Annotated in this window: 58 protein-coding genes, 1 other RNA gene and 2 pseudogenes (2 of these 61 cut by a window edge); 31 read left to right on the top strand and 30 right to left on the bottom strand. The window is 35.9% G+C overall.

The genetic code is table 11. The annotated features are described in order from the left end of the window. The 3 genes from AC3WSO_RS02840 to AC3WSO_RS02830 form a co-directional block, all read left to right on the top strand. A protein-coding gene (locus AC3WSO_RS02840) for a lysoplasmalogenase (RefSeq protein WP_492528549.1) crosses the window boundary here: on the top strand, positions 1-351 show its 3' portion. The gene continues 300 nt to the left of window position 1, outside the view; 351 of the gene's 651 nt are visible here — the last part of the coding sequence; the start codon falls outside the window, past its left edge; its stop codon occupies positions 349-351. A gap of 104 nt (positions 352-455) precedes the next feature. Beyond that, positions 456-1,685 (top strand): peptidase T, encoded by a 1,230-nt coding sequence (pepT, locus tag AC3WSO_RS02835; RefSeq protein WP_492528547.1) that lies wholly within the window; start codon positions 456-458, stop codon positions 1,683-1,685. A gap of 88 nt (positions 1,686-1,773) precedes the next feature. Beyond that, positions 1,774-2,736, top strand: coding sequence for a DMT family transporter (locus tag AC3WSO_RS02830; RefSeq protein ID WP_492528545.1), 963 nt, complete (start codon positions 1,774-1,776; stop codon positions 2,734-2,736). Between the two features lie 67 nt (positions 2,737-2,803). Here the strand turns inward: AC3WSO_RS02830 and AC3WSO_RS02825 are convergent, their stop codons facing one another. The 3 genes and pseudogenes from AC3WSO_RS02825 to AC3WSO_RS02815 form a co-directional block, all read right to left on the bottom strand. Beyond that, the gene (locus tag AC3WSO_RS02825; RefSeq protein ID WP_492528543.1) at positions 2,804-3,292 is read right to left on the bottom strand and encodes a GNAT family N-acetyltransferase; all 489 of its coding nucleotides are present in this window, start codon (positions 3,290-3,292) and stop codon (positions 2,804-2,806) included. Positions 3,293-3,655: 363 nt separating this feature from the next. Continuing rightward, complete coding sequence (locus AC3WSO_RS02820; RefSeq protein ID WP_492528541.1) at positions 3,656-4,972, bottom strand: hypothetical protein; 1,317 nt, start codon at positions 4,970-4,972, stop codon at positions 3,656-3,658. Between the two features lie 864 nt (positions 4,973-5,836). Next, positions 5,837-6,072: pseudogene (locus AC3WSO_RS02815) on the bottom strand (DUF4395 family protein); the annotation flags it as partial. A gap of 119 nt (positions 6,073-6,191) precedes the next feature. On the opposite strand from AC3WSO_RS02815, the gene AC3WSO_RS02810 reads away from it, so the two are divergent. Beyond that, a complete protein-coding gene (locus AC3WSO_RS02810; RefSeq protein ID WP_492528539.1) occupies positions 6,192-6,899 on the top strand; it encodes a Fe-S oxidoreductase in 708 nt (235 codons plus the stop codon). A 59-nt stretch (positions 6,900-6,958) separates the two neighbouring features. Here AC3WSO_RS02810 and AC3WSO_RS02805 read toward each other — a convergent pair whose 3' ends face one another. Together AC3WSO_RS02805 and AC3WSO_RS02800 are read right to left on the bottom strand one after the other, a co-directional pair. After that, positions 6,959-7,639, bottom strand: a complete 681-nt coding sequence (locus tag AC3WSO_RS02805; protein ID WP_492528537.1) for a GNAT family N-acetyltransferase — start codon at positions 7,637-7,639, stop codon at positions 6,959-6,961. 12 nt (positions 7,640-7,651) lie between these two features. Beyond that, complete coding sequence (locus tag AC3WSO_RS02800; protein WP_492528535.1) at positions 7,652-8,764, bottom strand: mandelate racemase/muconate lactonizing enzyme family protein; 1,113 nt, start codon at positions 8,762-8,764, stop codon at positions 7,652-7,654. 214 nt (positions 8,765-8,978) lie between these two features. Here AC3WSO_RS02800 and AC3WSO_RS02795 point away from each other — a divergent pair, with 214 nt between their 5' ends. After that, the gene (locus AC3WSO_RS02795) at positions 8,979-10,220 is read left to right on the top strand and encodes a hypothetical protein (RefSeq protein ID WP_492528533.1); all 1,242 of its coding nucleotides are present in this window, start codon (positions 8,979-8,981) and stop codon (positions 10,218-10,220) included. A 78-nt stretch (positions 10,221-10,298) separates the two neighbouring features. On the opposite strand, the gene nhaC is transcribed toward AC3WSO_RS02795, so the two are convergent. From nhaC to AC3WSO_RS02755, 8 genes are all read right to left on the bottom strand, one after another. Continuing rightward, positions 10,299-11,744 (bottom strand): Na+/H+ antiporter NhaC, encoded by a 1,446-nt coding sequence (nhaC, locus tag AC3WSO_RS02790; RefSeq protein WP_492528531.1) that lies wholly within the window; start codon positions 11,742-11,744, stop codon positions 10,299-10,301. 269 nt (positions 11,745-12,013) lie between these two features. Continuing rightward, positions 12,014-13,126, bottom strand: a complete 1,113-nt coding sequence (locus tag AC3WSO_RS02785; protein ID WP_492528529.1) for an amidohydrolase — start codon at positions 13,124-13,126, stop codon at positions 12,014-12,016. 377 nt (positions 13,127-13,503) lie between these two features. Further along, positions 13,504-13,647 (bottom strand): hypothetical protein, encoded by a 144-nt coding sequence (locus AC3WSO_RS02780; RefSeq protein ID WP_492528527.1) that lies wholly within the window; start codon positions 13,645-13,647, stop codon positions 13,504-13,506. A 223-nt stretch (positions 13,648-13,870) separates the two neighbouring features. Next, on the bottom strand, positions 13,871-15,910 hold the full coding sequence (locus AC3WSO_RS02775; RefSeq protein WP_492528525.1) for a TRAP transporter permease: 2,040 nt from the start codon (positions 15,908-15,910) through the stop codon (positions 13,871-13,873). Further along, positions 15,907-16,422 carry a DUF1850 domain-containing protein gene (locus tag AC3WSO_RS02770; RefSeq protein ID WP_492528523.1) on the bottom strand — a complete coding sequence of 172 codons (516 nt, stop codon included), beginning with the start codon at positions 16,420-16,422 and terminating at the stop codon, positions 15,907-15,909. Before AC3WSO_RS02770 ends, AC3WSO_RS02775 begins: the two co-directional genes overlap by 4 nt. A 286-nt stretch (positions 16,423-16,708) precedes the next feature. Next, entirely contained in the window at positions 16,709-17,701 is a 993-nt protein-coding gene (locus AC3WSO_RS02765) for a TAXI family TRAP transporter solute-binding subunit (protein WP_492528521.1), read from the bottom strand. A 599-nt stretch (positions 17,702-18,300) separates the two neighbouring features. Continuing rightward, positions 18,301-18,852: a superoxide dismutase family protein gene (locus AC3WSO_RS02760; RefSeq protein WP_492528519.1), complete on the bottom strand. Its 552-nt coding sequence runs from the start codon at positions 18,850-18,852 to the stop codon at positions 18,301-18,303. A 156-nt stretch (positions 18,853-19,008) separates the two neighbouring features. Further along, positions 19,009-19,818, bottom strand: coding sequence for a 3D domain-containing protein (locus AC3WSO_RS02755; RefSeq protein WP_492528517.1), 810 nt, complete (start codon positions 19,816-19,818; stop codon positions 19,009-19,011). A gap of 473 nt (positions 19,819-20,291) precedes the next feature. Here AC3WSO_RS02755 and AC3WSO_RS02750 point away from each other — a divergent pair, with 473 nt between their 5' ends. From AC3WSO_RS02750 to AC3WSO_RS02710, 9 genes are all read left to right on the top strand, one after another. Continuing rightward, positions 20,292-21,419 (top strand): response regulator, encoded by a 1,128-nt coding sequence (locus AC3WSO_RS02750; RefSeq protein WP_492528515.1) that lies wholly within the window; start codon positions 20,292-20,294, stop codon positions 21,417-21,419. A 375-nt stretch (positions 21,420-21,794) separates the two neighbouring features. Then, positions 21,795-22,460: a hypothetical protein gene (locus AC3WSO_RS02745; protein ID WP_492528513.1), complete on the top strand. Its 666-nt coding sequence runs from the start codon at positions 21,795-21,797 to the stop codon at positions 22,458-22,460. 38 nt (positions 22,461-22,498) lie between these two features. Then, complete coding sequence (locus tag AC3WSO_RS02740; protein ID WP_492528511.1) at positions 22,499-22,969, top strand: hypothetical protein; 471 nt, start codon at positions 22,499-22,501, stop codon at positions 22,967-22,969. 7 nt (positions 22,970-22,976) lie between these two features. Continuing rightward, positions 22,977-24,551, top strand: a complete 1,575-nt coding sequence (locus AC3WSO_RS02735; RefSeq protein ID WP_492528509.1) for an ATP-binding protein — start codon at positions 22,977-22,979, stop codon at positions 24,549-24,551. Continuing rightward, the gene (locus tag AC3WSO_RS02730) at positions 24,551-24,838 is read left to right on the top strand and encodes a sensor histidine kinase (protein ID WP_492528507.1); all 288 of its coding nucleotides are present in this window, start codon (positions 24,551-24,553) and stop codon (positions 24,836-24,838) included. Before AC3WSO_RS02735 ends, AC3WSO_RS02730 begins: the two co-directional genes overlap by 1 nt. A 446-nt stretch (positions 24,839-25,284) precedes the next feature. Further along, positions 25,285-25,974 carry a response regulator gene (locus AC3WSO_RS02725; protein ID WP_492528505.1) on the top strand — a complete coding sequence of 230 codons (690 nt, stop codon included), beginning with the start codon at positions 25,285-25,287 and terminating at the stop codon, positions 25,972-25,974. Continuing rightward, entirely contained in the window at positions 25,971-26,951 is a 981-nt protein-coding gene (locus tag AC3WSO_RS02720) for a sensor histidine kinase (protein WP_492528503.1), read from the top strand. Before AC3WSO_RS02725 ends, AC3WSO_RS02720 begins: the two co-directional genes overlap by 4 nt. 113 nt (positions 26,952-27,064) lie before the next feature. Beyond that, entirely contained in the window at positions 27,065-27,826 is a 762-nt protein-coding gene (locus AC3WSO_RS02715; protein ID WP_492528501.1) for an ABC transporter ATP-binding protein, read from the top strand. Next, on the top strand, positions 27,816-29,660 hold the full coding sequence (locus AC3WSO_RS02710; RefSeq protein WP_492528499.1) for an FtsX-like permease family protein: 1,845 nt from the start codon (positions 27,816-27,818) through the stop codon (positions 29,658-29,660). Before AC3WSO_RS02715 ends, AC3WSO_RS02710 begins: the two co-directional genes overlap by 11 nt. 224 nt (positions 29,661-29,884) lie before the next feature. Here the strand turns inward: AC3WSO_RS02710 and AC3WSO_RS02705 are convergent, their stop codons facing one another. After that, positions 29,885-30,325: a hypothetical protein gene (locus AC3WSO_RS02705; protein WP_079563055.1), complete on the bottom strand. Its 441-nt coding sequence runs from the start codon at positions 30,323-30,325 to the stop codon at positions 29,885-29,887. Between the two features lie 245 nt (positions 30,326-30,570). Here AC3WSO_RS02705 and AC3WSO_RS02700 point away from each other — a divergent pair, with 245 nt between their 5' ends. Both AC3WSO_RS02700 and AC3WSO_RS02695 read left to right on the top strand, forming a co-directional pair. Beyond that, the gene (locus AC3WSO_RS02700) at positions 30,571-31,209 is read left to right on the top strand and encodes a YfbR-like 5'-deoxynucleotidase (protein ID WP_492528497.1); all 639 of its coding nucleotides are present in this window, start codon (positions 30,571-30,573) and stop codon (positions 31,207-31,209) included. Between the two features lie 103 nt (positions 31,210-31,312). Next, complete coding sequence (locus tag AC3WSO_RS02695; RefSeq protein WP_492528495.1) at positions 31,313-31,825, top strand: zf-HC2 domain-containing protein; 513 nt, start codon at positions 31,313-31,315, stop codon at positions 31,823-31,825. 130 nt (positions 31,826-31,955) lie between these two features. Here the strand turns inward: AC3WSO_RS02695 and AC3WSO_RS02690 are convergent, their stop codons facing one another. After that, positions 31,956-32,294, bottom strand: a complete 339-nt coding sequence (locus AC3WSO_RS02690; RefSeq protein ID WP_079563050.1) for a zinc ribbon domain-containing protein YjdM — start codon at positions 32,292-32,294, stop codon at positions 31,956-31,958. A gap of 247 nt (positions 32,295-32,541) precedes the next feature. On the opposite strand from AC3WSO_RS02690, the gene ssrS reads away from it, so the two are divergent. Together ssrS and AC3WSO_RS02680 are read left to right on the top strand one after the other, a co-directional pair. Further along, positions 32,542-32,734, top strand: a non-coding RNA gene (gene ssrS, locus AC3WSO_RS02685) — 6S RNA. Between the two features lie 453 nt (positions 32,735-33,187). Continuing rightward, positions 33,188-33,430 carry a DUF3923 family protein gene (locus AC3WSO_RS02680; protein WP_492528493.1) on the top strand — a complete coding sequence of 81 codons (243 nt, stop codon included), beginning with the start codon at positions 33,188-33,190 and terminating at the stop codon, positions 33,428-33,430. Positions 33,431-33,615: 185 nt separating this feature from the next. Here AC3WSO_RS02680 and AC3WSO_RS02675 read toward each other — a convergent pair whose 3' ends face one another. Together AC3WSO_RS02675 and AC3WSO_RS02670 are read right to left on the bottom strand one after the other, a co-directional pair. Continuing rightward, on the bottom strand, positions 33,616-34,797 hold the full coding sequence (locus AC3WSO_RS02675) for a NupC/NupG family nucleoside CNT transporter (RefSeq protein ID WP_492528491.1): 1,182 nt from the start codon (positions 34,795-34,797) through the stop codon (positions 33,616-33,618). Between the two features lie 353 nt (positions 34,798-35,150). Then, positions 35,151-35,657, bottom strand: a complete 507-nt coding sequence (locus tag AC3WSO_RS02670) for a hypothetical protein (protein WP_492528489.1) — start codon at positions 35,655-35,657, stop codon at positions 35,151-35,153. A 266-nt stretch (positions 35,658-35,923) separates the two neighbouring features. Here AC3WSO_RS02670 and AC3WSO_RS02665 point away from each other — a divergent pair, with 266 nt between their 5' ends. Continuing rightward, positions 35,924-36,379: a hypothetical protein gene (locus tag AC3WSO_RS02665; RefSeq protein WP_492528487.1), complete on the top strand. Its 456-nt coding sequence runs from the start codon at positions 35,924-35,926 to the stop codon at positions 36,377-36,379. Between the two features lie 249 nt (positions 36,380-36,628). Here AC3WSO_RS02665 and AC3WSO_RS02660 read toward each other — a convergent pair whose 3' ends face one another. The 6 genes from AC3WSO_RS02660 to AC3WSO_RS02635 form a co-directional block, all read right to left on the bottom strand. Then, positions 36,629-37,042, bottom strand: coding sequence for a VOC family protein (locus AC3WSO_RS02660; protein WP_492528485.1), 414 nt, complete (start codon positions 37,040-37,042; stop codon positions 36,629-36,631). 120 nt (positions 37,043-37,162) lie between these two features. Then, entirely contained in the window at positions 37,163-37,789 is a 627-nt protein-coding gene (locus AC3WSO_RS02655) for a kinase (protein WP_492528483.1), read from the bottom strand. Positions 37,790-38,013: 224 nt separating this feature from the next. After that, positions 38,014-38,679, bottom strand: a complete 666-nt coding sequence (locus AC3WSO_RS02650; RefSeq protein ID WP_492528481.1) for a 3-oxoacid CoA-transferase subunit B — start codon at positions 38,677-38,679, stop codon at positions 38,014-38,016. Continuing rightward, complete coding sequence (locus tag AC3WSO_RS02645; RefSeq protein WP_492528479.1) at positions 38,679-39,386, bottom strand: CoA transferase subunit A; 708 nt, start codon at positions 39,384-39,386, stop codon at positions 38,679-38,681. Before AC3WSO_RS02645 ends, AC3WSO_RS02650 begins: the two co-directional genes overlap by 1 nt. Before the next feature lie 107 nt (positions 39,387-39,493). Beyond that, complete coding sequence (locus tag AC3WSO_RS02640) at positions 39,494-40,372, bottom strand: LysR family transcriptional regulator (RefSeq protein WP_492528477.1); 879 nt, start codon at positions 40,370-40,372, stop codon at positions 39,494-39,496. 662 nt (positions 40,373-41,034) lie between these two features. Continuing rightward, positions 41,035-41,670, bottom strand: coding sequence for a LysE family translocator (locus tag AC3WSO_RS02635; protein WP_492528475.1), 636 nt, complete (start codon positions 41,668-41,670; stop codon positions 41,035-41,037). Between the two features lie 180 nt (positions 41,671-41,850). Here AC3WSO_RS02635 and AC3WSO_RS02630 point away from each other — a divergent pair, with 180 nt between their 5' ends. Both AC3WSO_RS02630 and AC3WSO_RS02625 read left to right on the top strand, forming a co-directional pair. Then, on the top strand, positions 41,851-42,276 hold the full coding sequence (locus AC3WSO_RS02630; protein WP_492528473.1) for an SRPBCC family protein: 426 nt from the start codon (positions 41,851-41,853) through the stop codon (positions 42,274-42,276). After that, positions 42,273-42,593, top strand: coding sequence for an ArsR/SmtB family transcription factor (locus AC3WSO_RS02625; RefSeq protein WP_492528471.1), 321 nt, complete (start codon positions 42,273-42,275; stop codon positions 42,591-42,593). The genes AC3WSO_RS02630 and AC3WSO_RS02625 overlap by 4 nt, the downstream gene beginning before the upstream one ends. A 39-nt stretch (positions 42,594-42,632) precedes the next feature. Here the strand turns inward: AC3WSO_RS02625 and AC3WSO_RS02620 are convergent, their stop codons facing one another. After that, positions 42,633-43,412: a YqhG family protein gene (locus AC3WSO_RS02620; protein WP_492528469.1), complete on the bottom strand. Its 780-nt coding sequence runs from the start codon at positions 43,410-43,412 to the stop codon at positions 42,633-42,635. A gap of 17 nt (positions 43,413-43,429) precedes the next feature. After that, positions 43,430-44,944: a DEAD/DEAH box helicase gene (locus tag AC3WSO_RS02615; protein WP_492528468.1), complete on the bottom strand. Its 1,515-nt coding sequence runs from the start codon at positions 44,942-44,944 to the stop codon at positions 43,430-43,432. Between the two features lie 401 nt (positions 44,945-45,345). Here AC3WSO_RS02615 and AC3WSO_RS02610 point away from each other — a divergent pair, with 401 nt between their 5' ends. From AC3WSO_RS02610 to AC3WSO_RS02580, 7 genes and pseudogenes are all read left to right on the top strand, one after another. After that, positions 45,346-46,170 carry a methyl-accepting chemotaxis protein gene (locus AC3WSO_RS02610; RefSeq protein ID WP_492528466.1) on the top strand — a complete coding sequence of 275 codons (825 nt, stop codon included), beginning with the start codon at positions 45,346-45,348 and terminating at the stop codon, positions 46,168-46,170. Between the two features lie 193 nt (positions 46,171-46,363). Beyond that, positions 46,364-46,936, top strand: coding sequence for a dienelactone hydrolase family protein (locus tag AC3WSO_RS02605; RefSeq protein ID WP_492528464.1), 573 nt, complete (start codon positions 46,364-46,366; stop codon positions 46,934-46,936). Between the two features lie 18 nt (positions 46,937-46,954). Next, positions 46,955-47,911, top strand: coding sequence for a LytTR family transcriptional regulator DNA-binding domain-containing protein (locus AC3WSO_RS02600; protein ID WP_492528462.1), 957 nt, complete (start codon positions 46,955-46,957; stop codon positions 47,909-47,911). 148 nt (positions 47,912-48,059) lie between these two features. Next, on the top strand, positions 48,060-48,908 hold the full coding sequence (locus tag AC3WSO_RS02595; RefSeq protein ID WP_492528460.1) for an ABC transporter ATP-binding protein: 849 nt from the start codon (positions 48,060-48,062) through the stop codon (positions 48,906-48,908). Beyond that, positions 48,905-49,612, top strand: coding sequence for an ABC transporter permease (locus AC3WSO_RS02590; RefSeq protein ID WP_492528458.1), 708 nt, complete (start codon positions 48,905-48,907; stop codon positions 49,610-49,612). Before AC3WSO_RS02595 ends, AC3WSO_RS02590 begins: the two co-directional genes overlap by 4 nt. A gap of 494 nt (positions 49,613-50,106) precedes the next feature. Continuing rightward, positions 50,107-50,571: a VOC family protein gene (locus AC3WSO_RS02585; protein WP_492528456.1), complete on the top strand. Its 465-nt coding sequence runs from the start codon at positions 50,107-50,109 to the stop codon at positions 50,569-50,571. A 77-nt stretch (positions 50,572-50,648) separates the two neighbouring features. Then, positions 50,649-50,846 (top strand): annotated as a pseudogene (locus AC3WSO_RS02580) (NAD(P)/FAD-dependent oxidoreductase); the annotation flags it as partial. 377 nt (positions 50,847-51,223) lie between these two features. On the opposite strand, the gene AC3WSO_RS02575 reads toward AC3WSO_RS02580, so the two are convergent. The 5 genes from AC3WSO_RS02575 to AC3WSO_RS02555 all read right to left on the bottom strand — a co-directional run bounded on the left by AC3WSO_RS02575 (position 51,224) and on the right by AC3WSO_RS02555 (position 55,995). Beyond that, on the bottom strand, positions 51,224-51,697 hold the full coding sequence (locus tag AC3WSO_RS02575) for a hypothetical protein (RefSeq protein ID WP_492528454.1): 474 nt from the start codon (positions 51,695-51,697) through the stop codon (positions 51,224-51,226). After that, on the bottom strand, positions 51,663-52,670 hold the full coding sequence (locus AC3WSO_RS02570) for a site-specific integrase (RefSeq protein WP_492528452.1): 1,008 nt from the start codon (positions 52,668-52,670) through the stop codon (positions 51,663-51,665). Before AC3WSO_RS02570 ends, AC3WSO_RS02575 begins: the two co-directional genes overlap by 35 nt. Continuing rightward, entirely contained in the window at positions 52,667-53,800 is a 1,134-nt protein-coding gene (locus AC3WSO_RS02565; protein ID WP_492528450.1) for a hypothetical protein, read from the bottom strand. Before AC3WSO_RS02565 ends, AC3WSO_RS02570 begins: the two co-directional genes overlap by 4 nt. Before the next feature lies 1 nt (position 53,801). Beyond that, positions 53,802-55,142, bottom strand: coding sequence for a tyrosine-type recombinase/integrase (locus AC3WSO_RS02560; protein ID WP_492528448.1), 1,341 nt, complete (start codon positions 55,140-55,142; stop codon positions 53,802-53,804). Positions 55,143-55,398: 256 nt separating this feature from the next. Beyond that, positions 55,399-55,995, bottom strand: coding sequence for a GNAT family N-acetyltransferase (locus AC3WSO_RS02555; RefSeq protein WP_492528446.1), 597 nt, complete (start codon positions 55,993-55,995; stop codon positions 55,399-55,401). Positions 55,996-56,089: 94 nt separating this feature from the next. Here AC3WSO_RS02555 and AC3WSO_RS02550 point away from each other — a divergent pair, with 94 nt between their 5' ends. The 3 genes in view from AC3WSO_RS02550 to AC3WSO_RS02540 are tightly spaced (at most 49 nt apart) and all read left to right on the top strand, a layout consistent with a single transcriptional unit that may run on beyond the window. Then, positions 56,090-56,266, top strand: a complete 177-nt coding sequence (locus AC3WSO_RS02550) for a GntR family transcriptional regulator (RefSeq protein WP_492528444.1) — start codon at positions 56,090-56,092, stop codon at positions 56,264-56,266. 6 nt (positions 56,267-56,272) lie between these two features. Then, positions 56,273-57,454: a MocR-like pyridoxine biosynthesis transcription factor PdxR gene (gene pdxR, locus AC3WSO_RS02545; protein ID WP_492534221.1), complete on the top strand. Its 1,182-nt coding sequence runs from the start codon at positions 56,273-56,275 to the stop codon at positions 57,452-57,454. A gap of 49 nt (positions 57,455-57,503) precedes the next feature. Next, positions 57,504-57,671, top strand: partial view of an EcsC family protein gene (locus AC3WSO_RS02540; RefSeq protein ID WP_492528442.1) — the 5' end (the start) only. It continues 642 nt past the right edge of the window; 168 of the gene's 810 nt are visible here — the first part of the coding sequence; its start codon is at positions 57,504-57,506; its stop codon lies beyond the right edge, outside the window.

Here is a 57,671-nt window from a genome sequence, read left to right as displayed (position 1 = left end):
CAAGTACCTACTTGGGCCAAGATTGTCTTACTCGTTTATGGGGTAAGTATGGCTGTTTGGATTGCGGGTACGGTGTTTTCATCAGGAGAAGTCGTGCTTGGTATCGCGGTTATTGCCTATATTTCGGTCATATTAATGATGGGTTGGACTGCGATTCGAACAGGTTCTAAATTTGCAACGATTGGGGCTCTGCTATTTATCTCATCAGATTCCTATTTAGCTATTAACAAGTTTGTTATGCCTTTACCTTTTTCACACGAGGTAATTATGTTGACCTATTACAGTGCCCAAATACTGATTGCATTAAGTATTTTTCAATATTCCGAAATCCGAAGTAAAGTGTTACAATAAAAGCAATTATGCCTCAGTATAATTCCGTGACATTCACCAGAGGCTAGCGGGTTTTAAGACACCCGTTGAAAGAAGTTAAACAAACACACTAGGAGGCCATACTTATGAAAGAACAAGTAATCGAGCGTTTAATTCGTTATGCAAAAATTGATACACAATCTGATTTCACAAGCGAAACAACTCCTTCAACTCAAAAGCAATTTGACTTATTGCATGTACTAAAAGATGAACTAGCTGCAATAGGCTTAACTGATATTACATTAGATGAAAATGGTTATTTATTTGCGACACTCGAAGCAAATACAAATAAAAAAGTGCCTACTATTGGTTTTCTAGCACATGTGGACACTACGACAGATTTCACTGGTACAAACGTTAATCCACAACGCATTAACAATTATGATGGTGGAACGATCCAGCTAAATAAAAATCTCGCGATGTCGCCAGCAGATTTCCCTGAGCTTAAAAATTATGTAGGTCAAACGTTAATTACAACGGATGGTACGACATTATTAGGTGCTGACGATAAAGCTGGTATCGCAGAGATTATGACTGCCATGGAATACTTAGTAAAAAATCCTTCTATTAAACATGGTAAATTACGTGTAGCGTTTACACCTGATGAAGAGATTGGTCGCGGTCCTCATAAATTTGATGTAGCTTCCTTTGGAGCGGACTATGCTTATACGATGGATGGCGGACCACTTGGCGAACTACAATACGAAAGCTTTAATGCTGCAGGCGTAAAGATTGTGACAAAAGGTACGAGTGTACACCCTGGTTCTGCAAAAAATAAAATGGTCAATGCAATCACAATGGCTATCGCCTTCCAAAATGAAATGCCTACTGATGCCGTACCAGAAAAAACGGACGGCTATGAGGGCTTTATTCATTTAATGGGCTTTAACGGTGCGATCGAACATACTGAGCTTTCTTATATCGTCCGCGATCATGACCGTCAAAAATTCGAGGCAAAAAAACAATTAATGCTTGAGGCTGCAGCAAAAATTAAAGCTCAATATGGCGAAGATGCTTTAAGCATTACAATAGAAGATCAATATTATAACATGGGTGAAAAAATTGAACCTGTAAAAGAAATCGTAGACGTTGCACGCACAGCAATGGAAAAGTTAGATATTACTCCGATTACATTACCAATCCGTGGCGGTACTGATGGTTCACAGCTTTCTTACATGGGCTTACCAACACCAAACATTTTTGCAGGTGGCGAAAATATGCACGGTAAATTCGAATATGTATCTGCGGAAACAATGGAAAAAGCAACACAAGTTATTATTGAAATCGTACAGCTCTTTGAACAACAAGGAAAATAATACCGAAGAGGGTTCATCCCTTCTTCGTATTTTTTATAAGTAGATAACTGAATTTTCGAATTACACAAAGGGTTTTGAGGTGACTGTAATGAAAGAAATTGCATTAGGCATTTTTGCCTCACTTTTTTTTGCTGTTACATTTATATTGAATCATGCAATGGAAATGCAGGGCGGTAGCTGGCTATGGAGCGCATCCCTACGCTATTTCTTTATGCTACCGTTTTTACTTGCAATCGTCTTCTACCGAAAAGGGTTTTCCCAACTATCCGGTGAAATGAAAGCACAGCCTGTAGGTTGGCTTCTTTGGAGCTTTATTGGGTTCGTATTGTTCTATGCCCCACTGACATTTGCAGCAGCATTCGGTCCAGGATGGCTCGTTTCCGGAACGTGGCAATTTACAATTGTCGCCGGCGTATTACTTGCTCCCCTATTTGTTTCAGTAGTAGCCGGGAAAACAGTACGTCAAAAAATACCACTTATTTCATTACTAATTTCATGTGTCATTTTAGTCGGCATTTTACTTATCCAAGTACCACAGGCACAATCTGTTCCATTTAAAAGTTTAATGCTTGGCATTTTACCTGTTGTCATCGCTGCTTTTGCGTACCCCCTTGGTAACCGCAAAATGATGGAAATCTGTGGCGGACGTATCGATACATATCAACGAGTTCTTGGGATGACCATCGCCTCAATGCCCGCATGGATCATCCTAGCCATTTATGCAATGGGAACGGTCGGGCTCCCTTCAAGCAGCCAAGTCATGCAATCATTGCTTGTAGGTATAAGCTCGGGCGTCATCGCCACAACATTATTTTTCATTGCAACTGACCGTGTTCGTAATCATCAAGGCAAGCTTGCAGCAGTCGAAGCAACCCAATCAACTGAAATACTCTTTGTCATTATCGGTGAAGTATTATTACTCGGCATTGCATTCCCAAATCCAATTGCGCTTGCCGGCCTAGGTGTCATTATTGTTGGCATGTTGCTACACAGCTACTATACGATGCTACTAGGGGGAAAAAGTGCTGTTCATAGCAATCCTACGCAGTAATATTAAAGAAAAAAAGTACATTACTAATTTTACTTTTAGTAGTGTACATTTTTTATTCTAGTGAGTACTATAATTTGTAAACCATTGTTTTAGAAGTTCCTACTACTTCATAATCTTGAAAGCCAAGTTTGTTATAAATATTAATGGCCGAACTATTTTCAAGGTCTACACTAAGTGAAATAGTATTGTATCCTTCATCCTGCGCTTGTTGAATTATTTTACGCATCAATAAAGTTCCCACCCCTCTTCCTCTTACGTCTTTTGAAACAGCAATTCCTATTTCAGGAGTATTGCAATCAATATAACCATAGCTTTTATTATTTTCATCAAACAATCTGTACCAGACTGCACCAACAGTTTGATTTTCTGCGTCAAAGGCAATCAAAACTTTATCTCCATTCCTCCCCCAACCTTCATGATATTTTCTTATGTGAGGCGAGCTTAGCAAAACCTCTTTCGATGGTTTATTCTCAGGAATAATTACAGATTCATATAACATTTCTTGAAAGAACTCAAACTCTTTTATATTACCTTCGAAATTTCTAATATAAAACATAAGATAATCATTCCTCCAATATTGTAGGTATATTATATTTTAAATTATAATTTTTGGTACGATGTAGAAAGCTACATTTTTTTAAATGCACGTATGATGATGAGTTTATTTTGTAGGAATACTTTGGGGTTTATCGGAACAATTGCAGTTTCCATCAAAAAAGACGACTCAGTCACAATAGAATGAGCGTCTAGATATTTTAGAAGCATACGATGCTACTCGGTAAAAAGAATTCCACCGAATATTCATTATCTTCATAGATTAAAAGGACCGTCCAAACAAGCGAGGAAAAACAATTCTTTCTCCTCACCTGTTTTCTATTATTAAGATTTTCACCCTTCAAGCAAAAAAGTAAAGGATTTGTTATTCATACGACCTTAGTTCGCTACTATATCCATCGATATAACCATAGCCTGGTGCAAAAAATTCACCATAGGACGTTTCCACAACATTGTTAAACGTAATTGGTGGTATTGTAAATGTGTAATGAATGGCACGAACAAACCCTTCATTTTTCATTCCGTTCTCCACTCTAGTCACTTTTGAGCCTTCTGTAACTGGCTTATCAAATATATATTTGATACCATCCTTTTCATAATTAAAGGTTTGTTCTGTTTCATGATAGTCAATGAACAGATTGTCGTTCTGCACTTCAAAACGATTATTAGTCGTTTTCTTATATACACCATTCGTATACACTAGTTGTTGAAGCGTATCATTTGGCAAGAAAGACGTTGTAATAACCGGTGATTCGTTCGGTTTTATGGTAGCTAAGACTTTTCTTGGTACATAATACGTTTCCCCATCTATCTCAATCCAAGCTGTCATATTTTTTTCAGTCAATAACGTTACTTCATCAAAACGCTTTAGTTCTTTTGACTTTTTACTTTCACCAATAACACCATATCGAATATAACGTTTCTCTTGACTTTGCACCGGTTGGAGTAATTTTACAGGAATATAAGTAGAAATAAAGTCTTCTCCCCATGTTCCTAGCACTTGCACTCTTAGATAACCATTTATTTCAAGTCCTAACGATTGAAAAACAGTTCCCTTTGAATATTTCCCTCCTGAACTTCCTCCAGCCATTGGGCCTCTCAAATGTTGTGCATCAGCTGTTAGCTTATAGAGTCCTTCATCTCTTTTTATTGTTTCGGCAATGCGAATATCTGTGGCATCAATATAGCTCTCTTCAGTATTTCCATCAGTTCGCAAATAAACGTAATGTAGATTTTCATTAATAGAAACATTATACATAGGACCTCTATATTCAGATCCATCGAAGTAATGTTTTCCATAGGTATACTCATTATCTTGATGATTGATGTTGATATAGCCGGGATTATCATACAGAGAAGCGCGTATGTTCAGAGGTACTTTCTTAAAAACAACTAAATCCGTCGCTTGGACACGGTAACCCGAACTCATCCAATAAAATGTTTTATTGTCATACTTTTCGATATCATACACTCGGAAATAGTTGTTGCGCTTGACTGTCATCGAGCTATACGTACCGTTTGCATTCTTCTTATACACTTTTACATCTTTTGTAAAGGTCATTTTCCCCGTTTGCCCCTTCACAACTTGTGCCCCGTCCCACTGTGCTTCCGCTGCTTTAGATGATGATGGGCTTGTAAAAAAGGCTAACACGATGAGCAAAGTAATAATATATTTCTTCATTTCATTCCCCTCCACTTACTGCTAATTAATTTCCTATTTTTATCTTACCATACCAACCACGTTACTAAATTAGATAATTTCCCCATCTAAAGACAATCAAAAAAAGACGACTCAGTCACAATGGAATGAGTCGTCGAGAGATTTTACGTTCCCAAAAAATGAGGGGGGTTTTAGGAGCGTTTTATCATGAACTAGCAAACTTCTGGAGAAAAGTAGCTAAAGTTCATCCTCTCTACACTGTATTGTAGACGAGGAATAATCTTTATACGATAATGATAATCATTATCAATTATAAAGTCAACAGTAATCTGAAAATTTCTTGAAGTTTTTTAAAATTTCTTTCCTACGAAAGAAATTTATGTCACAATGCACTCTTCAGCGAACGACGGTATTGCCATTGCTTTAGCTGAAAATGTAGGAAACAACCTATACAAAACCTGCAATTGCTATCGATGAAGCTACAGCAACCATTCCCGTAAAGATATAACCAACTACCTGCCATTTCAACCAGTAACCTAAAATTGCACCTGCTATAAGCTAGCAATACTGGAAATCAATTATGCCTCGGCATAATTGCGTCTGGAATCGGCTTTGTGCTTAGGCCTGCACGAGGGCCGACACGATGTCGGTCATTTCGGTAATGCCACAGGACGTGGCGTTTTTACCGATGCAGGTCAGTTAGCCGTTATCGCATGGATGCGATGGTTTTAGGCTAACATCCTATATTGAACTCCTTACCGATTTCCGTGACATCCGCCGGAGGCTTTAACTTCTTTCAGCGGATGTTTGGATACCCGCTGCAAAGTAACTTAAACCCACATTCATCTCGCCACCTAAAGAGGTAGTTGACTTCGGCTGAAAGAAGTTAAATTTTTGCTGCTGCGCATTCTCTGGTATATATGTAGACGGCGCCTTTTTAGAAACAGCTTCCCTACTCGAATAATAGGATTAAAATTGCAAAAAACACCAAGTAAATTTACTATTAAAGGAATTGCCAAAATCCAAAAGACGCCTGATATCCACGTTAGAATGACGCTCACAAGAATCGTCCATTGATTGGGTCGAACGAGCGGCCTTGGAATTGCATGTGGCTGTGACATTTCAAAACCTACTTTTCGGATATATTTAATGCATTTTACTATATTACCTTCTATTTGTGAAGCAAAAATGATTAATTTATAATAAACGTAACAGATGATTGAAAGAAAAGGTGATGACCATGCCAGCATTAACGATAGATCAAGTTCGACAATTGAATTCCTATAGCATTTATACGACAGAACCAAAGCGGACATTATTTACATTAGCTGATATACATAAGGACTTTTACCATCCTGATTTTTTAAACCTGATGATGGGTATTACAGATGCAGCAACGGAAACAGCTGCTATTTCTCACTTCGCACGCCGCTACGGTATGTTTTTTGCTATGCAACTTTACATGCTCGCTGCCTATGATGAGGTGTGGAACGGTAAACCGATCGAGCTTCGTTTTGATGCAGCAAAAGAATTCGACAGTTTTACAGTTGCCATGTTTGTTAACCCAAACGATTGGCGCTATGTTGAGGAGGAAGAACGTCAAGCCGTTATAGAGAAGATTCTATACGACGGGCACGTTATCGTTCAGCAGCTTCGTAAAGTAACATCTATTTCCCCTCTCACTATTTGGGAAAACTTCTTTGGATATTTACTTTGGCACTATCATATATTGCTTTCTAATCCTGGTCTTGCTGATCAAGCGATGGAGGATATTGAAACTTTAGAAGACCCTAAAACATGGGCTCGTTTCTCCAACAAATCTTGGTGGGCCCAATATACAGGAGGTCAAAGCCCCACTAATTTAGTGAATGTCCCAGTACGAAAATCATGTTGTTTTTCTAAAGACATACCTGGCTTAATGGCTTGTGGCTTTTGTCCGATGAAATAAAAATCTCCTTAACAAAAAGCCTTACCTCTCAAGTAAAAGGTAAGGCTTTTTACTGTTATTTATTTTTCATAAACGACGAACCAATCATTTTGATCTTCATACATAGAAGTACCTGTGTACCCCTGCTTCAAAAGCTGTTGCTGACCAACTGTATCCCCCATCGAGATCGACTTCTTTTCTGTAAAGATTGGTAGCTCTTGTCGCAAGTCCTTATAAAAAATATATCGTAGCTTATCTACATACTTAATCTTTAATCCCTTTACGACTAATCCTTGCGAAAATTTATCTTTTAAACTAGGGATATTATATGGCTTGACCGTTGAGCATACATAATCATATTTTGCTAAATCGATATGACTCATGACAATTTGGGCTAATGTTTTTTGTAGTCCGTAGCCACGATATGTCGGTGAGACATTCGATATTTCTTGGTATAAAACTTTATGAAATTCATCCTCGCCAATCTCACAGTCATAGCCAAGGTGCTCGTCATCTACAGGTGGGTTCAATAGTGCACGAAAGGCAATTAACTCCTCCCCTACGTAAGCCCCTATCATCATGCCATTGCCGCTTAAAATATAGTCAAATTCCTCCGTGCTTAATGGTTGTAATATACTTTGGTCTGCTAATGATTCATAAACTTCAAGCTGCAATTTTTCAATTTCTTGCATATGTTGAAGGTTTAATGTTGTAACAAAAAACGGCGTTTCCCCAAGCATACCTTCATAAATTTTCTCCAATTCGCCGCCTCCTTAGTCTGTTACAATTGTTGAGAACTTACATAATTCTTTAAGGATCTCTTCATCTACGTCGACACCTAATCCTGGGTTTTCATTTAAACAGATAAATGGAACATCATAGTGTAAGTTTCCGACATCCTTAGAGAACTTTAATGGGCCTGTTAATTCTACACTTGTCATTATTTTTTTAGAGAATGCTACGTGGAAGCCAGCTGCTGAACCAACGGATGATTCTACCATTGAACCGATTTGGCATTCAATGCCTGCCATTTCAGCCATAACTGCTAGTTTCATAGCAGGATAAATGCCACCGCATTTCATTAATTTAATATTAACTTTATCTGCAGCACGCTTTGCGATAATTTCACGCATTTCGCGTACACCGCGAAGTCCTTCATCAATCATTAATGGAACATCAGATTTTGACTTCACCTCTACCATTCCATCAATATCTTCACTATCTACCGGTTGTTCTAACCAATCGATATTCAGATCTTTCAATGCACGTAAACCTTGTAATGTAGTTGACGCATTGCCCCACCCTTGGTTTACATCTACACGAATAGCAATGTCCTCACCAACGCGTTCACGCACTGCTTTGATACGAGCAACATCACGAGTTACCTCTGTTCCTACCTTCATTTTAAATGATTGATAGCCCATTTCTACACGATTAGCTGCCTCTTCTGCCATGGCCTCAGGTGTCCCAATGCTCAATACATGGGTAATCGGGAATTTCTCATGATAACGTCCACCTAGTAGTTGGTACACTGGAACTTGTAACGCTTTCCCTGCAATATCAAAACAAGCAATGTCAATTGCTGCTTTTGCCGCTGGGACATCTTTCACTACTTTGTTCATTTTATCGTGAAGCTTTTCAAAAGCCATTGGATTTTCTCCAATGATTGCAGGAGCAAGCTGGTTTTTTAAGAGCGCGTATGTGCTCTCCCATGTCTCGCCTGTTACGTGTTCATCTGGTACAGCTTCACCGTAACCTACAATACCTGTGTCTGTCGTAACCTTCAAAATAATAGAAGGCATCGTATCATATGTAGCATAACTGATGATAAATGGATCAATAAGTGGCAAATGGATTGCAAAAATTTCTATTTGTTGGATTTTCATTTTTATCAGTCTCCTGTATAATATAGTTGTCGCTAATACGTCGCTAATTATTAATCAATTATGCCTCGGCATAATTGCGTCTGGAATCTGCTTTGTGCTTGCACTAAGCACTCTTTTCCGATTCCATGACATCCGCCGGAGGCTTTAATTTATTTCAGCAGATGTTTGAACATCTGCTGAAATAAATTAAAAAATATTGAAAAGGAAGTTGCCTATGTCTACTAAAATAGCGGTTATCTGCTCTAAAGCATTTATGAATCGTATAAATAGTATCGCACAAAACATAGAGAATATTCAAATAGATTTTTATCTTTACAAGCAACCAACAGAGGCACCCGTTTTGTTAAAGAAAATTAAGCCATGTGATGCCCTTTTATTCGGCGGAACTTTGCCCTATTTACATGCCCAGTCCGCATTGTCAAAACTACCAATACCTTGGAATTATATTAAACAAGATGAGACGGCAATTTCTACAACTTTATTATCGCTTGTAGCGAATCATGCAGTACCTTTAAATAGAATTTCCATCGATGTTATGGATCCAGCTATTGTCGAAAATGTTTTAGCAGAAATAGAGTATGTTGGTCCAAAACCATATATACAGGCTATATCTATCACTGAACCTACTCAATCTATATTGCAGCATCATATCGCTTTATGGGAGGCTAACAGCATTGATTTTGTCATAACAAGTATCCATAGCGCATTTGATGAATTACAAGCTCTTCACATACCGGCTATGCGCATGTTAGATGCAACTAACTCCATTATCCAATGCTTAGAGGAGACGAAATCCCAATCACTTCTTACGAAATCTGAATCTGCGAAAGCTGCCGTTGGAATTTTAGAGGGTTCTGAAAATAAACCTATAGACGATAACATGCTCACGCAAATCACAGCAATTACGCATTCAACTTATAAAGAAATTTCACCGTATTCTTTTGAACTATATACGACATCTGGACATTTGCAAAAGGCACTCGAAAAAGAGAACTTACAGAACTTATTACAACAAACCGATCAGTCATTTAAGCTAGCTTTTGGGTATGGTCACTCTATAGTTGAAGCTAACCACAATGCCAAAAATGCAATAACATTTGCTAAACCTTGTGAAATTTATATACTCGATGAGCATAAAAACTTGCTAGGTCCATTCCCGAAATCAGAACTGAGACTAGCTTTAAAAACAGATGATCCATACGTTTTACAAATGGCAAAGCAAACAAGCTTAAGTCCATTAAATATTTCTAAGATCATTCATTTTAGCAGGGAGCGCCAATCAGCTCAATTTACATCTCATAACCTTGCAGAATACTTACAAGTTACACGCCGCACAACAGAGCGCATTATTAAAAAATTAGTGGATAACGGCTATGCTAAAGTAGTCGGTGAAGAAATGCCTCACCAACAAGGTCGCCCACGTACAATTTATGAATTGAACTTTGCAGTCTATTGAAAAATGACAAGCTCTCGCAGAAATTCTTTCGTCCGCGAGAGCTTATCATCAGAGAAAAGTGACTTTTAATACTTGGATTTAGTCAGCCATGACCATATTAGTATCATTTAGTTCTTCCTCTTTTTTGCGCTTCTCTGCTGCTTCCATTTCTTCAGGTGTTAGCTTAACAATCGCAAATCCGATATATGCATAAAAAATTGAAATAATAGGTACTAGGAAGTTAATAATTGCATATGGTGCGTATTCCATTGCCCCTACACCCAACGTCGCTAAAATAAAGACTCCACAAGTATTCCATGGGAAGAATACAGAAGTTAGTGTTCCCCCATCTTCTAACGCGCGAGATAGGTTTTTCGAATGTAAGCCACGCTCTCGGTACACATTCGCAAACATACGTGATGGTACAACAATTGAAATATACTGCTCAGAACATGTAGCATTTGTTGTAATACATGCAGCAATCGTTGAAGCAACTAAGCTGCCTGTAGATTTAGCAAATTTCACAATGACATCCATAAGTGCTTTTAACATACCAGAATATTCTAACACTCCACCGAATGTCATAGCCACAATCGTCATTGAAACCGTATTCATCATTGAATCTAAGCCACCGCGGTTAAATAGGTTGTCCACCATTTCATTGCCAGTTGAAATAACAAATCCTTCTTGTAAAGCATGTACCGCCATTGTAGGTGTACCGCCCTGTACGAAGATTTGTAGTAAGAATCCTGAGATAATTCCGACAACTAAAGCTGGAATCGCAGGCACTTTTTTCGCTACCAATACAATTACACCAACTGGTACAAGCAATAACCAAGGAGAAATAACAAAGCTTTCCTCCATTACTTTTAATGTTGTTAAAATGCTTTCTGATTGCATTGAAATATTCGCGAAGCTTCTTCCCATAATTCCAAATACAACGATTGCAATGACTAAAGCTGGAATAGTCGTATAAAGCATGTGCTTAATATGATCAAATAAGTCGGTACCTGTTAAACCTGCTGCGAGGTTAGTAGTATCCGATAATGGTGACATCTTATCACCAAAGTATGAACCTGAAATAACCGCTCCGGCAATCATTGCTGCAGGGATTCCCATACTTAAACCAATACCCATTCCAGCAACACCGATTGTAGCCATCGTTGACCATGAGCTACCAATCGCCAATGAAACAATTGAACATAACAGCATGATTGTTACTAAAAACCAAGCTGGAGAAATTAATTTTAAACCAAAATAAATCATTGTCGCTACGACACCGCCGCCAATCCATGCGCCGATTGTCAAACCTACTAAAATAATAATAACAATTGCAGGTAAAGCTAGACGTATCCCCTTATACATCATTTCCTCAATTTCCATCCATTTAAATCCATGCATTTTGGCAACTACTGCTGCTACAGTTGTTCCGATAATAAGTGGTACGTGAGGACTTTGCTCTAACACAACTACTGTAATTAACATAGCTACAATCATTATTACAAAAGGCAGAAGTGCCCAACCAGCATTAATATCTTTTTTCATGAATGAATCCATCCCCTTTTTTGCACCAGTTGCCAAGCTTGGTTGTCAAAGACGCAAATAATTTTTTACGATTTTTAGCATAATATTCAAAAAATTAAAAGTCAACGCAAAAATTTTATGCTTCTCGAGCGATTTCGACTGTTTTAGCGCAATAAAACGCTTTCAAATAGCTATTTAGATCAATGCGGAATATTCATATATTTCGATAAAAAAGAAAATAAAAAGGAACTCTATCAAAAGAATTTTGACAGAGCTCTCTCTCATAATCATTATTCGTATTCAGGTTTTTTTTCTAACACACAAGCAAGTACTTTCGCAGCGTCCATTAATGCACTTCTTTCAAAAGTCATTTTTGGATGATGCAATCCAGGCGTTAAGTTGGCTCCAATACCTATCATCGTTGCTTTTAATTCAGGTTTTTTAACTGTGTAAAAATGAAAATCATCACTTCCAGGTGTTGTGATTTCCCCTGCTAGATGCTCTTCCCCAAGTGTTTCAATAATTGCGTCTTTAGCCATACGTGCGGCAACTGAAGAAACCTCAGCACCAGGTGTAAAGTCTATCCATTTCCAGTCTATATCAATCTCAAACTGCTGTTGGATTGATGTTAAGCCATATTCAATACGACTACGAAGTAACTCTAGTTGATTATTATGTTGCGCTCGAATATCCATCGAGAAGCTCGCAGTGCCTGGAATAATATTCGTACTACCACCATCCGCAACAATCTTCGTTAGCTTTGCAGAATGAGGCTCGAAAGGTGATAAATGTATGCTATTGAGCATTTGTTGTATGGCCATAATCACATCGATTGCATTTTTCCCTTGGTGAGGTCTAGCACCATGGGCATCTGTACCTCGAATAGTTCCTTCTAAAAAATAGGCTGCCCCATGATGAATCGCAGGCGATACCTTACCAAGTGGTAGTTCTTCAATTGGTCTTAAATGAACACCAAATAAATGCGATACACGATCAACCGCTCCTCGCTCAAAGGCAGCACAAGCTCCATTCCCAAGTTCTTCAGCAGGCTGGAAAATAAAACGAACACGATGTTGCAACGGTCGATCTTTCAGCAGTAATAAAGCCCCAAGTACCATCGTTATATTGGCATCATGACCACATGAGTGATTTGCTTGCCATTTCCCATCCACTTCCTGCCATAATGCGTCTATATCTGCACGTACAGCAACAATTTCATCACCTGTACCAATTTCAGCAATTAGCCCAGGAACATCTCCTAACAACCGATAGGATACGCTTAACTCATCTAAAATCGACGCGATTTTTTTTGTCGTCTCGAATTCCTTCCAACTGACCTCTGGGTATTTATGAAAATGTTCAAACCATTGGTAAATTGTTTCCTCTAACACTGCATTTGACATAACCACACCTCTATACGCATTTTTGTTTCCCATTATACATGAAACGAATTCTTTAAAAAAAGAGGACAATAACTATAGATTGTGATTGATTTCCGATAAAAGCTAAAATTGTTCCGATAAAATGAGAAAACATTCCGATAAAGCGAGATTTTGTTCCGATAAATCTTCAAAGTATCCATCTAAACCAACGGAGGTTGGTCACAAAGGCATTATCACTCCTCTAACGCTAATCCCCGAGAAGTCGCCCAGCCGGAATGAAGATCAACCTAAATTCATAGCATACATTCCTACAAATACTACTCCCAACTTTTATGCAAAAAAACAAAGGACTGTGTTAAAAGTAATTTCTACCTTTAGCACTGTCCCTCAAATAAATATTATAAACTTGTAAAAAAACCTTCTGGATATTCTTCATAATGTACCATCGTTAGTTGCTCCTCATTTTTTTCCTCTTCGATATTTAGCTCCAATTCCTGATCCATTAAATACGTTTCAAATTTTGAGTTAAAAAATTTTTCCATTTAAACACCTCCTCGATTAACTTAATTGAATTTTCTGATAAAAGAATTATACAATGACCTTTGCAGAAAAAGCAATAAACGATGCTCATTATGCATAAAAAATATAAAAACAATCTACTTTTTAGATTAAAATTCAAGAAAAAAGAGATGTATCATAATTCGATACATCTCTTTTAGGAAAATTTATAAAATTCCATTCAGGCCGAAGCCCTTCACTTTTTACTTAAGCTGTAACACCCGTTTTACTATTCCGATTGTCGTCATCATTACCTTTATGCTGTGTTACGTATTGGATAACAAACATTACAATAAAGATGGCTAAACCTGCCCAATCTGAAAATTTTTCTGGATAGATAAGAAGTAAACCAGCTGCAATCGCAATAATGCGTTCAAACCAAAGCATTTTGCGATACCAGTATCCGATTACTCCCGCACCTATAGCTACCATTCCTGTGATAGCTGTGAATACTACCCATATAATTTGAGGTATAGTTGTATCTATCATTAACAACGCAGGTGAGAATACAATCATATACGGAATAATAAACGCTGCAATAGCAAGCTTCGCTGAGTTTACACCTGTTTTAATCGGATCTCCACCAGAGATTCCCGAAGCCGCAAAAGCAGCAAGGGCGACAGGTGGTGTTATATCAGCGATGATCCCAAAGTAGAATACAAAGAAGTGTGCCGATAATAATACGACTATTGGTACTAATTCCTGCGGTGTATTCGGTGATAATAACGCCACGATTGCAGGAGCTGCAATTGTTGATGTAATAACATAGTTTGCAGTTGTCGGAGCCCCCATCCCAAGAATTAGGGAAGCAATCATGACAAAAATTAGCGTTAAAATAATACTACCACCCGCTAATTCTACTAAACTATTCGCTAAGCTTAAGCCTAGACCCGTTTTCACAACAACACCTACGATAATACCCGCGCAAGCTGTTGCCGCTACGACACCAAGTGCTGTACGAGCCCCTTCTACTAATGCGTCAATAATATCTTTTGGTTTTAAACGTGTTTCCTTATTAAACATCGCAACACCAATAGAAATAATAATACCGTAAAGTGCTGCATGCATGACCGGTGTACCCGTTAACATTAAAACGATGATAGAGATTATCGGTAATAGAAGGTAAATTTTCTTAAATACCTCTCGACGATTTGGCATTTGATCATCACGTAACCCTCTTAAACCTACGCGTTTAGCTTCGAAGTGAGTCATAATCCAAATACCTGTAAAATAAAGTAATGCAGGTATCGCCGCCGCTTTCGCGATATCCCAATACGTAATTCCGCGACCGATAAACTCAACCATTAAAAACGCTGCCGCACCCATAATCGGAGGCATTAACTGCCCACCAGTAGATGCCGCTGCTTCAACCGCACCCGCGAACTCTTTACGGTAACCAAGTTTTTTCATCATCGGAATCGTATACGATCCAGATGTTACAACATTCGCTACAGAGCTTCCTGAAATCGTACCTTGAAGCGCACTAGAAAATACCGCCACTTTTGCAGGACCACCAATTAATTTACCTGCAAGAGATACCGCTAAATCATTAAAGTATTGACCAACACCTGTTTTGACAAGGAATGCTCCAAAAAGTAAAAACACAAATATAAACGTGGCAGAAACACTAATCGGTGTTCCGAAAATCCCATCCGTCGTAAAATACATGAGATTAACAATACTCTCAAAATCTTGCCCTCTATGCGCCATAAAGTCCGGGAAATACGGTCCAAAATATGCATAAATTAAGAAACATATAGCAATGATTGTAATCGGTAAACCTACTGCACGGCGAGCTGCTTCAAGTACCAACACGACAGCTACAAGGCCTACAATAAAATCTGTTTGCGTAATGGTACCATTGCTATTAACAAGCTCTGTATAATTCATTGTCCAATACGAACCTACTACAATAGATAATACCGCTAAAATATAATCGAACCATGCAATTTTATTCTTCGCTGCTTTTTTCCGAGCTGGGAATAGTAAGAAAATTAAGGTTAAACCAAAACCTAAATGTATCGTACGCTGAATTTGCGCTGGAAATTGGCCAAAAATTGCTGTGTAAAGCTGAAACAATGAAAATGCTAGTAATCCAAAGAAAATGACGTGCTTCATAATGCCCGAAATCGTTCGTACATTGGATTCAATATCGTACTTCTCAAGTATTGCTTGCTGCTCTTCTGCTGATATTTGTTCAAATTCTTCTTTTTTTACTTCGTCGTTTGATTTATGCTGTGTTGTCATTTCATCCTTACTCCTTTCCATTGTTCATAAAGCGATAAACGCTTCACCTCAAATAAATAGGACTTTCCCCTTTGTAAATCTTTTTTTAAATCGTATTCATAATCCTCGTAATCTAATACAAGATCTAAATCTAAATCGCCTATATAAATCGTAAAATTTTCAATAACTTCATAGTCAAACTGCAAAAAATATTTCCCATTTCGTTCTGTTAATGTTTGATTTTCCTCTGCATAGCTTGGCATGCCAATTGCTAAACTCTCATACTCCATCCCTAGCATTTGAATACTAGTTCCATCTATACATTTATAGTGTTCGAGTACATCCGTTTTATGGATAGAGTGAGTGTATCTAATATCAAATGCATCCTCAGTTGTAAGTGGTATATAATGCACAATCGGGTCATTTATACGTGTTTCCGTAAATGCGAATACCTTTTGAAGAGGAAGAAAAATGACTATACTGAAGCAAATACATACAAAAGCTAACACAATAATTAAATTTCTTTTTCGCACTACATCTGTTCCCCTACATCAATTATGCCTCGGCATAATTGCGTCCGGAATCGGGTTTGTGCAAGCACAAAGAACTCCTTTCCGATTCCGTGACATCCGCCGGAGGCTTTAACCTCTTTCAGCAAGTGTTTTAACACCCGCCGAAAGAGGTTAAAAGCTATTCGCTTTTATCACTACTTAAGGAAGAAAAGAGACTCGAAGCTTTACGCAATCCGAGCCTCTTGTATTTAAGAAAATAACGTTATATTCGCCTGATAAAACCAACATTCAACCTTCGAACGTTCTATTATTTCTTTTCATCAAAGTATTTTTGAGCACCTGGGTGAACGTCAATGTTAATACCCTGTAAACCTGTCTCAACTTTGATAAATTTCCCTTTATCGTGTGAAATTTTATTTGTGTTATCATAAATAGCTTTCGTCATTGAATAAACAACATCTTCTGGAAGATCTTTTTTCACCGCTAGCATTGCAAGCACTGAGACTGTCTCGGTATCTTTCGTGATACCATACGTACCAGCTTTTACTGTATCTTTTGCATAGTAAGGGTATTTAGCAATTAGCTCATCCGCTTTACCAGCATCCATACCGATGATATTTACTTTAGTTGTTGCATTCAATGCCTCAACAGCACTTGTTGGCGTACCAGCAGTAATAAATGCTGCGTCGATTTGGCCAGATTGAAGACCGTCAGTAGACTCACCGAAATCAAGGTTTTGTGCTTTGATATCATTCATTGTTAAACCGTGAATTTCAAGTAATTGTTCAGCATTTGCGTAAGTTCCAGAACCTGGTGCACCTACAGAAACTTTTTTCCCTTTTAAATCAGCGTATGATTTAATGCCTGATGCTTCAGTCGTTATTAATTGTACTGTTTCTGGATAAAGTGCACCTAGAGCAGCAATTGTATCGATTTTTTTACCGTCAAACATCTTTGTTCCTTCAGTAGCGTAATAAGCAATATCTGTTTGCACGAAGGCAATTTCACCTTTACCATCTTGCAAAGCCGTCATGTTGGCAGCAGATGCTTGAGATACTTCAGCAGTCGTTTTAATGTCTGTTTCTTTAGAAATGAAATCAGCAAATGTCCCACCTAGTGCATAGTAAGTACCTTGTGTTCCACCTGTTAATAAGTTCAAAAATTTCGGCTTAGCGGATGCTGTCGAATCGCCCTTATCCGAGTCCTTTGAACCCGCCCCGCTATCAGACCCACATGCAGCTAACATCAATAGCGCAAAGGCACTTAATAGCATTAATAGCTTGAATTGTTTTTTCTTCATAGTAACCTTCCCCCTTGGTTAAAAATAAGAATCTATTTAAAATTATCAAATTTAGTATATTAATGTCAATTAATTTATTGTAAATTCAGTCTTTTATAATTATACCATTTCCTTTAAATACCTAATATTTCCGCATTAAAATAATAACTTCTTCACACAGAATTTATCTATATTAAACCATTAAATTCTTTTTCCAAGAAAATAATTTTAATTTCTATATGTATAAAAAATGCATGCTCATTACGGAAGTAATCATTACCTTTTTCTTTATAAGAAAATTACTCATCACTATAACGTGATGCTGATTTCCGTTCTGGCTGGGCGCTTTGTAGCTGCAGGGTCTCGGGCGAACACGATGTTGGTCACGAAGGCGTTATCACAGGATGTGATGGTTTTAGTCTTCGTTCCTCTATCGCTGATCCCCAAGGAGTCGCCCAGTCTTCACTCCAATCAGCTTAAAAATAAAACATACGTTTCAACAAATATCCTTCTTGAATCCACAATGAATGATCTCAGGACATTTGTTGTCGATTTTTACCCTTAAAACAAAAAAACTGTATCTAAAGTGGTTTTCTTCAGATACAGTCGATTTATTGTCCTTATTGAATAATGCCACAAGCAATTCTAGCACCAGAATTTCCGGCAGGGTCTGTTTTATAATCATCCTCTGATTCATGAATGATTAATGAAGTGCCCCCCTCACGTAACAATGAGTTGGCAGCATTTTTTTCTAATGTTAGCCCTTCAGCTAAAAAGTTTAAATCCACTTTACCATCTTCTCCAACTTCTAAATTTGGAAGATCTCCTAAATGATATCCCTTAGGGTTATCCTTCCCATGCTCTTTACTCGTTGGATTAAAATGAGGGCCTGCTGATTCAAATGTTGGTGGTTCACACTTCCCAACTGAATGAATATGAATGCCATGTGTTCCTGCTGGCAGCCCTGATAATGCGAGTGTCATCTTAACCCCATTATCCTCTTCCTCAAAATATGCATTGCCATAGCTTTCATTATTTTTACCAATTACTTTTGCGGTTGCAGTTAGTCCTGAATTTGCGTTAACTGCCACTTTTTGCTCCTTCTTTTCAAAGAAACTACAACCACCGACAAATACTAATAAAGAAATTATTATTAAGCTCATTTTTTTCATAAAAATCCCTCCTCTTTTTGATGGTTTCCAACAATCCTTCCACTTATGCAAGTTCAACGGGAATTTTGCGAATCATCGATTAAGGAGTAATTTTTGTAAACTGTAAACAATATAAAAAGGATATCTCCAATTTCAGGAGACACACTCGCAATTACATTAATTTAAAATTTTTACAGTTACATTTTTGACGCCCCACTGACGAGCTTGTCCCTCGGTAGGAATAAATACATCAATTTTATTACCTTTTATCGCTCCACCAGTATCTGCTGCAATTGCTTCACCATAACCTTCCACCCAAACCCTTGTTCCTAGAGGAATTATTCGTGGATCTACAGCAATTACCTTTAAGTTTGGATTCGATCTTATATCTGTTCCATTCGCTGTAATTCCGGAACACCCTTCGCAATACGCAGTATAGGCTGTTGCTCGCATTGTGAACGTTTTGCCCGAAGTTGTCGAAGCACTCACTGATTTCGTACTAGATGTTGCAACTTTATTATTACTTGAAGTTGTCACTTGCTTTTTACTTGATGTCGTTGCTACCGTTTTAGGTTTGCTTTCGGACGTTTTAGGTTTTGCTGCCGAAGCTTTGATAGCCAATGATTCACCTACATAAATTAGATCAGCAGATGCAAGGTTATTCCATTCCTGCAATTCTTCCACTGACACATCATTCACACGTGCAATTGTAAATAAAGTATCTCCGGCCACAACAAAGTGTTGGTCTTTCGGCGAATTATCATTTTTCTTTTCGGCTATATTTAAATTTTGCTCTGGATAAAACCATCTTGCGTCTGAGTCGAACATTGGCTCATAATCTTCTAAAGATAAATTGTAAATTTTCGAGATTCCCCACAATGCATTGAATGGCATAAAAGAGAGTTTGTCCTTTGCAGATGACGGACTGGCAAATAAACTTAATCCCAAGGTTAATGTTACTGCTAAAGCTAAAGCTTGTTTTTTCATATTTTGTAACCTCCACATTTTATTATTTCGCAGTCTTCTGCTAGCACACTAGATTTAGGCTCTTAATGCTAGAGAATACAAGCAATCATTCAGGACAACAGACCTGATAATACGAATTATTGCTAAAAATTCAGAAAAATATACAAGAACGAATATATTTTTGGTAAACAAACGATTTTATGGAGGTAATATTAGAACTCTATTTGCAATCTTTATATATTGGAAAATAGGTGTTTTTATAAGATAATATGGTAAAGTAGGAATATAGGTTGGAAATTAATGTCTTCTCAGATGATGGAGCTACATCATACTTTGCCAATGGGTGTTATGCAAAATGCGGTCAATCAAAATACTGCAGCAGCAAGTGACCATACATCCGTATAAAGGGTCAGTCATTGATATTTTAATTTAACCTACTTCACTGAGGTATAATTGATATCAGGTTAATAAACATTAGAAAGTTGGTGGCCTGTTTGATTCGAGCGATAGTAATGGATGATGAACCTTTAGCGCTTATAAACATGGAGAAAAAGTTAAAGGAATTTAATTCAATAGAGGTCGTTAGATCTTTTACGACTGTAAAAGATCTGCTTATAGTAGGGCCTAGCTTGGATTTCCAAGTGGCATTTTTAGATATTGAAATGCCTGGCATGAACGGTTTAGAGATTGCACAGCTTTTAAAAGAATGGAACAACAATATTTATATCGTTTTTGTCACTGCGTATCGAGACTATGCAGTACAAGCGTTTGAAATTCACTCCCTTGACTATTTATTAAAGCCTATTTCAAAAGCTCGTCTAGAGACAACTATTAATAGAATCCAAGAACTCCTTCACCTAGAAAATAAAACGAATCCTATAGAAGTACGAAATAAACCCGCACTTACGATCCGATGCTTTGGAGGATTCGTTGTTTCACATAATGACAAAGCAATCCATTGGAGGACGCTTAAAACAAAAGAATTATTTGCCTTTCTTCTTTCCAATCTTAATAGTCATGTGCCTCGCGATACAATCATCGAAACTTTATGGGCAGACACGGAATGTAAAAAGGCACGAGTTCAGTTACATACAACAGTTTCCTATCTACGCACCACGCTTTCAACATTGGGTTATTCAGAGGTCATACAGTATGCAAATGGCTGCTATTTTTTGCAATTAGAGGATTTTCAATGTGATGCCCATGACTTGGAGCATATTTTAAATGGTAAAACGGAGACTGGTAAGATTGATGTAGAGATAGCTGAGGCGCTCGTACAAAATTACCAAGGTGAGTTTATGACCTCATTAGATTATCCCTGGATTACTAGTAAAGCAAGTTTTATGAACAACAAATTTACTCTTTTACTTCATGATTTAGTAGAGCACTATACAGCAATAGATGCTGTGGAAAAACGAGAGCATATATTACTTTTAACAGTAGAACATACCCCCTATTCCGATAAAACCATCCAACAGCTAATGAGACACTATATAGAAGTAGATCATCGAGCAGGTGCAGTAAAGGTTTACAACACCTTTAAAAGTATATTGATGACAGATCTCGGTATTTTACCAGAGCAAGAAACAACTGAGCTGTTTAACGCTATATCTGTTGAATAATTCTAGGCATCGAGAAGATACCCTCGATGCCTAAACTTGTTGGTAAACATGTATTATCAATATGCCTTTTGCCTAATCGCGTCTGGAGGCTTTAACTTGAACTTACCTACACTAGATTATTTCTCCCCTTGCAATCATACGTCTCTCCCCTTAATGAAAAATAATTCACCTAAAAATATAATTGACACATACAATAGGCGGGAGCTAAGATCTCACGCTACTCTCGTGTGAAAGCGAGTAGCCCGAAGCGGAAATCAACTCTTTCTGATTAGTCCGAAAGTATCTTTTTTATAAATTTCTTATTCCCATTTTCTAAATTTCATGGCATGGTGAATATAGGCCTTTTAATACATCCGGTAAATTCTGGGGGTTCTTATGTCACTGTTTAAAAAAGCGACAATACGACATTCGCTTTTCATCATTTTAATTTTTATAGTTCTTACTACACTTCGTATACTATGGCTAGCCTATTTTCTCCCTTCCATTGAGCAACCGATTGCTAAGGAAGGTGTATTTGATCTACGGGATCATCAGCTATCCGATAAAGAAGTTCTTTACTTAGATGGGGAATGGCTCTACTATCCCGGATTATTAATAGATCCATTAAATATTGATCATAACAAGTCTCTCCAATCATTTGAACAAGCTACCCGGGTGATTCCTATGCAAGAACATGAGGCAACCGCAGAACGATACGGTACATATCGTTTAAAAATCTTACTCAATGACAATGCTCCCAAAGATAATCGTCATGCCATTAGGATTCCAGCAGTGTCCACTGCCTCAGCATTGTATCTTAACGGAAAGTTAGTTGAACAGTCAGGAAAAGTAGCTACTGATTCACATAGTCATCACGGTCAAGCCGCTACTCATACGCATTACTTTACAAATGAGCAACCTGAACTTGACATAATTTTACACGTATCTAATTTCGATACAGCAATAAGCCCTACTATTAATAAAAAAATTTGGTTTACCTCCGCTTCAGCTATGGCGCACCAACAATTTATTAACAATTTATCTTTTGCTACATTTCAATAACGCTCTTGTTGTTTGCACTTTTTAGTAGCCTTGTATTCTTGTTTATTTATCCAAAACCAGTTGTTTTACTGTTCACAATAGGCTTTCTTTTACCTTTAGCAGATGAGTTAATTTCATATGATCAATCTATACTCAACTGGTTACATCTTGATTATGTATGGTCTTTTAAGTTATCTTCTTTTATTTTTATTGGGTCTTCTTTTTTCTTTGTTCAATTTATGCATGTTTTACTAGTCAAATATCGTCATGCTAAAAGCTTTCAGTGGCTCTTTGCTTTCTACGCCCTTTCAGCATTTTTTACTATCGTCTTACCGATTAATTGGTTATACATAATAAATCCTCTTTACTTTATACTGTATATCATTTCATTTTTATCTGTAGTAGTACTTGCTTTAAGAGAGTATCTTGAAAATCAAACGCAAAGCACTGCATTTATTGCATTGACAGCCCTTGGTACAATGAACGGCATCATATGGGCGTATATATATCAAATCCAACTATTTTTTTGATATACCAATGTATCCATTCGATTATTTGTTTATGATGCTCGGTTTCTCAGGCTATTGGTTTAAACGTTTTTTTGAAAATAAAGAGCAGATTAATCAATTGATTGCTAAATTACAAAAAGACGATGCTTTGAAAGATAAATTTTTATCCAGTAGCTCACAAAAGCTATGGGATCCGATGAATAAAATGATTACGTTAGGACAATCCATTTACGATAATCCAAACAATAAGCTTATGGCTGATGATAAACAAAACCTAAAGCATCTTATTGATATCGGGAGGAGCATGTCATTTTCATTAAATGACATATTAGACTTTACTCGTTTAAAAGAAGGTAATTTGCATCTCCATAAACAGAACGTCAGCATTCAAGGTACAGTTTATGGCGTTTTTGACTTGTTACGCTTTATAACAATCGGTAAACAGATTCAAATGAGTTCCACAATTCCTAGGTCATTCCCTAATGTGGTGGCCGATGAAAATCGATTGATTCAAATTCTTTTTAATCTCCTACACAATGCCATTAAATATACGAGAGCAGGATCTATAAAAATCAGCGCCCAAATAGAAAATAACATGGCTGTTATCCATATTCACGATACTGGGTTAGGAATGGATGATGATATCCAAAGTCGTCTATTTTCCCCTTACAAACAAGGAAATGATAATAATGATGGGATCGGCCTTGGATTATTAATTTCAAAGAGGTTGATCGAATTACACGGAGGAACTTTACAGAAACACTCTATTCCTAACAAAGGATCAGATGTCTTTTTCACCTTACCATTAGCAGTTGAAAATGTTAATGAGGACCAAGCATATATCGAGGAAGAGGACACCCATCTTCTTGTTGAAGAAAAAAATTCTTCATCTATAACGGAAAAGCAATTCAACATTTTAATGATCGATGATGATCCTGTTAACTTAACAATTATGCATAGTTTATTTGCAACTTCAGAGTATGCTGTTACTACAGTTATTAGTAGTGAGAAGGCATTAGAATTGCTACAGCAAGAAGATTGGGATCTAGTCATTATTGATGCAATGTTACCTTATATATCAGGCTATGCATTAACTGAAATTATTCGAGAGCATTACTCATTGCTTGAATTACCTGTCTTAATATTAACGGCTCGAAATTGTTCCGAGGATGTTTATACTTGTTTCGCCCATGGTGCAAATGACTATGTGACAAAGCCCATTAATTCTTTAGAGTTAAAGGTAAGAAGTAGAGCCTTAATCGATTTAAAATATAGCATCAATCAACGACTACATATAGAAACAGCTTGGCTTCAGGCTCAAATACAGCCTCATTTTTTATTTAATACATTAAACTCAATTGCATCGCTTAGTACGATCGATACAGACCGAATGATTGACTTAATGCATCATTTTGGTGAATATCTACATGCCAGCTTCGATGTGCGGAATTTACAGCGAGTAGTATCACTTAAGGATGAGTTAGAGCTAGTACGGTCGTATCTCTATATTAGTCAGCAGCGTTTTGGAGACTTACTAATAATCGAATGGGATATTGATGACAATATTAATATTGAAATCCCCCTATCTCCTTACAAACTTTAGTGGAAAACGCAATTGTTCATGGTGTATTAAAACAGGAAGAAGGCGGTACAGTTTGTATTCGTATAAAAGATTGTCCGAATCATGTTGCAATAAGTGTTATAGATAATGGGGTTGGGATTGATCCAAGTCTATTAGATGAACTACAATCCGGTAGCGATTCGCCAAACTCTGGCGTAGGTCTACGTAATACAGATTTACGTCTTAAAAGGATTTACGGACAGAGGTTACAAATTAATAGCACGTTAAATGAAGGAACAACTATCACCTTCCATATTCCAAAAAAATAAATGAAAGCTGTCATCACATTCCTAATTGGGTTTGTGGTGGCTCTTTTTTATAATTTCAAGTTACAATTGCTATATTCAATAGAGAATATTAATGGATTTTTTAAAATCAGGGTACATTAAAAATGTATAAATAAGAAGAAGGCTACTCAGCATAACGTGGAGTTGATTTCCGTTCCAACTGGGCGCTTTGTAGCTGCCGCTACAGAAAACATTTGTTGTTGCTGCCGCTTCGCTTTCGCACAGATAAAACAATTGTTGCTGCCGCTTCGCTTTCGCACAGATAAAACAATTGTTGCTGCCGCTTCGCTGCAGGGTCTCATCTGTGACGCTGATCCCCAAGGAGTCGCCCAGTCTCCACTTCAATCAACTTATTTACATGACATACGTTTTAAACAAATGTTATTCCCAACTTTCAGTGATGAGCAAAAAAAAGAAAGGTCGATACTATGTACAAAATTTACATAATAGAGGACGATATCAATATTTCAAAAATCATTGAGGAGCATTTATCAAAATATCAATTTGAATGCTATACCGTTCAACAATTTAATCAAATAGTAGAGGAATTTCAAGCAATTCAACCCCATCTCGTTGTTATGGACATTAACTTACCAACCTACGATGGGTACTTTTGGTCGCGCAAAATCCGTCAGCTATCCAACTGCCCTATTATTATTGTATCTGCTCGTGTCAATGAAATCGATCAAGTATATGGTATTGAAAATGGTGCGGATGATTTTATTACGAAGCCCTTCTCGCTAGATGTGCTTATGGCAAAGGTGAATGGTCTTATTCGTCGTACATACGGAGAATATGCTTCCTCCGATTCTAATTCAATCTCCATTGCAAATACAACATTAAATACTAATACAGTTCGCCTTTACACTGAAAAGTATGAGAGCCTACTAACATTAAAAGAGATGCAGCTTAGCACATTACTATTTGAATCTTACCCTAATGTTGTTCCTCGTCAAAAATTGTTAAGTGCTATTTGGGATGATGAATCCTTCGTTGAGGAAAACACTTTATCAGTTAATATTGGCCGATTGCGCAAAAAATTCGAAGCTATCCAATCTAGACTAGAAATTAAAACAATTCGCGGACTTGGTTATCAATTAGTGGAGGCAGAAGAATGAAGCTCTTCTTTCGAGATCATGTAAGTGTAATTATTCTTTATTGTGTAAGCTTTCTATTATTACCCTGGATTATTCATTCCCTGGATGATTTAGCTTCGCACTATCTTTACTTCATCTTTCTCGTGAGCTTCCTATTTACCGTTTGGTTGATTGGACGTTATTTTCGAAGAAGAAAGCTCTATACACATTTACAAAAGAGCACATTAACAGGGGATGATCTCTATCTGCATGAACCACAGGCTACAATGGAGCAAGCCTATAGCCAAAAACTACGACAAATGCAATATCTATACTTAACACAGCAGCAATATTTAGAGGAGCAAGGGAAAGAAAAACAGCTTGTACTTTCACATTTTGCCCATCAAATGAAAACGCCATTGTCGGTTATTCAACTGATGATCCAATCTAATGCAACTAACCAATCAGAGCATTTGCAAACAATTAATCAAGAATGCGATAAGCTGACGTTTACCTTGAATCAGCTACTAACGTATGAACGCACGTCCAATCTAGTGGCTGATTTAAAAATAGAAGCACTTTCATTAAAGGAGCTTACGAAGGAAGTTGTTAATGATTTAAAGGATTATTTCATCGCCAAAGAAATTTTTCCAAAAGTGACGATTGATGAACATACAATTATTTATTCAGATCGTAAATGGTTAAAGATTGTGCTTTATCAAATTATCAATAACGCCATTAAATATGCTGAGTCTGAAAGCTCTATTCAAATCATTGACGATGAAGCTACTTTACGCATTCAAAACTGTGGAGAAACAATTCCGGAGAGTGAAATTTCACGTGTCTTTGATTTATTTTATACAGGTATGAAAGGTAGAACGAGCGGTGAAGCAACAGGTATAGGCTTGTATTTAGTGAAAAAAATTTTAACTATATTAGAGCACCCTTTTACTTTACAATCCCATGAGGGCGTCACAACCTTTTCCATTGACTTTTCAAATAGCGTGAAAAAATCATGATTATAAGCCAATATGACAACTTTGTCATATTAACGTCATTTAACCAAATAGGTAAAATGCTGCTCCTTCTTTATACTTAAGCTATTCAATCGAAGTAAGGGAGTTGTTCAAAAATGGGAAGCTCAATCCTACAAGTAACCAATCTGCAAAAAGAATATATCGGCGAGATCACATATAAGGCTTTGAAAGGTATAGATTTTCAGCTTGGTGAGAACGAATTCGTAGCCGTTATGGGGCCTTCTGGAAGTGGAAAAACTACATTTTTAAATAGCGTGTCAACAATCGATCGCCCTACCGCTGGCGAAATTCTTATAAATAATAGAAATCCTTATTCTTTAGATGATGAAGAACTTGCAAAGTTCCGTCGTTCAGAATTAGGCTTTGTCTTTCAAGATTTTAATCTTGTTCACACATTAACCGTGAAAGAAAACATTTTATTACCGTTAACTTTAGATAGTTTACCTGCCGATAAAATGCAGCAACGACTTCAACATATAGCTCAGTTTCTTGGAATTGAAGAACTGCTTTCAAAACGAATTTATGAAATCTCTGGTGGGCAAAAACAGCGCGTAGCTATTGCTCGTGCGGTTATTCATGAACCGAGTTTATTGTTGGCAGATGAACCTACAGGAAATCTCGATTCAAAAGCAGTAAATGATGTCATGAATTTATTTAGTTCTATTCATACAGAACTTAAAACTTCCATTTTAATGGTGACACATGATCCTTATGTAGCAAGTTTCGCAAATCGTATTATATTCATTAAGGATGGTAAATTATATAACGAAATTCATCGTGGTCATAATCGTAAACAATTTTACCAGGAAATCATGGACACACTTGCTTTTTTAGGTGGTGGACAGCATGAGCTTTAATCATATCGTTGTTCAAAATATTTTACGTGATAAATGGACCTATGTTTCGTATTTCCTTAGCAGTATGTTCTCGATCATTATTTTCTTTCTATTTACAGTCATTGTATTTCATCCAAGTCTTGCAGGTTTAGATCCAGACTCAACACTTGGCCTTGCATTAATGTTAGCAAGTTTGCTCGTCTATTTGTTTTCATTTATCTATATCGCCTATTCCATCATGGCCTTTTTAAAGAAGAAAACAAAAACACTAGGTATTTTTATGATTACTGGTGCATCGATGAAACAAATTCGTAAGCTCGTTTTTCGAGAGAATATTTTAATCGGTAGCATGGCGATTATTACAGCTATTATTCTCGGGCTTGTCATTGCACCTCTCTTCTTAATGGGCGCCAAAGTTGTTTTAAAGGCAGAAGCTTTCGGTATGTATTTCCCTATTAAAGCAATCGTGATAACTATTGGCTTATTCGTTGTATTATTCGTTGTTATTTCAAAAGTAATGACAAGATTTATTAATAAAGAAGCTTCCATTCAACTATTAAAAAGTGATGTTGTTATCGAAAAGTCAATAAAATCACATTATCTTTTATTATTCATTAGCATTATGATTTCCATTAGTTTAGGCTATTTGTTAAAAATAGAACATGACATTGTAGGTAGTCTCGGTCTTATTTTCTATGTAGCGTTTTTCGTGAGTGTTCTTTGTACAATTTATTTAATCATCTCACAAGGAATGCGCTCCCTGCTAAAAGTTTTTGAGAAATCGTCAGCCTATATGAAACAAACGAATATGTTACTGGCTTCCAATCTCAATGCAAAAATGAAATCACATGCAAATATGCTATTTTTAATCACTATTTTATTAAGCGGTGTATTTTTATGTACAAGCATTTTATTTAGTTCTTACTATAATGTTGAAAAAGATAGTGAGGCGAATTATCCATACAGTTTTCAGTATATCGCCCCTCCTAAGGCTGATCCAAGTAAGATAGAAGCGGATATTGAAAGTATTGAAAAAAAATTATCTACAGTGGATTCACAAAAATTTTTTATTGAGTTTAAATCGAATGAAGATCAACGAATCGGTTATATGTCAGTTTCCGATTATAACTTGTTACACAACGAAAAGATTAGTTTAGGTGCAGATGAATTTATAGCAGTTGCTGGTAATCATAAAACATATCCTATTACGAATGTAAGTGACGACAAATATCTAAAGCTATTTAAGCTTGTATCAGTAAATGCAAAAAATCTATTAACAACAGGTTTCCAACAAACGTATTTTATTGTGCCTGTTGAAGTTTATAACAGCATCAGATATCCTGTCTACAAAACCTACTTATTTGAACTAGACAATTGGACGGCACATACAGAGTTGGCGAAAAAAATTATTGAGGATTTCCCACATATATATGAGGAACGTTATGTAACGTCAAAAATCGAATTATATGAGGCAGAGATGTTTACAAAAAGTGTTATGTTCTTTATCGGCTCTATGTTGAGCTTGATTTTCTTAAGTGCGGCTATGAGTATACTCTACTTCTATTTACAAACAACACTTCTTCAGGAAAAAGAAAAGTATGAAGGTATACGAAAACTTGGGCTATCTAAAAAAGAGTTACTCACAGTTGTTTCTAAGGAGTTGGCCATCCTTATATTTGTACCATTCGCGATAGCCATTACGATGTTATTCGCTACCTTGTTTGCCATGCGAGCAATGGTTTCAACAGCATTTTTACAGGTCTCTATGGTGAGCTCTTTATGCTTCTTTGCCCTGTTCTTCGTTAGTTATATATTTATTCGGAAAAGTTATTTCAAACGCTTGCTTAGCAATTGATGAAAAACAAAATCCAAGGATATCTTTGTAAATGTTATAGCGTATCAAATGAGGAGGATTTCCGTTCCAGGCTACTCGCTTTCCAGTGGGCGAGCGTCGAGCCACTTCCTCCGCTTGCGCTCCGTGCAGGGTCTCGCCTGTCTCGTGCATCTTATTTAATCGATATAATAGTTTATTAACAATATGAAAAAATCGCACTCCTCTCAGGGTGCGATTTTTATTCTTTACCAAAGCACAGGCTTTGCTACCATTAGCCATAACATGATTAGCAATAACAAAATGTACATCCATGCTTTGCGATGTAGCAGTGCAGCAAATTTTTGCTGGTCATAGGCAGGTGTGTTGAATGTCTGCAACGTTGGCTTGAACGCTCTTGCTAAAAAAACAATGGAGGCAAACATCACGAGGAATGTAAGAACAATCCACGAGGTACTCCAATGATAGCCGGCATGCCACATTAATAAAATACCGGATGCAACAAGAACATGCCCCGAATGCTTGACGATCGTAATTGCTCCTTTAAATGCCTCAATATAAGGCGACATTTCAACATGAGACGCTGTACGCATTTTCTTAACAATTGTTAGAACAACGAACAAAGGCCCAATCGAAAGAACAGCACTTAAAATATGTATGTAAAGAAGAATTGTATAAATTGAAATCATGTTGCGCACTCCCCTTTTCGCGGAATCGAAAAGGATTTCCTTGTGCTAGCACAAAGCCGATTCCGGACGCAATTATGTGAACACATAATTGAATCATTCCCCCTCATTATAGCATTCAACACAAGTTCGCTTTATCGCCAATTGTGAATCCTTTGTAAACGCAAATTGAATCATTGTAAAGTTGTTTGAAATTTGCACAAAGAGGGTATGGATTATAGTAACATGCACATATAGAACAAAAAGGAGTGATTTTTATAGGTATTCATCAATTTTTTACAAGTCTTAACGATTTAGAGCGTATTATTCGATGCCCTGGACGCTTCAAATTCGAAGAGCACAATGTGGCTGCTCACTCTTGGAAGGTGTCACAGTATGCGATGTTCTTTGCCACACTTGAGGAAATGAATGGAGCTACGATCAATTGGAAATCATTATATGAAAAAACCATCAATCACGACTTTGCTGAAGTATTTATCGGTGATATTAAAACTCCGGTAAAGCATGCAAGCCCAGAGCTTAAAAAAATGCTTGCACATGTGGAAGAAAAAATGATGGAAAAATTCATTATTGATGAGATTCCACATGAGTTTCAAGCTATCTTCATTGAGCGCATGAAAGAAGGTAAGGACAGCACTATAGAAGGCCGCCTACTTGAGTTTGCTGATAAGCTTGACCAATTTTATGAAGCTTTTGCGGAGCTAAAACGCGGAAACACAGATAAAGAATTTGTGTATATGTATCAATCTGCTCTTTCCAAGCTTTTAGCTATTCCACTTGAAGCTACGGTTCATTATTTCCGTACTGAGATTCTGAAGGATGCTGTGAAGGAAAAAACACATATTGATATTCAAGCTTTGACAAATGAAGTATTAACATCAAATTAAATAGGTGCATGTACAAGTTTTCCGAACGAATGAACTCGCGGAAGGCTTTTTTTATTTCCTCCAAAAAGTCGTATAATAGAAAGGAGCGATTGGAGGGAAGCTTTTGTCACAGGAATGTTCAATTGTAGAGGATTTATTACCTTTGTATAAGAAACAAGCGCTCCAAGCAACTACTATCCAATTTGTCGAACACCATTTAGCTAATTGTGAGCATTGTCAGCAGCTCGATACTTCAAAGCAAGCACTAGGCTATCATTTACTAATGAAAAGAACGGTAACATTTTTCCATCTTGTTTTTATCGTACTATCCTTTATGTTTGCCATTAACTCTTCTTTACTTGGCAATCAAACAAGCTTTGTTGTATCGTACGCAATTTTTGGCTGTCTTACTTATTTCTTTTACAAAAATATTTGGATTGTTTTTGCCATCAGCTCTGTACCTGTTTTTGTATGGGCCATTATTGACAATATCAATAACCCACTCTATGTCACCTACTACTCATTCGCAGAAATCGGTACACTGTTGATTGGAGCTAGCTACATAGCACTTTTACATACTATTTTCGCACTAATCGGTTCTGCTTTTGCAATTTTATTTCGTAAGTTTAAAAGATAATGTTCCACCTTGCAGAAAGAAGTTGTCTCAATGACAACTTCCTATATCTAGAAATAAAAAAAGAGTCGATTTAGAATGCCCTTCCAACATTAAGTTGGAGCGATTCATTTCACGACTCTTTTTGTAGTAATTATGCTTTTTTAACGAACTCTGACTTTAATTTCATTGCACCAAAGCCATCGATTTTACAATCAATATTGTGATCGCCTTCAACGAGACGAATGCTTTTCACCTTTGTCCCAATTTTTAATGTTGAAGAACTACCCTTAACTTTTAAATCCTTAATAACTGTAACAGAATCGCCGTCCGCAAGTAGATTGCCATTAGCATCCTTTACGATTAGCGTATCTGCCTCCTGCTCCGTTCCATCAGTGCTCCACTCATGTGCACATTCTGGACATACAAAGTTTGTTCCATCCTCATATGTGTATTCAGAATTACATTTCGGACAATTTGGATAAGCTGCCATTTCTGCTTCCTCCCTTTACTTTTTTTCTAGGTAAACCCTATATATGCCCCTTTATCTTACATACTTCGCCCTACTAAGTAAAGGTTGTTCGTATTTTTCGTTCGCATTTGTGAATAAAGTATGAATCGGTTTCATGTTTTTGGAGATATTTCATTTTGAAAACGTTTGAATTGGGACACTCGCCCATTGACTTTTTTGTACAAACCATCTTACTTGCAAGTTCGTTTAACATGCCTTATTATATCCTTAAAGGCTGCATTGTTCGTACAATATTAAGTTTTAACCTTTAAGCTGTAAAAGGGAGTTTTATTATTGGAGTTGGAATGACGGGCCTCACACCATGGTGCATGAGGATAAGCAGGAAAGCTTCTGCGAACACCCACTTTGAGGAGTGGTGGTTTAAAACTTTCTATAATAACTACGGCATACGCGGCTTTTTAATTTAATCATACAGCCACAAGGCTTTGAAGTATCTCTCATAGTGAAAACTATGGGAGATTTTTTTATGGGGAATTTATTGGAGGCATTATAACAAGAAGCTTTTTTAATACAGCAACAAGGCTTTTGACGAATCACCCTTCATATTGGAGGGTGATTTTTTTATCAACATGAGCTGATAATGGTTATCTGTTTTTTGTTCATTTAATTAGTCATTGATTTTTATGAATTATAAGGAAATCAGTCTTGAGGCTGAGATATCATACCGCCTAAAGTTTGTTCCCTACAAAAAGGGAAAGTGTTACAATTATACCATTAAAGGAGAAGCATTAATTGGAGCATTTAAATTTATCAACAAAAGTTAGGGATAACTTTTATTAATCAGCGTGTTGGTTTTAGAATGATTATGGGTCTTCGTTCGACTCTAGAATAGAAAGGAGATATTTATTTTGGGTATGAAAATATGGTGGGCCCTAAATATTGTATGGCTATTCATTTTTGCTGCTGGGGCATTATTTGTTGGGTTAAGAACAGTTGATTCTGCAGGGGTAGTTCAAACTCCTGAACTTAAAATGGTAGCATTCATTATTTTGGGTATTGTATTTTTATTCGTCGTACTATTCCAACTAATACTACTCATATTTATCCATTTTATTCGAAAAGGTTCCACTAATACTTCAACAAAACGACTATCTTAACAACGGAGGTCTTTGTAGTTTTCTAAGTCACTTTAAAGTGGCTTTTTTTTATATGGTAGAAGTTAAAATACCTCATGTCGTTGGACCGATTTAGCCATCCATGATTGCAATAGCCACTCACTTTAATCATAAAAAACTGCATTCCAATAGATGTGTCTATCCATTGGAATGCAGTTCAATTTTTATTAGATTACGATACCTACAATTGTAGCCGTTAAAATACTAACGAGTGTTGCTCCATACAACAACTTTAAACCAAAACGAGCAACTATATCCCCTTGTCTTACGTTCAAGCCTTTTACCGCTCCAGCAAGAATACCGATAGATGCAAAGTTTGCAAAGGATACAAGGAAGACTGAAATAATACCTACTGTATGTGCACTCATAGACTTCGCTGCTTCTCCAAGGCTTGTCATTGCAACAAATTCATTTGTTACTAATTTAGTCGCCATAATTCCTCCGGCAGTAATAGCCTCCGCCCAAGGTACACCCATTAAGAAAGCGATTGGTGCAAAGATATAACCTAAAATATCTTGGAAGGATATACCTAAAATCATATCAAATAGTGAATTGATTAAATCCATTAATGCTACGAAACCGATTAGCATAGCTCCAACAATGATGGCTACTTTAAAGCCATCCATGATATATTCTCCAAGCATTTGGAAGAAAGTTTGCTTATGCTCATTTTCAATTTTTAAAATATCTTCGTTTTCTTCTACTGTATACGGATTAATAATTGAAACAATAATAAATCCGCCAAACAAGTTCAATACAATCGCCGTTACAACATATTTCGGTTCAATCATCGTCATATATGCACCAACAACTGACATAGAAACTGTTGACATTGCAGATGCGCATAATGTATACATTCGCTGTGGACTAATTTTATCTAATTGCTTTTTTACAGTAATGAATACTTCAGATTGACCTACCATTGCAGACGCAACAGCATTATACGATTCCAATTTCCCCATGCCATTTACTTTACTTAAAAGTAAACCTATCCATTTCATGAAGAAAGGGAGAATTTTAAAATGCTGTAAGATCCCTATCAATGCAGATATAAATACAATTGGTAATAACACATTTAAGAAGAAGGAATACTCCCCTTCATTTGCTAAACCACCAAAAACAAAAGTTATGCCCGTACTTGCGTAAGACAATAATTGATCAAATACTTTTGTAAATCCTTTAATTAGAACATAACCAAACTTTGTATTTAACAGTATTGCTGCAAATAAAAATTGGATGATCAACATAATAATTATGTTTTTATATTTTATTTCTTTTCTGTTTTTACTCATTAACAGAGCTAAAACAAAAACAAGTAGCAATCCACAAATGGATATTAAGTAATTCATGAGTTCCTCCAATATTGATAATTTTTAGGATTAGATATCCGAAACTACAAAGACATATTTTTGCTCATTATGCTCCGTTATTGACACTTAAATAACAGCCATAAATCTAAAACCGTTAGTATGTAGTTAGACGTCAGACAAATAACTTCACTATACCATTGTTTTCACTAGCAATTCAATAGTTAAAAGAAAAAAACTCTGCGAAAAGTGTATACGCTTACACGATCGCTTTATAAAAAAAGACCATCATGTCTGATGGTCTCCGCTTACTACAAGTTTTTGTAAAATTAATTCAAATTATACTGATTTAAATGAACTTACGAAGATAAATTATCACCCATAAATCCTTCAATTTATTTTATAAGTATATGTGATCTTTTTCGGCTATTCATTAAGATACTTAGTTGTTCATTTTTTATATAATTCAATGCTTGTCGAGTAGATTCAATAAGTGGTTCATCACCTTTAAATTCTCTTAACGTTAATGTTTCTTTAAAGCATTTTTCTGCCTCTGCAATTTCTCCTAATTCTAACAAACACTTTCCTTTATGTTGCATGGCAAAGTCCATATATAACATATTATTGTTTACCTTACATTTATCTAAAACATCGTTGAAGATTTCCAATGCTTCCATTGGATGACCGTTATATTTAATTGCCTCCCCTAGACGTATTAATGACACGATTTCTCGATTGCTATCTTTCTGGTCGCAGGCAATTATAATGCATTCCGATAAAATATTAATGGCTTTTTGTGGTTCTCCGTAAATTCTATAAAAGTTCCCCAGCGTTCCCATTAGAAAATATTTCTTATCTTCACTTTTTGTATTTGCAAGTAAATTTTCAGCAATGTCTATCATTTCTTTTAATCTAAACGGATTAGAAGTTTTTCACGAAGATACTCATTGTTATCAAAATAAATTATTTCGCTTATTGTCAAAAGACAGTTTTTAAACTCTGAAAAGTTCATTTTTGAATACCTCCAATTGTTTTTTCTGCTCTTTATCGTGAACCGCATTTAAAACGAGGATGTAACTCCATGTTAATCTTGAAAAAAGCTATCTTCTTTTTGTATAATTCCCCTCCATTTTGCGCATATATGGTAGTAACAAGGGAGGTTATTACATTGAAAAAGTTATTTTATTTATTTTTACTAGCCACACTTTTATTATCAGCTTGCGGGAAAAATACTGCTCCAAAGGAAGTTGCTGTCGATAAAAATACTTCAGTTGAAGATATAGTAGGAGCTATCGTTAAAAACAAATTCTCTGTGGAAGAAAAGAATGGCACCGTATCAATCTCTATACAGGATACTGATGTGAAAAAAGGTATGAAAAATCAAATGCTAAAGGATTCCACTAAAATATTTGCTGAGCTGTCTAAGCTACCTAGTGTTAAAACTCCATCTATTAGCTGGTCTGCTCCGTTAACAGAACCAAATGGGAACAAATCTATGAATGAATTATTAAATATTTACTTTAGTGAGGAAGATTTTAAAAAGACTAATTGGGCAAACTATACCCAGCTAGATATTGAATCTACTGCTACTCATTATCATCAAGAGGCTTCTTTAGGACAATAGAGCATTTCAAGACAAGATACCCCATTGTGTATACGCGAAGGGGTATCTTTTCAATTGCTTCAAACAAAGATTTTTGTAATAAATTTCCTATCAAACACCTTTTCTACCCTTCCCTATTAAATGCCGCATTTCAATACCACTCAGGGTATAAAAGTTAGAAAATTTGTACCTCCTTCTTCGCTTTCGGTACTTAAAACATTTGCACCTGCCGCTTCGCTTTCGGTACTTAAAACATTTGCTGAAAAGAATTTAAATCCCCTCTGTGTTCATTAACACTAGACGCCAGCCATCGGGATCTTCAATTGTGACGCCTTTTTCAGCCCAATATCTATTTTCTGGCTCTACCTCAGGATAGCCCATTTGTAATAAGCGTTCGGCAATACGCTGTATGATTGAGTGCTTTGGAATATATAGTACGAGCAAATTATCCTTTGTTGGTGCTGGGCAAGGACTTCCTTCAATATGCTCTATAAACTCCAAATGATAACTGGCATTCGGAAGACCAATCATGATGCCAGTGTAGCCTCGATGTCCTGAAAAAGAGCCTATTTTTTCTAACCCTACACCTTCACAATAAAACTCTTCAATTTCCTTTATTTTATCAGTCGGTCTTGCTACACGTACCTGTGCCACCTGTAATTCATCTGACCATTGTTGTCTCATAGTTAATTTTCTCCTTTTCCATCATTGTATAATGGCAAAATAGAGCTAGAGAACAGCCAATAGTCTGAAAAATCACAATCAACATTTATGCTCTTCAGAAATACCCGCGAAGCGACAATTCTACTTTATAAAATCACAAATTTTATCTGCAGCTGCTAATGGATTTTCTTTTTCTAAATAATACTCCTCGGCTGGCCAATATCTTCTTTGATACTTATTTAGCCGTCCTTGAAAATCTCCAAGATAGGTATCCCTTTGTAACACTCTTTCCTCTCGAACTGTTCGAGGGATGTCTAGAAATAAACGATAATCATAAAAGTTCTTCCATTCATGTCTTAAAAGGAATACTCCCTCGATCACAAGAATACTATTCGTTTCTAATTTTATTTTTCTATCGTTAACGGTATCTGATGATTGATTATAAAATGGTAGTTGGAATTGTAACTTGTTTTTATGCAATGGTAACAACATACTATTTCTAATCAATTCAACATCCCATTGTAAATAATAGTATTCATACCATTCTGCATGGCCAGTATCATAACGTTTATTGCTTTCTACGATATAATTATCTATATGGATTAATTCTACAGCACAAATCGATTGTAGCTCCTTCGCCAGTTTGTTAGCTACAGTGGACTTGCCTGCACCACCTAATCCATCAATCGCAACAATGAACGGTCTCTCTTTTATAGACCTATCTCTAAATTGCTTTATAATATCGCATTTCAGCTCATGTATATCCATTTATTATTACTCCTAATAAAAAATAACCAGCTCTATCAAAGAACTGGTTTCATTTAATTTATGATGATCAATTATGCCTTGGCATAATTGCGTCTGGAATCGGCTTTGTGCTTGCACAAAGAACTCCTTTCCGATTCCGTGACATCTGCCAGAGGCTTTAACTTCTTCAGCGGGTGTTTGGACATCTACCGAAAAGTAGCTTAAATCCGCATTCATCTCACCATCTATAGAGGTGGGAGACATTTACTGAAAGAAGTTAAAGCAACACTAAAAGAAGCAGCGGTCTTCTCTTTTACTTCCTCTACCGTGACACCCTCTGCTAATTCTATAAGCTGCATCCCTTCATCTGTAAAATCGAAAACAGCCAAATCTGTAATTAATCTATGCACAACACCCTTTCCTGTTAAAGGCAGCTCGCATTGCTTTTTTATTTTTGACTCACCGTTTTTATTGACATGCTCCATCACGACGACTACTCTTTTCGCCCCAACTACAAGGTCCATGGCGCCTCCCATACCTTTCACCATTTTCCCTGGAATCATCCAGTTCGCAAGGTCCCCAGTTTCAGATACTTCCATGCCACCTAAAATAGCCAGATCGATATGGCCTCCACGAATCATGGCAAATGATTCGGCACTGTCGAAGAAGGAGGCACCCGGAACTGCAGTAACCGTTTCTTTACCTGCATTAATTAAATCAGGATCGACCACGTCTTCTGTTGGATATGGACCAATGCCAAGAAGCCCATTTTCTGATTGTAAAAGGACGTCATAATCAGGTGGAATTGCATTGGCTACTAGCGTTGGAATACCAATACCTAAATTGACGTTCATGCCATTTTGTATTTCTTTTACCGCCCTATTTACTATTCTTTGTCTTGTATCAGCCATCACGCATCCTCCTTTTTTACCGTCAAACGCTCAATACGCTTCTCATAATTGCCACCGAGTAAAACCCGCTGTACGAACACACCAGGTGTATGAATATGATCTGGATCTAGCTCTCCAACTTCAACAATTTCCTCTACTTCTGCAATCGTAATTTTTCCTGCCATTGCAGCTAGTGGATTGAAGTTACGTGATGTTTTTCTGAAAACTAAATTACCTAGCTTGTCCGCCTTCCATGCTTTGACTAGTGCAAAGTCTGCGACAATACCTTTTTCTAAAATATATTCCTTGCCATCAAAAACCTTTACTTCTTTCCCTTCAGCGATTGGTGTTCCGACTCCAGTAGCTGTGTAAAAACCCGGAATCCCAGCTCCGCCAGCTCGCATGCGCTCCGCTAACGTACCTTGTGGTGTCAATTCTACTTCAAGCTCTCCGCTTAAAAATTGCTGCTCAAAAATTTTATTTTCACCTACATAGGATGCGATCATTTTTTTAATTTGTTTATTTGCTAATAAAAGACCTAAACCCCAATCATCCACACCGCAGTTATTGCTTACGACCGTTAAGTCCTTTGTTCCCCTTTGAACTAGCGATGCAATTGATTTTTCAGGGATTCCACATAGCCCGAAGCCCCCTACTGCTAACATATCTCCATCTTTAATGTCAGCGACGGCCTCCTCAAACGAATTCCACACTTTCCCCTTCCCCATATCGAAACCCCCTAAAATTTCTCGTTTATTAAGAAAAATTCTACCTTACTACCATTTTATAAGTAAAGGAATTAATTAGAATACTGTTTATTCTAAAAGTGCATAAATCAACTTTCAGAACGTATTGTATGGAGTAGCTGCTTTAACGCAAAGGATTGATAAGTATTTTTCTTTGTAATAACACCTAAACGCCATGGCATGTCAAAGTTAAGTAACGGTATAATTTTTACATTTTTGTTCGTCTGCTTTGCGGCAATTGAATATGGTAAAAGTGTCATCCCTAAGTTCGAGGATACTAGCTCCACTATTAAATCCCACTGCGAGCTTTTATAACCAACTATTGGCGTAAATCCTACGCTTTTACATGATTTAATCACATAATCATGTAATGTGAATTCCTCTGTAAAGATAATGAATGTTTCATTTTTTAAATCTTGTAATCGAATATGTTTTTGCTGAGCTAGAGGATGGGATTCATTAATAAAGACAAAAAATTGATCTTCCACAAATGATTGGACAGAAAATTTCCTTTCATCTGTAGGTATAACGACAATTCCCATATCAACATCGCCATTCTCTACTAACGTTCCGATCATTTTAGCTCCCCGTTCCACAAGCTCTAAATGCACCTTAGGATATTGCTTATGAAACTTTCGTGCAATTTCAGGGAAAAATAGTGTGCCGATTAGCGGCGGAATTCCTAATTTAATCGTACCTGTTTTGATGTTCGATAAATCATCCAATAATATATGTAAATCTTGTACAGAACGTATTATTTTTTGACCTTGTTTATAAACAATACTACCTGCGTCTGTTAATTCTATATTGCGTGTAGATCGGTTTAACAACTCTACATGAAGAGCATTCTCCAACTTTTTAATGCTTTTGCTTAATGAAGGCTGTGATATAAAGCATTCATTAGCTGCCTTTGAAAAACTCCCGTGTTCAACAACGGTCATAAAAGCCTTTAAATCTCGCAACTCCATATAGATACCTCCTATCTATTCAAATTTGTTATAAAAAATATTCCAAAACTCCCTATTTAGTAATAGATTCTCCTCATTTTCTACTTTATCCTTCTTCTTAAAAACATGTAGATCAAACACAATGGAAATATTGAATAAGAACAGGACACTCCACTCTTTGAAGAAGAGGGATGGCTTATACAAGCAATGTAACGTTATCGGAATAGAAAAGGATAAATATTTATTTAATGGAATTAATATATAAATTATTTACAACAGTAGATAATGGATATATCAGGGAAATTGTTAATTTACATGTATAAGAAGAGGGTTTCAAATTGAAGTATTCTACGAAAGTAATAGAATGTACAAAATGTGGTGTGAAGGAGTTAGGGAACTGGGTCTGCAGTTATGTACCCAGATAATAAGCCTAGTATAGGTTGAGTTGTTGAACACATTATTTGCACAGACTGTGGAATTATTATAGAAAGCTATGTAAAAAGCCAGAGAAATTTAAGGATACACTTTATTGGAAATTAGAATAAGAAATTAAGATTTTTTAGTGAAGTTTAAACAACTTTATTTTTAACCCCGTCCTAAATTTAGAACGGGGTTGTAAAATTAAAAAAACTTTATCTTCTTTTTTCGTACTTTAGTATATAGATTTTTTAATAAAAATCTTACTAGGCTTTTTCTAATGCCAATTTAATGCCAAAGCCAATTAACACTGCACCTGTCAATCCTTCGATTACAGCTTTCGTCTTTGGCTTTTTCATAAATGCGCTAATTTTATCCAATAAGTAAACATAAAACACAAACCAAAATCCGGTTAACGCCGTATAAATAAGTCCCATAATAAGAAACGGTATAAGTGTACCGCTCTTGCCATCTACAAACTGAGGTAGAAATGTGAGAAAAAATACAGCCACCTTTGGGTTTGTTACGTTCGTTAAAAAGCCCTGCTTAAAGCATGATTGCTGCGAATATTTATGATCAATTTGGGTCTCGTCTTGCACTACAGGAGGCTGCGTACGTATTGTTCGTAATGCCCATAAAGTTTTGATACCTAGATAACATAAATAGACCGCTCCGACGTATTTTAAAATGGCAAATACATATGCTGACTTTACAACAATCGCGGAAAGTCCAATAACTGCTGCAAATGTATGTATCAATAATCCACAGCACGAACCAAGTAAAGTCTGTAAGCCCCCTTTTCTACTTACAGTAAGTGTATTTTTTGTTGCAATCGCCGTATCCGGACCAGGCAAAATAATTAATAAAATACACATTAATAAAAAGACAGACATGTTCACCACTTTAAATACCTCCTTTTTTAATCAGAAAATTATAAAAATAATTTTATCATATGTACCACTACACCAAAAGACGTGATGTGAAAATTTATCCAAAGTAATTATAATTGACATGCAACCATAAGGTGTTATATATTCATAACACCTTATGGTTATATTTTTTTATAAAGGAGTTCATTTTAAATGACTGAGAAACTAGAGAACATCGTTAAAACAGTTACACTCAATGCACCGATTGAAAAAGTGTGGGAAACAGTAACAGACGCTGAAAAGATTGCTTCTTGGCTTATGCCAAACAATTTTAAGCCAGTTGAAGGGCATGAATTTACAATACAATCACCGTTTGGCCCTTCGCCATGCCGAGTAGAACAAGTAGATGCTCCACATTTTGTTCGTTTTGCGTGGGATACAGATGGATGGTTTGTTACGTTTGAACTGAAGGAAATTGGTGAGCAAACAGAATTTACATTAACTCATGGTGGCTGGAAAGAAGCTTCACATATCATTCCTAAAGCTAACATGTCTGCTGAGGCTATTCGTAGAACAATGGATGGTGGCTGGACAATGCTTATCGGCAATAAATTAAAAGAAGTTGTGGAATCGCAATGACACCACTTGCTGTAAAGTATGATGTTTTTCAAGCAATTGCTGATCCAACAAGACGTCATGTCCTACAGCTACTTGCCTCAAGTGATAAACCGATCTCACTTATTTCTGAGAATTTTTCTATTAGCCGAACTGCTGTCGTAAAGCATTTAAAAATTTTAGAACAAGCTAAGCTAGTCTCTGCCCAAAAAAAGGGACGAGAAAAAATATACACATTACATGCCGAAAAACTAAAAGAAATTGAAGACTGGCTACAGTACTTTGATTTGTTTTGGGATAATAAATTGGCGCAACTACAAAGTATTTTTGAAGAAGATTAAATGACAAGGAGCTGTCCAACCATTAGGACAGCTCCTCGTTTAATAAAGATAAAATATTCCACCATTAATAATTTCTATTTTAATTTTTGTATCGTATTGTTCCTCTAATGCCTTCTTTTCAACATCATAACATTCTGGTTTGTCATCTTCCTCTTCATAAAAATAATCGAGTACTCGCTGATCACGTCGCCATCGTTTTTTGGCTTCAGTAGCCCATGAATGATCATCTTGTTCAATGATCTTTTCAATAGTAGTGTTTAATCTTTCAAGTGCTCGAAGGGGCTTTATAATAAACTGTACATGAAAAGCATTATCTGCTGGAACAGTGTCGAAATCTGATGTACATATCGTCTCTTGAAAATCCTCTTTTATGACCCCAGTTAGCAAGTTTATACCAAATGAATAAAGCATTTCTTTCGTTTGGTCACAGCAATATGACACTTTAAAATTAACACCTAACCACGGAGTAAGGATAACTTGCCCTATTGCGGCATCCACCTTCTCAAAAAGCTGAACATAAGCTCCTAGCTCCCTTGTTGCTTGAAAGAGCTGGTTCATTCTCGGAGAACCGAAATGAATAGCTTCGCCATAAAGGCTCCCAGCTGATGCCGTTTGATCTGTAATAAAAGTTACTTGAGCTGGATTTGCCTCAGTATTTGTAGCCTCTACGTATTGCCAATAAAAAGGGCGATTCATTATTCTTTTATCAATATCAACTGTTAATTGTACCGTGAGATAATGCTGATCTTCCCTTAAAATAGGACAATTATTTTCATTAAAAAATTCTCGTAAATAACTATGAACTTGCTGTGGATACATAGTCCTTCTCCCTTACACTATACAGATTCTTTAAAGTTAGATAGAATCGCGTCTAAGTCGCCTACTACCTTTTCGAAAACATCAATTTTCGTATGAAGTAATGCTAATATATTCTCTTCAATTGTATTGGCTATAGCGAGATTATAAATATGAACATCATGCTCTTGCCCTAAACGATGCACACGACCAATCCGTTGCTCTAGCTTCATAGGGTTCCATGGCAAATCATAGTTAATGACATGATGACAAAATTGAAGGTTAATCCCCTCACCACCTGCCTCTGTTGCGATTAGAACCTGTGCCCTTTCCTTAAAAAGATGCTTCATATAATCACGTTTGCTTTTATTATATTTACCGTTGAACAGGACACTCGTAATACCGTTAGAATGTAAATACCATTGCAAATAAATTTGAGTAGCCCTATACTCTGTAAAAATTATCACTTTATCCTTGGCCTGTTCGACTATTTCAAGTGTCTTTTTCGCCTTTGAATTCACTTCTAATGCCATTAATTTTGCTAGTATATCTTCAATTTCTTGTGATTGTGCATTGTCTTCAAGCATATTAGATAACGTCAAGGCTGTTGCCTCTTTACTACTACACATTTCCTTCTGCAATGTAATCATTGAAAAAGAGCCTGTATTTTGAAGCGTTCCGAGCAAATTATAAACTTCCTCTTCTTCCTTCGTAAATCGAATAGGGACAATTTGAACACGGCGATTTGTCCATTCAATGCCCGTGTCCTCCCTCCTATTCCTCACCATCACTTGATTCACTAATTCCTTTAAATAATCGTTATGCTCTAAATCATGCTTACTTGCCGAAAATGCAGATTGAAATGTATCATAATTGCCAAGATGACCAGGCTTAAGTAAAGAAATAAGATAAAATAATTCAAAAACATCGTTTTGAATCGGTGTAGCCGTTAATAATAAACAAAACTTTTTCTTTAAGCTTTGTACGAATTCATAAATTTGTGTTTTATGATTTTTTAGTTTATGAGCCTCGTCGATAATTATCATGTCGTAATCCTGCTCATAAATACGCTCTTTGTGAGGACTCTTCTTTGCCGTATCCATACTCATAATAAGGACATCATGGCGCTCAATCTGAACATTTTTCTTATAAGCTACTGCCGGAATGTGGAACTTTATACTTAATTCTTCAACCCACTGATTAATAAGAGATGCTGGAGCTAATATTAATGCTTTTTTAACGAGGCCTCGAATCAAATATTCCTTTAAAACTAAACCTGCTTCGATTGTTTTACCAAGACCTACTTCGTCAGCTAAAATCGCTTTACCATTCATACGTTCAATGACTGTCTCTGCTGCTTCCAACTGGTGCTTAAGCGGCTTTAAATTTGGTAAATACTTCGTCGCCTGTAAACCTTTGAAATCAGGAATTAGCTTCATTTTCACAATGTCATAATTCATCTTGTACAATGCCCAACTATCCCATTTCTCATGTTCATTCAGTTTATTGATAAAGCCTGCTTCCCATTCGGACGACCTTTCTATTTTCATGATCATCACCTCATGCCATTATTTCTAAAGTTTAGGTTGTCCAAAAAAGAGAAAGCTATGTTAAACTCTTGCAAAAGAAAAACTTCTGATGAATTTTTCCATCAGTTCAATCAACATGGTGTAGAACTTCTATCAATTTTATGCATTCCAAAGTGAGCGCAATGACTTTTCACTATATTTGAGAAATGAAGTACCTCTGCTGCCGCTACGTTAGCACTGAATTTTAAGCAAATTAAAAATATATAGCCTTAATTTCATACAATTTAAAAGGATTATGGTATTAAGATAGTCTTTCTATTTACTTCCTTTTTTCATACAATTAAAGAAGTATTACTTTTCCAAAAATAACTTTTAAAAAAACGAGATTATGCCCTAATTTAGGGCTTACATATACCGAGGAGGTTACTATGAAAATTCTTGAAGCATTAACATTGACAATGCCTTACATTCATTCAGCTATGAAAGGCGAGTCAATGATTGGATTAGTAGATAAAGAGAGTGAGAGTATTATTGCTTATTTACCTGGGAAACGGATAGATTCTGGTTATAAAATTGGACAAAAAATTCTCCCAGGTGATGCAATTTTACATCTCCCACTTAAAGGAAAAAGTACGGATGAACCTGTACCAAAAGAAATTTATGGTGTGGAATTTAACGCATTTTCTTTTCCTGTTCGCGAAAATGGGCAAATCGTAGGCGCGCTAGCCTTTGGAATACCTATTGACCATTCTCTACAGATGGAGAAATATATTGTTACTATGAATGACATTATCCAAAACCTACAGGATAAAGTACATACAATTGCCTCTCATTCAGAGGAGCTAGCTGCAACTAGTGAGGAAATTAATAAGCAAACACAATTTGCTTTAGAGGATGCTGAAAAAACAAATGGTATTACAGATTTGATAAAAAATATTTCTCGTCAAACCAATTTACTTGGATTAAATGCATCGATTGAGGCAGCACGTGCAGGTCAACATGGTGCCGGTTTTAATATAGTCGCACAAGAAGTTCGCAAGCTTTCTATTGAAACAACTACTGCTACTGATAACATTGAAACCTCACTTCGAAGCATCCATCATAATCTTGAAAATTTAAAGCAAAACATGACTCAAATAAATGGTGCCACAAACGAACAGGCACAACTCGTTCAGGACTTTAGTGAAATCATTGATGAGCTTAATACGCTTAGTATGGAAATGAAGGGGTTTATGTCTAAAGAAATGAAATAAAGAGAATATAAATGGAAAAATCCGCCTCGCTTTCTGTGGTCACATTAAGAGCCACATAAGTCTGCGCGGATTTTTCACTATCGGGCCTTTTTGAAATAATCACCAAAACAATGAGATCATCCCTAAAATTTACAAGTTATACGATATGATTACTTTTTGGTACACTATTGAAAAAAGTAAAAATGAGGTCAACGTGAAAAGGAAAATATTCATTCTACATGAGATTTATGGAGTAAACAATTTTATAAAAATGCAAGCTAAGGCATACAGTAACACCAACACTACTGTTGAGTGCATTACTTTATATTCAGACAATAGAATATTCCCATACGAACAAGAACAGCAGGCTTATGATTATTTCATAAATGAAGTTGGCTTTGATGCTCCCCTCGAACAACTAACCGAAAAAGTATTGGAGGCTAGGTCACATTATGACGAAGTGCTGTTAATCGGATTTAGTGTAGGCGCAACATTAGCTTGGAGATTATCAACATTGCCATTACAAGGAATCGTTTGCGTTTATGGTTCACGCATTCGACAATACCTGGATGTAATCCCCTCTTGTCCGACACTCGTTATTTTACCAAGAGATGAGAAAAGTTTTAATGTCCATGCATTAAAAGAAAAACTCGATACATTACCACTTGTTCATACGAGTCAATATCTAGGTCAGCATGGTTTTATGGACTGCAATAATTCAAACTATTGTTATAAAAGTTATCTACAGACACAAAACGAAATCTCACAATTTTTCGAAATTAAATGAAGTAAAGGTGGACTAGTAATGAATCAAAATGAAAGCATGATTATTGATCCTTATATAGAAGGAGGAAATGTAATTTATCCAAACTTCCACCTATCTATGCAGCCTGGCATTATTATTGGCATCTATACGGATGTGTCAAAAATACATACTTTAATCCAGTGGTTTGCGAAGCAAAGCAATACGTATACACATTTTCGTGAAAATGCCTTGTATGAGCGACTGACGGTTCGAGAATACATAAACTTTTGCTTAAAGCTTTTCAATGCTTCTTCTGAAAAGATGGAGGATGTATTAGCATTGTTCGCTTTAACGGAGCAAAAAAGCATGAAAATTAGCAAGCTCTCCAATAGCGAAAAACAACGCTTAAAATTACTGCATACATATCTTAATCAGGCACCGATACAAGTTTTAGAAGAACCTTTCCAAAATCTGGACGAGTTTTCCAAACAAAAAGCTATTCAGTTATTGGATGTCCTTCAAAAGCAAAATAAAACAATTATTTTACTATCTAACAATTTTGAGGATTTAATCGTTTCGAGTACAGAAATACATAGACTGGATGCAATCGGCTTACATGCATTAGATGTGAAAGAGGAAGAGACAGAACCAGCTTCTTCCTCTCTTGAAAGTACACAGATTCGATTTGATAAAATCCCTACAAAGAAGAACGATAAGATCATTTTATTTAATCCCCCTGAAATCGATTATATCGAAAGTGTTGAGGGTGTTGTTTCACTGTATGTTACAGGTGAAGCCTATCCATGTACATTATCACTAAATGAGCTTGAACAAAAATTGACACCGTTCGGCTTCTTTAGAAGTCATCGCTCTTATATCGTTAACTTACAAAAGGTACGGGAAATCATTACGTGGACTCGCAATAGCTACAGCTTAGCCCTGAATAGCACTGAAAAGACCGTAGTACCTTTGTCGAAAAATAAACTCGCAGATTTAAAAGAAATACTCGGAATTTAGTAGATTTCCCAGGAAATAAACGACTCCTGTCAGCTGAAATATTTCTCCGCTAATGGTCATTTCACTGCCTTTCACCTGTAATTTAATGTTGTTATCTTCATTGTCCTTTATAGTTGAGACATCAACAACAACACAGGGAGGTTTTCAAATGAGCGCAGTGATCGATGTTCAGCATTTGAAAAAAACATTTAATAAGGAAACAGCATTACAGGATGTTTCCTTTACCATTCAAAAAGGAGAAATATTCGGCTTTCTTGGACCTAGTGGTTCTGGAAAAACGACTACTATTAAAATATTAACAGCACAAACTGAAAAAACTGATGGCGACGTTTTATTGTTTGGCCGCCCAGCAAATGAGATGAAACAAAGTAAAAATCGTAAACGCTTTGGTATTTTAACAGATAATAGCGGACTATATACACGACTTTCAATCGAGGAGAATTTATTACTATTCAGTAATTTATATCAATTACCTAAATCAGCCGTCAAAGAGGCTTTGGATTTTGTTAACCTATACGGTGATCGTAAAAAGAAAATTAGTCAGCTTTCTAAAGGAATGATGCAACGTGTTACGCTAGCACGTGCCATCATGCATAAACCAGAACTATTATTTTTAGATGAACCAACTTCTGCCCTCGATCCCGTTAATACACAGCATATTTATAACGGCTTGCGTAAATTAAACGAGATGGGTACAACAATATTTTTAACAACACATGATATGAGTGAAGCAGAAATACTTTGTGATCGTGTCGCCTTCTTACATAAAGGTAAAATTAGAGCAATTGGTTCGCCAAAAGATTTGAAAAAAGAGTTTGGTGATGAGTCTATTACAGTAGAATTAAAAAATGGCGCTAGCGAAGTCATTCAAAATGGAAAACAGGATGCAGAAAAGCTGTTTCATTGGATGCAATCTAACGAAGTTTCTCGCATTTATACAAACGAGCCGACACTAGGTAATATTTTTATGCAAATAACAGGGAGTGATTTAGTATGAACCTTTCAATGACACGTATTCAAGCTATTTTAATGAAGGATTATAAGGAATTTTCACGTAACTATGCTGTATCCATTATGGTATTTATGCCACTTATTTTGGCATTTTTATATAGTAAAACGGGCTCAGCTACTATCGCAACCTATTTCCTTTCAATTAATATTGCATTTTCTATGGTGACTACCTATGTGCAATGTTGTCTAATTGCTGAAGAAAAAGAAAAAAATACGCTTCGCAGTTTAATGCTTTCCCCTGCTTCACTTGGCGATATTTTAATTGGTAAAAGCTTGTTTGTCTTTATTATTACGATAGTAATCGTAGCATTGACTATTTTCATCGTTGGCTATAACCCAGCTAATCTTTTCATCTTAGCTATCGCTTTAATAATTTCGACTGTGTTCTATATTGCAATGGGAACATTATGTGGATTATTCGCCAAAACGATTATGGAAGGATCTCTTATTATACTACCTGTTATCCTAATTTTTTCAGTTGGTCCTCTTGCACTAGCTCTATCTTCTGCTAGTCCGATTTTCAAGATTGCTGAATGGTTACCAAGTTCCCAATTGGTAGTATTAGGTGAAGCTCTAGAAGGCACATACACAACAATGGATGTCATTATTCCAATAGCTACTATCATCGCATGGTCAATAGTAACTTGGATTGTAGTAGGATATATTTATAAAAAAAGAATGGTCGACTAATTTTTATTAAAAGTCAAGTTATAAGCTAAAACTATTTTAAATAGTGAATTCTTATTTAATGTCACACATTATATATAGAAATTAAAAGGATAGAAGAGCTTAAATTAATTCGCTCTATCTATCCTTTTTTTACCTCAAATGATTCTATTTACTACAACAACTAATTTGTTCGTTCATCAATCTAATGTTGCGGTTGTACCTTTTAATTAAGATTGATAATTTATAACAAAGTTCGATAATTTTAAATAAAGATTGATTAAAATCATCTCCCCCTCTAGAGGTTTAATTAGTTGTGAGATGGTTTCCCTATTGGATATTTTTGTTATTATTATCACTATTAAGTTTGTGAAGAAATGTACTTAAACTAACAGGCAGGTTAGTTGAAGTAGGATTAGAATGAGGAACATAATTAAATAACATTAGACCTTTGAATGAAGTGGAATTTTTTAAAAATTGATACTATTAAGATATTAATTCAACGAGAGGTGTTATTTATGATAAAAGGTTTATATGAAGCACATTTGCCAGTGAAAAATTTAGATAAATCAATGGAGTTTTATGAGAAATTAGGTTTAAAAATGGCTTGGCGTGATGAAGAAACTGCTTTCTTTTGGATAGAAGAAGGTAAAAGTTGGTTGGGTTTGTGGGAAGGAAATGAGTATCAAACTCTTTATCACCCTTCTTTACGACACATTGCATTTCGAGTTTCATATGAAGATTTAAAAGAGTCTTTAAAATGGTTAAACTCTATTGATGTTGAGGGAGTGCCATTCGGTAGTCGAGAATCCATTGAGCCATTTATTCGACCACATCAAGGCAATGCTTCTGTTTATTTCAATGACCCAGATGGTAACAGTTTAGAATTGATGTGTTATGTTGAAGTTCCAAATAATTTAAAACATATTACAGAAAAGTTCTCCTTTGAAGATTGGGAAAAATTAGTTAAAATTAAAGTTTAATGATAGAAAGCGTAATTTATTTTTCCCACTTTATTCAACTAAAGGGGTGCTTTAGTTAAATATTCGATTTACGAAATGTTCCTGACTACAAATGGATAAACATAGAGGGAGTTTTAGATGCAAATGGTTTTCCTCTTCATAAAAGAGGTTTGAGTCCAGTACAAGGGTTATATTATATTGGACTACCGTGGCAACATCAAAGAGGATCAGCACTTATTTGTGGCGTAGGAAAAGATGCTGAGTTTTTATACTCGGTTCTGAAAAAGATGATTTAAGTTTTTCAATATTAGTTATTCCAGGATGGCTAACACTATGAATTGCCATTATTTCAGATATGGGAGCAACACTATTAGTAGCTTTAATGGTTTACGTTTAAAGCGTGTTAAAGAATAAATTAACCCACCTAAAGAATGGCTACTATTCGTAAAGAAATCGTAATTGAAGCAAATGCTGATTAAGTATGGGACGCAGTGAGTGATATCGGTGCTGTACATCAACGGTTTGTACCAGGATATACTTTGGACACCCAGTTAGACGGTAAAAGAGACTTTTGGAGATTTATTTTCACAAATGGCAATAAAACTATAACTCCCTCAACCATTATTATTGAGGGAGTTATAATGATTCAGGAGAAGAACCTAAATCCTCGGCATTATTTAAACTGATTAAATTGATCATTTAGCCATCGTTTCTGATTTTTTGCAACATATTGTTCAACTTCAATTAATCGATTCACTAATTCCTCTTTTGAAAGCTTGATATATTTTTTTCTAACGTTATTTACATCCCTTTCTGGGGATATTCTTCTTAATGTCGATTCATCGAATTTAAAGGGCATCTCAGGCTTTTTACGTGCATTCTTTACTTTATACGTTCTGCTATGTTGTTTGTAATGTTCATATAATTCTTCATTTCGTTTTATCGTATTTATGTGAATGCCTTTTCCTTTTTCATCGAAAGCTTTCGAATATTCACTAATGTTGTTATAGGTTACAGGAATACCTTTTGATACGAGGTAATCAATCGTTTGAATTCCAATTGAAACAGAACGATTTTTCCGTTGTAGATGAACTTTATTAAGCCAAGAATACTTATCTGTAAGGATTTCGTTTTGTGATAGGCTCAAAATTACGCTCCTCCCTGTATTTTTTAATTAAATCGATTTCTTTTAACTCCACTTTTGCTTGTTTTGCCATTTCTTTTGCTTTACGAGCTTCGATGTCTAGCCCCATTACCTTAAAACGTTTCTCCATATCTTTTGATAGCTCAATAACCCCTAATAATTCATCTTCTTGGTCAGGTTCTGGAACCTTTGCTTTGCAGCCCAAACATTGCATTTTTGTTGGACAAACATAGTCTGTTACACATGTTCCACCTAACACTTTATTAAACACTCCGACTTTTTCGGTGTATTCGTCAAATTGCTTTCGGAGTTCATCTGGGCTTCTTAAATAAGCATCATCAATATCAACATAACTTGAAATTACATCGTGTAATTCACCTATTGATTCCGCAATTTGGGTAGGTGTAGGAGCAGAGTAATACCCAGTTACATTTAAATCCTTTTGGTGAAGCATTTTTGCAACAATATCAATAGGTACATTTTGACGTTGAACAGCTTCAGTAGCAAATGCATGACGTAATAAATGAGTTTTAATTGTTACAGCTTTACCTTCATTTGTTTCAAAAACCAATCCATGAAGTAAAAAGCGAATGCAGCTATAAATAGACTCTTTTTTTATCGCTCTTCCTGCATATTGAAAGTAATATGGTTTAGGCTCGGGAAAAATATGTTTTCTATCGTCTCTATAATGAACATAAGGTATGTTACCAATATAATACTCTTTTAAAAATCTTAAAATAGTTTGGATATGTTCCATTGTTTGTTTACTGATATAAAATTCTTCTAAAGTATCTCTTCCTTTTGGAATAACATTAAAAGAGTAATGGAATTTATCTTTAATTTTTTTTACGGTTATACATTCTTTTGTGTTGTTTATTTGAAGTAGTTCATTTATTCTTGCACCAGTGGTTGTTAAGATGTCAACAGCTAATAAACCAAATGAACATGCAACAAATAAAGGTTCTACATCAATCAATAATCCTCCGGCTTTATCCTTATGCAGGAAACAAAGGTTGATTGGGTTAAAACCCCTTTATGGCTAGAGTTAAATGGAGCTGGGCTACCACCACTTTCATTTGTATATCCCCATTGAGATAAAAATTCAAAAATTCTTTTATTCTCTTCAAAAGGTCTATTTCTAGACCGACTTGAAATAACATTATTTTGAATTAATTCATGAAACCAAAAACCGCCACTTATAGTTTTATCTTCTGTAAATTCTGCTCGAATAAACTCTAGAAAGTATAAGTTGTTTTGATCAGAGTATACGCCTTTTTTCTGTTCCGCTCGTTTAACGACCATTTCTGAAAAATCAGATTTATGATTCAAAACAAAGGAAGATTTATTCCATAACCGAAAATAAAATGTTTCTCCAATGCGTTCTGGTTCTGCATACGAAAATTCGATTGGCAAAGAGAGGGAATCATTTTCAACACACTTTATTTGTTGATGAAACGCATCTCGAAGCCTTTTCATTTGATTCCATCGCAAATTAGCTTCTGCTCGTATTGTTGGGAGGTGCGGTACGATGGCATCAGTTTCATCTTTCCTAGTTAATTGAGCTTTTTCATTTGCTAATTTTGAAAACGAAAAATCTTTTATATCAAAAAGAATAGGTGGCAATAAGAACTGTTTATAATATTGTTGTTTGTCAGTGGGAAAGTTATTTAAAATCCACTTTTTAGTGGAATACTCAGACGCTCTATAGTGTCTCAATAAATCACTTTTCATCGAGTTAGACGAATTAGAACAAATTTCACCTTTTAAAAACTTATATAAATGCACATTCGGATCGAAATTTGAAAATAGAGTAATCTCATACCCATTGAAAATATCTTTAAATCTAGTATTTAGGTTATTAATTACCCTTATAATCGTTCTACTATCATGATTTCTGGCTACTTTAATTAGTGCTACAAGTAATAATTGATTCTTCCAATCATATGACAAACATTTATTATTCAAATACTTGAGTATTAATTCATCTAGTTTATCAATTAAATATTCGCATCTATTATCTTGAAGTGACATTAACTTTGTGTCCATTATACCAAGCCATTTACCATACCATTCTGTATTCGGTATTAATTTCAACTTTTCAACCAAACTACTCCAGCCCTTCTAATAACTCCAGTAAATCATCATCGAACGTATCCGAGATGTCCGTTTCGATCACTGTCAATTTCGGTTTTGATTTTTTCGAAGATTTTTGTTGCCTTATATATTTCGTTTCATTCTGTTGCATTTGTTCTAACATTTTGTCATGTGATTCACGATGTTTCGCTTCATCAAAATAATGTTCATAAACCTTTATTGTATCAGGATTTTTCCATTTCATATATTTAACCAATTCATTTTGACGTTGTATAATTTCATCTTTATCGTTTGAAATACTATAAATCTCTCGCAATCGTGAAGTGACAAACCAATGTCTTGCTTTATGAGGATTTAAACTTAATTCGTTTGCTATCATCGCTCGATTCCAATGATAGTACCAAGCGTGGTAAGTTAAAGCTGTTCCATTTTCTGATAAGAAAATAGGAGCGTAGTCAGGTAATTGTTGATACTCTAAATTGTTTTTATCAAAAGATTTTCGTTCAGTGTCTATATAATGAAACAATCGTTTGACCGTATCTTTACTAAATCGTAGAAACTTTATCTTTCTACCATGACTACCTTTGTTAAACGTGTTGACTTCTTGATGACTTTTACGTTCCCGATAATCCCCTACAGTTAACTCAATAATTTCTGATGCCCTTGCTCCTGTTTCAAACAACATGCGAGCTATAATCATTTCACGTTGTGACCAATTTACTTTTTTGCCTGCTTGATATACTTGGTAAGGTAAATCTATATCATCAATAATTTGTGGCTGCCATTCTTCATTGATGATTTTAAAATAGGAATCTGTTAATCTTCGGTGAATGATAGATTCTTCTGTTCCTGCAACCGAAGGCATTCTTGGCTTGTCATCTCGAACACCTTTTAAATCTTCTTTATAATTATGCAAGATAGCTTGACCATCCATTAATGGATTGCTATATGTATATTGTTTCAAATGAATCATAGACTTATAAAAGGATTTTAACGCTGATAAAAAAAGGCTAATTGTATTAGGGCTTTTATTTGTTAAACTCACCAAAAGAAACGAATCTTTTTCACGAACCTTACAGTTCATTTCATACCTCAAATAATCATCAACAGCTACTCGTATCTTTTCTTCTGAATCATTCCATTCCACTCGTTTCCCTTGATAATTACTTTCTTCCTCTAACCAGTTGAAAAAGGGGAGTAAACATTTCAAATAAGAAGTTGCAGAACTCTTATCGATTTTCCCTAAACAATCATCATAATAATCTGACAAGGGAAGGAACGGTTGGTTTACTCTAAATACCAATAATTCATATTTGCTTTCAATATGTTTTGGACAATACTCATACCAATACAATTACTAACACCTCCAAAAGAACATATGCTCTGTACAAATTTTTTCTAATAATTGTAAATGTTAAACCCTCTAATGAACCCTAGTAGGAATGTTAACCAAAATAAAAAATGCACACTACTAATATCAAATTTAGTAATGTACATTTTATAATATGTGTAACATTATAAACAAGTTATGATGTATTAAATCATCATGTGTAATTACCTGCCTTTAATATTACAGACTAGACCATTCTTTTTTTAGTATAATAATTTCTTTATCCCAATTTCTCGGTAGCGTCAATTAGCAACTGCTGCAAATGCTTTTTCACTTGTGGCCACTCTTGTAGAGTAATACTGTACATCACAGTATGACGAGTTGTACCATCCTTACGCACCATATGATTACGTAAGATCCCCTCCTTTGTTGCTCCTAGACGCTCAATTGCCCTTTGTGAACGCACATTTTCATGATCAGTTTTAATTTGTACACGCTGTATATTTAATTTCTCAAAGCAGTATTGTAATAATAAATATTTGCAATTCGTATTTATAGCTGTACGCCAAAAAGCAGGTGAAATCCATGTAGTTCCTATTTCAAGCCGTTTATGCGTTTCATCAATGTTCATAAATCGAGTCGAACCGATGATTTGTCCAGATTTTTTATCCACAATTACGAATGGGAAATCGGTTTTTTCTCGTTTTGTTAGTAATGCCTTATCCACAAATTTATTCACATCGTCCATTTTTTCTATAGTTGTGGACATATGTGACCAAATCTCTGGATAACTTGCAGCCTCTAATAAACCTTGCATATCCTCATATTCTAACGGCTTAAGCAATACAACCTCATTTTCTAACGCTAAAAAATTCATTTTGCTTCACTCCTTTTCAATATTTAACGATAATTTTGATATGATAGATAGAACCAATTTTCAAAAAACACACCATACCAGGAGGTGCAACATTTTGGAATTATCAATTTCATTTACTGGAGATTCACCAAAGTACGTGCAAATTTACGAAGAAATAAAACAAGCAATTTTAAGCAAAAAACTGATGGCCGATGAGCAATTGCCTTCTAAACGGACTCTTGCAAAAACGCTTGATGTTAGTGTCCATACAATTAAGGAAGCTACTAGCTGAAGGTATATCTATAGTAAGGAACGCTTTGGCTATTTTATAGCGCCCTTTGAATTTGAATGGGGACAGCAGCAAAAACATCACATATCCATAACTGAAGCACCAACTACATATACAATAAAATTTGATTTTAATAACGGACATGTGGATAAGGAGGCTTTTCCATTCTCTAGCTGGCATAAGCTGTTGAAAAAGCACTTCAATGTGGATAATTTAACGACAAGTCCTTGGCAAGGAGAAGCAATATTGCGGACGGAAATCGCTCGTTATGTTGAACGATCCAGAGGGGTTACTTGTGAGGTATCACAGGTGTTTATTTATAGTGGTACACAAAATCAACTTCAAGCTCTATGTCACTTTTTTGGCCCAAAAGCACATGTTGGCTTAGAGGAGCCTGGCTTTAAAAGAGTACATGCAACATTACAACAATGTGGACTAACAACTCATGCTATTCCTGTTGATAACTCAGGGGTCACTATACCGAAAAAAACAATCCACATGTTATACACAACACCCGCACACCAGTTTCCACTAGGTATGGTTATGCCTGTTGAACGGCGTGCAGCACTTCTGCAATGGGCTACTGCTGAAAAAGCATATATTATTGAAGATGACTATGATTCAGAATTTCGTTATAAGGGGCTCCCTATCCCTTCTTTAGCAAAAATGGATCAGCTTCAACGCGTAATTTATTTCGGAACATTTTCCAAAACTCTTATCCCATCGCTGCGCATAAGTTACATGATTTTGCCTAAATCGTTAGTCGAAGCCTTTACTCATTTTAATCAAGAACAAAAATCCGTTGTCTCCAAAATAGATCAGCTTGTGTTAGCAGATTTTATTGCTCAAGGTTTATTCGATAAGCATTTAGCCAAAATGCGCACTATTTATCGTAAAAAGCAACAGACAGTACTAGCAGCTATTAACGCCCATTTTTCGAATGAATTCGAAATAATTGGTGAAAATTCAGGACTACACATCGTTATGAAGTTACCAAAAAGACTTTCTGAACAGGAGGCGATTAGGCTTGTGCAGGAGGAAGGTATCCAAGTTTACCCATGTTCAACTTCCTATCAGCACAACTCTGAACATGCTATGGTCATTATAGGCTATGGTGGGCTTTCCCTTGAGCAAATCAAAGAAAGTATCGCGTTACTTGCAACAGTTTGGCAATCATTCGAAACCTTTTAAAAATCTTCTCGTATTTATACTAAATGCACATATAAGGAGAATAGACAAAATGGAGAATCTCGAGCAATTAGAAAAGCATTTGCAAGAAATTCAAGCGTGGGAGAAAGATCAAAAGGACTTGTGGTTTTGGGAGAAATTAGGCCGCATTCCGTTTAAAATCTTAGATAAGATGACACCTGCCTTTCTTCAAAATAAGATAGCATTACTAGTTGATGAA

It is taken from the genome of Lysinibacillus sp. EB106-09-02-XG168 (assembly GCF_058791475.1).
The sequence above is the reverse complement of the archived record's forward strand: the minus strand, read 5'-3'. Positions and strand labels throughout refer to the sequence as shown.

Excerpts from the sequence above, each read along its gene's own strand:
- pepT (WP_492528547.1), top strand. The coding sequence starts at position 456 with ATGAAAGAACAAGTAATCGAGCGTTTAATTCGTTATGCAAAAATTGAT.
- AC3WSO_RS02830 (WP_492528545.1), top strand. The coding sequence starts at position 1,774 with ATGAAAGAAATTGCATTAGGCATTTTTGCCTCACTTTTTTTTGCTGTT.
- AC3WSO_RS02825 (WP_492528543.1), bottom strand. The coding sequence starts at position 3,292 with ATGTTTTATATTAGAAATTTCGAAGGTAATATAAAAGAGTTTGAGTTC.
- AC3WSO_RS02820 (WP_492528541.1), bottom strand. The coding sequence starts at position 4,972 with ATGAAGAAATATATTATTACTTTGCTCATCGTGTTAGCCTTTTTTACA.
- AC3WSO_RS02810 (WP_492528539.1), top strand. The coding sequence starts at position 6,192 with ATGCCAGCATTAACGATAGATCAAGTTCGACAATTGAATTCCTATAGC.
- AC3WSO_RS02800 (WP_492528535.1), bottom strand. The coding sequence starts at position 8,764 with ATGAAAATCCAACAAATAGAAATTTTTGCAATCCATTTGCCACTTATT.
- AC3WSO_RS02795 (WP_492528533.1), top strand. The coding sequence starts at position 8,979 with ATGTCTACTAAAATAGCGGTTATCTGCTCTAAAGCATTTATGAATCGT.
- nhaC (WP_492528531.1), bottom strand. The coding sequence starts at position 11,744 with ATGAAAAAAGATATTAATGCTGGTTGGGCACTTCTGCCTTTTGTAATA.
- AC3WSO_RS02785 (WP_492528529.1), bottom strand. The coding sequence starts at position 13,126 with ATGTCAAATGCAGTGTTAGAGGAAACAATTTACCAATGGTTTGAACAT.
- AC3WSO_RS02780 (WP_492528527.1), bottom strand. The coding sequence starts at position 13,647 with ATGGAAAAATTTTTTAACTCAAAATTTGAAACGTATTTAATGGATCAG.
- AC3WSO_RS02775 (WP_492528525.1), bottom strand. The coding sequence starts at position 15,910 with ATGACAACACAGCATAAATCAAACGACGAAGTAAAAAAAGAAGAATTT.
- AC3WSO_RS02765 (WP_492528521.1), bottom strand. The coding sequence starts at position 17,701 with ATGAAGAAAAAACAATTCAAGCTATTAATGCTATTAAGTGCCTTTGCG.
- AC3WSO_RS02760 (WP_492528519.1), bottom strand. The coding sequence starts at position 18,852 with ATGAAAAAAATGAGCTTAATAATAATTTCTTTATTAGTATTTGTCGGT.
- AC3WSO_RS02755 (WP_492528517.1), bottom strand. The coding sequence starts at position 19,818 with ATGAAAAAACAAGCTTTAGCTTTAGCAGTAACATTAACCTTGGGATTA.
- AC3WSO_RS02745 (WP_492528513.1), top strand. The coding sequence starts at position 21,795 with ATGTCACTGTTTAAAAAAGCGACAATACGACATTCGCTTTTCATCATT.
- AC3WSO_RS02735 (WP_492528509.1), top strand. The coding sequence starts at position 22,977 with ATGTATCCATTCGATTATTTGTTTATGATGCTCGGTTTCTCAGGCTAT.
- AC3WSO_RS02725 (WP_492528505.1), top strand. The coding sequence starts at position 25,285 with ATGTACAAAATTTACATAATAGAGGACGATATCAATATTTCAAAAATC.
- AC3WSO_RS02720 (WP_492528503.1), top strand. The coding sequence starts at position 25,971 with ATGAAGCTCTTCTTTCGAGATCATGTAAGTGTAATTATTCTTTATTGT.
- AC3WSO_RS02715 (WP_492528501.1), top strand. The coding sequence starts at position 27,065 with ATGGGAAGCTCAATCCTACAAGTAACCAATCTGCAAAAAGAATATATC.
- AC3WSO_RS02710 (WP_492528499.1), top strand. The coding sequence starts at position 27,816 with ATGAGCTTTAATCATATCGTTGTTCAAAATATTTTACGTGATAAATGG.
- AC3WSO_RS02705 (WP_079563055.1), bottom strand. The coding sequence starts at position 30,325 with ATGATTTCAATTTATACAATTCTTCTTTACATACATATTTTAAGTGCT.
- AC3WSO_RS02690 (WP_079563050.1), bottom strand. The coding sequence starts at position 32,294 with ATGGCAGCTTATCCAAATTGTCCGAAATGTAATTCTGAATACACATAT.
- AC3WSO_RS02680 (WP_492528493.1), top strand. The coding sequence starts at position 33,188 with ATGAAAATATGGTGGGCCCTAAATATTGTATGGCTATTCATTTTTGCT.
- AC3WSO_RS02675 (WP_492528491.1), bottom strand. The coding sequence starts at position 34,797 with ATGAATTACTTAATATCCATTTGTGGATTGCTACTTGTTTTTGTTTTA.
- AC3WSO_RS02670 (WP_492528489.1), bottom strand. The coding sequence starts at position 35,657 with ATGATAGACATTGCTGAAAATTTACTTGCAAATACAAAAAGTGAAGAT.
- AC3WSO_RS02660 (WP_492528485.1), bottom strand. The coding sequence starts at position 37,042 with ATGAGACAACAATGGTCAGATGAATTACAGGTGGCACAGGTACGTGTA.
- AC3WSO_RS02655 (WP_492528483.1), bottom strand. The coding sequence starts at position 37,789 with ATGGATATACATGAGCTGAAATGCGATATTATAAAGCAATTTAGAGAT.
- AC3WSO_RS02650 (WP_492528481.1), bottom strand. The coding sequence starts at position 38,679 with ATGGCTGATACAAGACAAAGAATAGTAAATAGGGCGGTAAAAGAAATA.
- AC3WSO_RS02645 (WP_492528479.1), bottom strand. The coding sequence starts at position 39,386 with ATGGGGAAGGGGAAAGTGTGGAATTCGTTTGAGGAGGCCGTCGCTGAC.
- AC3WSO_RS02640 (WP_492528477.1), bottom strand. The coding sequence starts at position 40,372 with ATGGAGTTGCGAGATTTAAAGGCTTTTATGACCGTTGTTGAACACGGG.
- AC3WSO_RS02630 (WP_492528473.1), top strand. The coding sequence starts at position 41,851 with ATGACTGAGAAACTAGAGAACATCGTTAAAACAGTTACACTCAATGCA.
- AC3WSO_RS02625 (WP_492528471.1), top strand. The coding sequence starts at position 42,273 with ATGACACCACTTGCTGTAAAGTATGATGTTTTTCAAGCAATTGCTGAT.
- AC3WSO_RS02620 (WP_492528469.1), bottom strand. The coding sequence starts at position 43,412 with ATGTATCCACAGCAAGTTCATAGTTATTTACGAGAATTTTTTAATGAA.
- AC3WSO_RS02615 (WP_492528468.1), bottom strand. The coding sequence starts at position 44,944 with ATGATCATGAAAATAGAAAGGTCGTCCGAATGGGAAGCAGGCTTTATC.
- AC3WSO_RS02610 (WP_492528466.1), top strand. The coding sequence starts at position 45,346 with ATGAAAATTCTTGAAGCATTAACATTGACAATGCCTTACATTCATTCA.
- AC3WSO_RS02600 (WP_492528462.1), top strand. The coding sequence starts at position 46,955 with ATGAATCAAAATGAAAGCATGATTATTGATCCTTATATAGAAGGAGGA.
- AC3WSO_RS02595 (WP_492528460.1), top strand. The coding sequence starts at position 48,060 with ATGAGCGCAGTGATCGATGTTCAGCATTTGAAAAAAACATTTAATAAG.
- AC3WSO_RS02590 (WP_492528458.1), top strand. The coding sequence starts at position 48,905 with ATGAACCTTTCAATGACACGTATTCAAGCTATTTTAATGAAGGATTAT.
- AC3WSO_RS02585 (WP_492528456.1), top strand. The coding sequence starts at position 50,107 with ATGATAAAAGGTTTATATGAAGCACATTTGCCAGTGAAAAATTTAGAT.
- AC3WSO_RS02555 (WP_492528446.1), bottom strand. The coding sequence starts at position 55,995 with ATGAATTTTTTAGCGTTAGAAAATGAGGTTGTATTGCTTAAGCCGTTA.